45 protein-coding genes and 1 pseudogene (1 of these 46 running past the window's edge) are annotated in these 57671 nt (G+C 61.4%); all 46 read right to left on the bottom strand.

Annotation, left to right across the window (positions count from 1 at the left end):
• Positions 1–159: 159 nt before the first annotated feature.
• Positions 160–2247, bottom strand: a complete 2088-nt coding sequence (locus tag R2N16_RS22910; protein ID WP_316668918.1) for a hypothetical protein — start codon at positions 2245–2247, stop codon at positions 160–162.
• A gap of 54 nt (positions 2248–2301) precedes the next feature.
• Positions 2302–3465 (bottom strand): hypothetical protein, encoded by a 1164-nt coding sequence (locus tag R2N16_RS22915; protein WP_316668920.1) that lies wholly within the window; start codon positions 3463–3465, stop codon positions 2302–2304.
• 153 nt (positions 3466–3618) lie between these two features.
• Complete coding sequence (locus tag R2N16_RS22920) at positions 3619–3960, bottom strand: hypothetical protein (RefSeq protein WP_316668922.1); 342 nt, start codon at positions 3958–3960, stop codon at positions 3619–3621.
• Positions 3961–4145: 185 nt separating this feature from the next.
• Positions 4146–6689: a T6SS phospholipase effector Tle1-like catalytic domain-containing protein gene (locus R2N16_RS22925; RefSeq protein WP_316668924.1), complete on the bottom strand. Its 2544-nt coding sequence runs from the start codon at positions 6687–6689 to the stop codon at positions 4146–4148.
• A 48-nt stretch (positions 6690–6737) separates the two neighbouring features.
• Complete coding sequence (locus R2N16_RS22930) at positions 6738–7316, bottom strand: DUF3304 domain-containing protein (protein WP_316668926.1); 579 nt, start codon at positions 7314–7316, stop codon at positions 6738–6740.
• Positions 7317–7353: 37 nt separating this feature from the next.
• On the bottom strand, positions 7354–7941 hold the full coding sequence (locus tag R2N16_RS22935) for a DUF3304 domain-containing protein (RefSeq protein WP_316668928.1): 588 nt from the start codon (positions 7939–7941) through the stop codon (positions 7354–7356).
• Positions 7938–8846 (bottom strand): DUF4123 domain-containing protein, encoded by a 909-nt coding sequence (locus R2N16_RS22940; RefSeq protein WP_428984156.1) that lies wholly within the window; start codon positions 8844–8846, stop codon positions 7938–7940. Before R2N16_RS22940 ends, R2N16_RS22935 begins: the two co-directional genes overlap by 4 nt.
• Positions 8847–8867: 21 nt before the next feature.
• Entirely contained in the window at positions 8868–11741 is a 2874-nt protein-coding gene (locus R2N16_RS22945) for a type VI secretion system Vgr family protein (protein WP_316669010.1), read from the bottom strand.
• Positions 11742–11988: 247 nt separating this feature from the next.
• Complete coding sequence (locus tag R2N16_RS22950; protein ID WP_316668930.1) at positions 11989–12360, bottom strand: hypothetical protein; 372 nt, start codon at positions 12358–12360, stop codon at positions 11989–11991.
• 693 nt (positions 12361–13053) lie between these two features.
• Positions 13054–14352: pseudogene (locus R2N16_RS22955) on the bottom strand (IS5 family transposase).
• 152 nt (positions 14353–14504) lie between these two features.
• Positions 14505–15254 (bottom strand): Qat anti-phage system TatD family nuclease QatD, encoded by a 750-nt coding sequence (gene qatD, locus R2N16_RS22960; protein WP_316668932.1) that lies wholly within the window; start codon positions 15252–15254, stop codon positions 14505–14507.
• Between the two features lie 13 nt (positions 15255–15267).
• Positions 15268–16635, bottom strand: a complete 1368-nt coding sequence (gene qatC / locus R2N16_RS22965; RefSeq protein ID WP_316668934.1) for a Qat anti-phage system QueC-like protein QatC — start codon at positions 16633–16635, stop codon at positions 15268–15270.
• Positions 16632–17516, bottom strand: coding sequence for a Qat anti-phage system associated protein QatB (gene qatB, locus R2N16_RS22970; protein WP_316668936.1), 885 nt, complete (start codon positions 17514–17516; stop codon positions 16632–16634). Before qatB ends, qatC begins: the two co-directional genes overlap by 4 nt.
• Positions 17516–19450, bottom strand: coding sequence for a Qat anti-phage system ATPase QatA (qatA, locus tag R2N16_RS22975; RefSeq protein WP_316668938.1), 1935 nt, complete (start codon positions 19448–19450; stop codon positions 17516–17518). Before qatA ends, qatB begins: the two co-directional genes overlap by 1 nt.
• 617 nt (positions 19451–20067) lie before the next feature.
• Positions 20068–20439 (bottom strand): hypothetical protein, encoded by a 372-nt coding sequence (locus R2N16_RS22980; protein WP_316668940.1) that lies wholly within the window; start codon positions 20437–20439, stop codon positions 20068–20070.
• Between the two features lie 104 nt (positions 20440–20543).
• On the bottom strand, positions 20544–21374 hold the full coding sequence (locus R2N16_RS22985; RefSeq protein ID WP_316668942.1) for a peptidylprolyl isomerase: 831 nt from the start codon (positions 21372–21374) through the stop codon (positions 20544–20546).
• 63 nt (positions 21375–21437) lie between these two features.
• Positions 21438–22169 carry a hypothetical protein gene (locus R2N16_RS22990; protein ID WP_316668944.1) on the bottom strand — a complete coding sequence of 244 codons (732 nt, stop codon included), beginning with the start codon at positions 22167–22169 and terminating at the stop codon, positions 21438–21440.
• Positions 22170–22207: 38 nt separating this feature from the next.
• Positions 22208–23941 (bottom strand): ShlB/FhaC/HecB family hemolysin secretion/activation protein, encoded by a 1734-nt coding sequence (locus R2N16_RS22995; protein WP_316668946.1) that lies wholly within the window; start codon positions 23939–23941, stop codon positions 22208–22210.
• Between the two features lie 10 nt (positions 23942–23951).
• Positions 23952–26495 (bottom strand): two-partner secretion domain-containing protein, encoded by a 2544-nt coding sequence (locus R2N16_RS23000; protein WP_316668948.1) that lies wholly within the window; start codon positions 26493–26495, stop codon positions 23952–23954.
• Between the two features lie 67 nt (positions 26496–26562).
• Positions 26563–27000, bottom strand: coding sequence for a hypothetical protein (locus R2N16_RS23005; protein ID WP_316668950.1), 438 nt, complete (start codon positions 26998–27000; stop codon positions 26563–26565).
• Between the two features lie 272 nt (positions 27001–27272).
• Positions 27273–27752, bottom strand: coding sequence for a DUF2247 family protein (locus tag R2N16_RS23010; protein ID WP_316668952.1), 480 nt, complete (start codon positions 27750–27752; stop codon positions 27273–27275).
• Positions 27753–27843: 91 nt separating this feature from the next.
• A complete protein-coding gene (locus tag R2N16_RS23015; protein ID WP_316668954.1) occupies positions 27844–28053 on the bottom strand; it encodes a hypothetical protein in 210 nt (69 codons plus the stop codon).
• Positions 28054–28524: 471 nt separating this feature from the next.
• Positions 28525–28965, bottom strand: coding sequence for a contact-dependent growth inhibition system immunity protein (locus tag R2N16_RS23020; RefSeq protein WP_316668956.1), 441 nt, complete (start codon positions 28963–28965; stop codon positions 28525–28527).
• Positions 28966–28985: 20 nt separating this feature from the next.
• Positions 28986–29168, bottom strand: coding sequence for an endonuclease toxin domain-containing protein (locus R2N16_RS25630; RefSeq protein WP_487384029.1), 183 nt, complete (start codon positions 29166–29168; stop codon positions 28986–28988).
• Between the two features lie 750 nt (positions 29169–29918).
• Complete coding sequence (locus tag R2N16_RS23025) at positions 29919–30308, bottom strand: hypothetical protein (protein ID WP_316668958.1); 390 nt, start codon at positions 30306–30308, stop codon at positions 29919–29921.
• A 44-nt stretch (positions 30309–30352) separates the two neighbouring features.
• Entirely contained in the window at positions 30353–38869 is an 8517-nt protein-coding gene (locus R2N16_RS23030) for a two-partner secretion domain-containing protein (RefSeq protein ID WP_316668960.1), read from the bottom strand.
• Between the two features lie 190 nt (positions 38870–39059).
• Complete coding sequence (locus tag R2N16_RS23035) at positions 39060–40433, bottom strand: hypothetical protein (RefSeq protein WP_316668962.1); 1374 nt, start codon at positions 40431–40433, stop codon at positions 39060–39062.
• 19 nt (positions 40434–40452) lie between these two features.
• Positions 40453–41577 (bottom strand): ABC transporter substrate-binding protein, encoded by a 1125-nt coding sequence (locus R2N16_RS23040; protein WP_316668964.1) that lies wholly within the window; start codon positions 41575–41577, stop codon positions 40453–40455.
• A gap of 104 nt (positions 41578–41681) precedes the next feature.
• Complete coding sequence (locus R2N16_RS23045) at positions 41682–41954, bottom strand: hypothetical protein (protein WP_316668966.1); 273 nt, start codon at positions 41952–41954, stop codon at positions 41682–41684.
• A 54-nt stretch (positions 41955–42008) separates the two neighbouring features.
• Positions 42009–42347: a hypothetical protein gene (locus R2N16_RS23050; RefSeq protein ID WP_316668968.1), complete on the bottom strand. Its 339-nt coding sequence runs from the start codon at positions 42345–42347 to the stop codon at positions 42009–42011.
• Positions 42348–42376: 29 nt separating this feature from the next.
• On the bottom strand, positions 42377–42931 hold the full coding sequence (locus R2N16_RS23055; RefSeq protein ID WP_316668970.1) for a hypothetical protein: 555 nt from the start codon (positions 42929–42931) through the stop codon (positions 42377–42379).
• Positions 42932–42935: 4 nt separating this feature from the next.
• Positions 42936–43397, bottom strand: coding sequence for a hypothetical protein (locus R2N16_RS23060; protein WP_316668972.1), 462 nt, complete (start codon positions 43395–43397; stop codon positions 42936–42938).
• 4 nt (positions 43398–43401) lie between these two features.
• The gene (stbB, locus tag R2N16_RS23065; RefSeq protein WP_316668974.1) at positions 43402–44100 is read right to left on the bottom strand and encodes a StbB family protein; all 699 of its coding nucleotides are present in this window, start codon (positions 44098–44100) and stop codon (positions 43402–43404) included.
• A gap of 35 nt (positions 44101–44135) precedes the next feature.
• Positions 44136–45473, bottom strand: a complete 1338-nt coding sequence (locus R2N16_RS23070) for an LPD7 domain-containing protein (RefSeq protein ID WP_316668976.1) — start codon at positions 45471–45473, stop codon at positions 44136–44138.
• Positions 45474–45499: 26 nt separating this feature from the next.
• Positions 45500–47314, bottom strand: a complete 1815-nt coding sequence (locus tag R2N16_RS23075) for a type IV secretory system conjugative DNA transfer family protein (RefSeq protein ID WP_316668978.1) — start codon at positions 47312–47314, stop codon at positions 45500–45502.
• Positions 47311–47667 carry a hypothetical protein gene (locus tag R2N16_RS23080; protein ID WP_316668979.1) on the bottom strand — a complete coding sequence of 119 codons (357 nt, stop codon included), beginning with the start codon at positions 47665–47667 and terminating at the stop codon, positions 47311–47313. The genes R2N16_RS23075 and R2N16_RS23080 overlap by 4 nt, the downstream gene beginning before the upstream one ends.
• Entirely contained in the window at positions 47664–48710 is a 1047-nt protein-coding gene (gene virB11 / locus R2N16_RS23085; protein WP_316668981.1) for a P-type DNA transfer ATPase VirB11, read from the bottom strand. Before virB11 ends, R2N16_RS23080 begins: the two co-directional genes overlap by 4 nt.
• Positions 48707–49969 carry a TrbI/VirB10 family protein gene (locus R2N16_RS23090; protein WP_316668983.1) on the bottom strand — a complete coding sequence of 421 codons (1263 nt, stop codon included), beginning with the start codon at positions 49967–49969 and terminating at the stop codon, positions 48707–48709. Before R2N16_RS23090 ends, virB11 begins: the two co-directional genes overlap by 4 nt.
• Positions 49962–50669: a hypothetical protein gene (locus tag R2N16_RS23095; RefSeq protein ID WP_316668985.1), complete on the bottom strand. Its 708-nt coding sequence runs from the start codon at positions 50667–50669 to the stop codon at positions 49962–49964. The genes R2N16_RS23090 and R2N16_RS23095 overlap by 8 nt, the downstream gene beginning before the upstream one ends.
• Positions 50669–51469: a TrbG/VirB9 family P-type conjugative transfer protein gene (locus tag R2N16_RS23100; protein WP_316668987.1), complete on the bottom strand. Its 801-nt coding sequence runs from the start codon at positions 51467–51469 to the stop codon at positions 50669–50671. The genes R2N16_RS23095 and R2N16_RS23100 overlap by 1 nt, the downstream gene beginning before the upstream one ends.
• On the bottom strand, positions 51466–52245 hold the full coding sequence (locus R2N16_RS23105; RefSeq protein WP_316668989.1) for a VirB8 family type IV secretion system protein: 780 nt from the start codon (positions 52243–52245) through the stop codon (positions 51466–51468). Before R2N16_RS23105 ends, R2N16_RS23100 begins: the two co-directional genes overlap by 4 nt.
• A gap of 238 nt (positions 52246–52483) precedes the next feature.
• Positions 52484–53428, bottom strand: coding sequence for a TrbL/VirB6 family protein (locus R2N16_RS23110; RefSeq protein WP_316668991.1), 945 nt, complete (start codon positions 53426–53428; stop codon positions 52484–52486).
• A gap of 19 nt (positions 53429–53447) precedes the next feature.
• Entirely contained in the window at positions 53448–53912 is a 465-nt protein-coding gene (locus R2N16_RS23115) for a hypothetical protein (protein ID WP_316668992.1), read from the bottom strand.
• 121 nt (positions 53913–54033) lie between these two features.
• Positions 54034–54702, bottom strand: coding sequence for a P-type DNA transfer protein VirB5 (gene virB5, locus R2N16_RS23120; protein WP_316668993.1), 669 nt, complete (start codon positions 54700–54702; stop codon positions 54034–54036).
• A 93-nt stretch (positions 54703–54795) separates the two neighbouring features.
• Entirely contained in the window at positions 54796–57285 is a 2490-nt protein-coding gene (locus R2N16_RS23125; protein ID WP_316668994.1) for a VirB4 family type IV secretion/conjugal transfer ATPase, read from the bottom strand.
• A gap of 12 nt (positions 57286–57297) precedes the next feature.
• Positions 57298–57671 carry the 3' portion of a VirB3 family type IV secretion system protein gene (locus tag R2N16_RS23130; protein WP_316668995.1) on the bottom strand. Its footprint extends 1 nt past the window's final position, so only the last 374 of its 375 coding nucleotides appear in the window; the start codon is cut by the window's right edge — 2 of its three bases fall inside, at positions 57670–57671; its stop codon occupies positions 57298–57300.

Here is a 57671-nt window from a genome sequence, read left to right on the forward strand (position 1 = left end):
GTTCCACGTAATGACTAGGCTTACTGATAGTCACAAGACTACTCGCTATTTAAGAGAGTCCTCGTGTCCGGAGATTCAGGGGGCTGCTCCACGTGTCGCGCCCCTGAGCCAGAACTGGCAGGCGACATCGAGCGCTGACGTAGTGAGCGCCGGCGGCATTCATTGGTCCTCTTCCTCGGTCGCCAGCTCCTTCGCTGCGCTGGCCAACTGCTCCCTGCCATCCCAAATCGCATAGACCTGCCCGACTTTGCAATCACCACGCTCATAGGCAAAGAACGGAGTCTCGATCTCTCTCGGGGCGGCTCGCCAAGAAGGCTCCTTTGCCGATGACGGTTCGTGACGTTCATACGATCGATAAGGAACCGAATTGCGCGTAAAGCGCTTGTGAATGTCCTCTTCTACAGCATGCTGGTTCGACAGCAGGTGCATTCCGTTACTGTCGGGATAGGCCACGCACGCCAGGCCATTGGATCGCGCGATGTGGATTGCCGTATCGAAGAACGCATCGACAATGGAGCGGATCGCGTGCGTCGTCCCCATCTCCCCAATCGGATTTAGCGCGCGAATCACCAGGCTGGGTGTCGTCCGGTCGATGCTGGGTATCACTTCCACGTAGAGCAGCGCCATCCCCGCCAAACGCTTGGAGGCCGGGTCAACCACGAGTAGATGCAGCTGACGCGCTTCGCACCACATAGCGGTGTTCGCCCGCGTGCAGAGACTGGCGGCTTCCTTTGCGAAAAATGCGGAGGGGGACTTCGAGATGATCGCAGTCAGCTCGGTGAAGCGCAGATCGCTGCCTTCATCCTTGAACTTGGCGCGTTCCCGCTTTACCCAGCGTACATAGACGGTCGCTACGCGCTCTCTTGTATGCAGAATGGCGCGCTTGAGCCAAGCCGCCTCTGACTCGTACTCTTGCCGGACAACCCCAAGCCTGCCCGCAAGGAGCGCGCAATCGCTTTGGTCAAAGCGCCTGACAAACTGATCAACCCCCGCGACCACAGCGTCGGGGAGTTGGGTGTCCACGTACTTGAGCAACGCATCGAGACGATCGGCAGCCGAAACGCTGTCCGGGTCAATTTTCAGCAGCGCATCGAACTCCCGGCGGCCCCACTGGTCGGCCACCGAGTCGCCGCGGGCCACTGCCATCAGCACACCAAGGTGCATCGAGAGCGAAGCGGGATCAGCCGCGTCACCTCTGGCGAGACGCCGAGGTTTCAGGTTGAGGCAAGCATCCGACATCTTGCCAAAATTCGACGGACGGAAGCGCTCGGCGCACTCTGCCGCGCGCACAAGCGAGAGCAGGTATTCACGGTTGATTGGCGCACCTACCATGCGCCACTTCGCATGGCGCCAGGTCATTGGAATGGGGGTACGCACTGGCAGCACATGCGCATCGGCCTCCCGACCGACGACAGCATGCCAACGTGATTGCACCACATCCACCGTTGTGCGATACACCAGCGCTGCGGCATCGGCTTCCAATGCAGTGAGCGTAGAAGCCGATGGGCCGCCGCCGGCGAGCAGTTCGTTCATGATCGGGGTAAGTCGGTCAAGCGCCTCGTCCAGCGCCGCATCCGATGTCCATAGGGCTTGCAGCAGCGTGGGAAGAACAATGCCGCCCGTGCGGGCCAGCAGTTTCGGAAGCAACGGGACAAGCGCAGCCCGGTGTCGCAGGCTGGCGGCGTCCCGAGCAGCGTGATATGCCTGTCGTTCACCTTCTTCGCCTTGGTACGGGAAGCGGCCGACCTCCGCGTCAATGCGACGGGAAACAGCGTGGGCTATGCATGACTGATTGCCGCCGAGCTGGCTGAAACTTCGGCGCGCAAATGCGTCATCGACCAACGCCTCATCGACGGCATCATGGCAGCCCCAATATCGATACCCCTCAATGCCCATCGCATCGTGGTAATACCAGTAACGAAGCGCCTTGAGCGTTCGCATTCCTCGCTTTTCGACGAGGTAGCACAACAACGAAGGGCCCAGAGGCGCTAACTTCGACGCCTGATGCAGTGAATCGAGCCCAGACATCGGAATCGCGCTCACCAGGTACTGGTATGAAGCGATGTACCCGCCCGCTCGTGCCTGCTCCAGCCACTCGACGACCAGTTGAACCGGAACGCCGCGTGCGCGATCTCCCACCACCGTCAACCATGCATCGAGATCCGAAGCACTGGACTCCCGAAAGAACGGCTGGAACGCAAGTATTTCCTCGGGTGTCCGATAGCCGTGCCGCTCCAGCAACATCAAGTATTCGCGCAAATCACCGCGAACCGTGAGGTAGCTCTCGCATGCCGCAAGCTGCTACAGGTTCAGCGCATAAGGCGCGCCAGCCAGCAACTCCAACTCCGTGGTGGGGGCGGGCCGATTTTCAATTTTGCCGACCCCCAACAGCATCGTCTGGCAAGCAGCGATGGCTGAAGATCCTGCGCCCATGCCGATCAACCAGCGCGTCAATTCCCATGAAGGTTCAGTGCTAGCGTCAAGCGTTTCCTTGAAAAGCCCGCTGTCCGCGCAGACATCGACATGCGCGCATTCGAGCAGGTATTTCCACCGTTCTGCGGGGGCCGTCCACAGGCGGTTCTGCACCTGATCAAAGACGGCGGCGATGTTGCCGACACCGGCCGACTGCAGGAACTCCAGATTGGCGCGCAACCGCTCCGGATGGAGTGCCCACAAACGGTCGTAGAAAACCTCCGACATGCGAGCACGATCCACCCCGTGAGGGGCCAAAAGTCGGATCGAGGCGCGCAATGCACGCTCGCGCGTAGGATCAAGTTCGGTTGGCCTATAGCGGTCGCGCCCGAGAAAGGAAACCCAGGCGAAATCTTTCGGCTCACGGACCACACCCTCTTCCACGTAGATCATCAGCAACCGGGCTTCACCGCGCGAAATAGACGTTCGGCAAACGTCCGCGATTCGGGCAATCTCGTTCAATCCGATCCGCGCCATCGCCTGCAGTGCGACGACGTCCATAATCCAGATCCGCTTCAGATCCGTAACCTCGCGCGCACCTTTCAAATGGCGCAACGCGAAATCGACCGACTCGCAGTAGTGAGTCCCCGGTAGCGTCCATTCCAGGAACTTCTTATAGATGTACTCCCGCCCTTCTGGCGTGCGAACCGAACGCAGCAGCTTGCGTGCGCGTTCCAGGTTGAAGCGTTCAGGCAGGAAGAGTTGTCCAAGCTGCCTCAAGCGGCTATACGTGCCAGGCAGCAGGGGCACCGTGGCGGGAACTCCCAATGCGCGCCGAACGTGGGGCTCCAATGACGGCGAAGTCTCCAATGCGTCGGATAGGTGATACGCCACATATTCGCGATACTTTCGAATCCTGGCCTTCTGCAGGCTCAAAGGATGAACGCCGTTCTCGGCGCCATATTCCGTTGCCCTGTTGGGGGAAGGCGACGAGTCGCATTTCGACAGTATGAAGTTACGAAAGGCGACGTACGAAGTGGCGTTTTGGGTCACTGGTCATCCTTTTGTCATTTTGGCGCGAATCGCCGAATCCTTGTCGAGATATCGGGAAAAATTGGTGTCAGCTTCAGGTTCCTGGAGAAGCTAGACCTTTGCATGAACGCCGCCGGCTGGTCATCGCCGGCAACGCACATTGCTGTCCTACGGTCACAGTGCTCGCTTGCGCTGGCGCTTGGTGATTTCGTCAAATGCGGCAAGTTTGGCTTCGTCCGACGAACCGAACCCCGCCTGCCTCCAGCTGACGGTTTCGTCCCGCATTGGAGCAACGGTATAGGACCAAGACCGCCCAGTGAATTCAACGATGACACGATGTCCATCGGCGTACAGCGTGGAACGGCCATCGGCCGTGCGCTTCCAGGCCCGCACCAGCCAGCGCGTGCGCTTCATCGACCTGTCCTCTTCAAATGAGGCGGTCCGTTTCTTCTGCTCCGCGATCGGACTTTGCAACGTCGCCGCGCATCGCACGTCGACCCGGATAGCTTCCTTCACGTTCGGGTGCCCTAATAGATGATAGGCACCGTGTCGAACGGCATTGCAAGCTGCGCATAAGAACTGTTCGCCCTTGCGCCCTTCTACTGCGATACGCGTCCATCCGTGTGACGGAAGATCCGGCCTAACCCATCGCCCGTTCTTCCAAATCGCTGGAGGTCGCGTCTGTTCAGCGCTGTGAAGCTTCATGGTGCTCTACTTGCCCCGTAACCGCCGCCGGCGTCCAGATCTTCCATAAACGCCGTGACGGCGGCCATTTCCTCTTCCGTCGCCAGCATCCCTTGATACAGTCCACCCATCTCGTTCACCATGTCTGGCGGCGGCATCCCCGAACTGGCAATGTCATTCAACGTCTTTCCGAGTTCTTCCGAACGCGAACGCATCTGCTTGAACTGGGATTCCAACGCTTTCATCCGCCGCTTGAGGGCAGTCGCATCGAGACTGGCGAGCTCGGGGTAGGCCGTGCGGTAGTCCATATATTTGTCGCCATAGACGGTGCGCCAGCGCAGGAAGCCCCACATCTGCCAGAGTTCGCGGCCGCTGGTTTGCTGCGGCAATTGTTCGGTATAGGTCGGATCTTTGAGGGCCTCGTCCTCCGTTTGCCCTTTGGCCTCACGTTGCCTTTTCAGGCGATCGTGCAGCTCCAGCATCGAGCACTCTTCTTGTGTCAGTGGAGGCGGCGGCGGCACACCGACTTTGGCTGTTAGCGCATTGATCTTGACCGGCGGCGGATTCTTCAGCGCGGCATCTTTCGCGGCCACCTTGTCGAGCGCGTTCTGCTGCTTTCGATACCAGACGTCGTTGTCGTCACCCACCGGCTTGAACCAGGCCCGTGAGTCGTGCACATAGCGTGAGAAAAAATGATCGGCCGCTTGTGGAACGTCGTTGTTATCCCACGCACTCTGTACGGCGCTCCAGCTGTCGAACTTGTTGCCCAGCGCCTGCTTTGCGCGTAGGAAAAGCGTCGCACCTTGCACTGCGCCAACGGCGGGAATATAGGCGATTGGACCCCCTGGCGCCTCCGGCACGGCGTTCTGAAAGGCCGAGCGACCGCCCGTGCCGCCGACTCCAGCAACCAGGGCGCCCAAACTGGTTACGCCAGCCTCTACCGTCCATTTCCCGCCCTCCATGAGCCAGCCTATGTAGTGGCCCTTGGCCCAACTCGGCACCAGGTTCTGGTAGCTCGAATAGCGCTTGACCCACTTCAGTTCTTCGGCCAACTCGGCGTCGGAGGTAAGCAGGTCAGTCTGGTCGGTCTTGGCGGCATGTTGCACGCTCGGCATGCTGGCCACCTTGCCGAGCCAGCGGTGGCGCCAGCGCAGAAAATAGCCGTAGTAGTGATGAATCAGGTCCGGCGTGGATGCCGCAGTGGTCTCGGCAGTCGCTGCGCGATAGGCGTTGAACGCCTTGATCAAGTCCGGATCGACCTTGAACTGGTCCTGCAATTCTCGCGGCGCGGCGGTGGGTTTCATCAACGGTACGCCGGAGATGACCGCCTCCCGATACATGTGCGACAGCGAAACCTGTGACAGCTTGGCGCTATCGTCCGGCGTCCAGTCGATGCGACGGCCGCGACCCTGCTCACCCGGCTCATAGCCACCACCCAAGTCGGAATGCACACCCGGGTAGACGAACTCTTCCACGTTGCTGCCAAAGGCGCTGTCCAACGGAAACGAGCCGCGGACCTCGTGGCCTGACACCAGGTGCACACAGCGCTTGACCAGGTCTGGGCCCGGTATGCGCATCCACCGCTTTTGGCCCCAAGCCCCGTGCCCGGACACCATGGTCTCGATCATGCTTTGCGCCATGCCGGCTGACACCACCGTATCAAACAGCCCTAGGAAATCGATCTGCACAGGAATGCCGCACAGGCTGAGTTTCTCGCCGTTGGCATCGCACGCGTCACGCAGCCAGTTGCAAAACACGCGCGCCTGCGCTGAGCCACGCGAAAAACCGAATACGTGCAAGCGGATGCGCTTGATGATGGGCTTGCGCTCTTTGGGCAGGTTGCCCAAAGCCTTGGCCAGAGCCGCCTTGCGCTCGTTGAGCACGCGACGCCTGCCCTTGGTGTTGACCTCGCGCCAGTTGGTGCGAGCGACCGAAGTGAGCGAGGCAAATGAACCCACGCCGGCGCGCAGGTCGCGGTCGAACTCGCCCTTGGCGCGATACTTGCCGTTCAGCTCACGTTCGATGGTGGCACTGCTGCCGAGGTTCGGCATCTGAATCTCGGGCGCGTTGATGTCGGCACTCATCTGTTTGACCAATTCGCGGTCGGCACTCCGCTCGGTCAAATTCTGATTGTGATAGTGGTAATGCAGGTGGTTATGTAACTGCAGCAGAGCCCAGTTGATACGACACTCACCGCCCCAGCCAGCCGCTGCACCGGCGACGGCATGGATGCCGATACCCAGGTCACCGACCTCCCTGTAGAACGGTGTGCCGACGCCTGCCGCATAGCTGCGGAACCGATACTGCTTCAGTTCGGTCTGCTTGGGCTCAACGTCGAAGAGATCAAACAATCGCGCAACATTGCTGTGCGCCTGTCGTGAGCGATCGTTGTCCCTGTTGTTCCGAGTGCCATCAAAGAAGAATCCGAAGTGCAATTCCTCCTCGCAGGGAGGCGGGTCCTTCAGGTTGATGACCTGCGTAGATCGCTTGCGCGACATTTCTTGCTGCGACAGTTCAAAGGGCTTGTCTGGGCACAGCGGTGCAAAGCTAACAGTTGTCATCGGCAAATCAAGGATGAACGCGGCGACGGAAGATCTGCTGCACCAGGGCTATTGGGCCTCTGCGGCGCTTGCTGCAGATGCGCGGTGATCTGGGCTGTAGCACAGATCCCGGTCTTTGGGATCTCTGCGCTTCAGGCAGGCTTGCTTTGGATCCTCAAGGTGGTATGGGTCGTTCGCTGCTCCCGGACCATACCGTGTCAGGTACAACTTGACCTCGTGGTTCGGATAGAACGCCACATAAAAGAATGAAGCATCTTCTGGCGGGTATTTCTCGATGGGTACTTCCTTCGTGTAAAGCGCGTTCTTGTCTTTTTCGTACAACTCGTCGTCGCTCCACTGAATTTTCACCTTGAAATTCGGATCCCATTGTCGTGGTACGTCGATGCTTGTCCGACCAGTCCCCGCGTCGCCCGAATTGGCAACCATGACGCCGGCATATCGGCCATCAACGGACACATACCCAATCGGAATATCGGTGTAGTTCAAAATCAAAACGTAGCCACCAAGCGTGTCATCTTCATCAGCTGCCGCAGCCTTCGGCGCTTCCGCTTTGCTGCAAGCGGCAAGGCCTAGCAGCGCTCCAGCTAGGACCACTGCACACAGTCGCTTCATCGTTTTTGCATTCATGCTGATCCAATCTCGGTAACACTGTTCAGACTCCGGCTTATGTGCCTTGCGCTTTCTGCTTCTGTAATGCTCGGTATTCCTCACGATACTCTGGGGCGTAGCATGTCTCCCGCTCCTGCGGGGCTTTCCGCTTCAGGCACGCATCTTTAGGATCTTCAGGGCTGTTTTCATCGCCTTTGTATCCAGGCCCCCCCTTGGTCAGATAGAGCTTGACCTCGTGGTTCGGATAGAACGCCACATAGAAATATGCACTCCCTGCCGGCGGATACTTCTCAATGGGCACTTCCTTTGTGTAGAGCGCCGTCTTGTCTTTCTCATACAACTCGTCGTCGCTCCATTTGACCGTCACCTTGAAGTTCGGGTCCCAATGTTTGGGCACGGAAGCGCTGCCGATCCATTTGGTTCCGCCACCGTGCGGCACCATCCCGCCGGCCCATTCCCCATTGACGTAGACCGACCCGATCGGAATGTCGGTGTAGTTGAGTACGCCGATGGCACCCCCCAGCGTTTCATCTTCCTCCACTGCCGCAGCCTTCGGCGCTTCCGCTTTGCTGCAGGCGGCAAGGCCTAGCAGCGCTCCTGCTAGGACCACAGCACAGAGTCGCTTCATCGTCTCTGCATTCATGCCAGTCCAACCTCAGTAGCCGCTCCCTGAACCACCGACAGATAGTCGTGCAATGCCTCGGGGCGACGTTGCGGATTACCTAACAGTGCCAGAAGTTGCGGCTCATGCAAGCCATCACCGCCGGTAGCGAGCGCGTAGGCGGCGAGCTGGACGGTGTCCGGTGTCGATTCAAGCGAATACTTCTTGGCCAGCGCACAGGCATGTGTGACCAAACGATAGATTTCCGCCTTGCTTGTATCAGGCATGCTGCCTGGCGCCTCCCTGGCCATGAAATCCAGGATGGCGTCCGGCATGGCGGCATCGACCATCCGATCGATGTCACTGTGCGGGAGCACCAGCTGCGCACTCGGGTAGGTAGACGGTTCGTCCTGTGTCGCGGAGAGCCATAGGGTCTCCAGATCTCCGGCCCGATCGATATAGCACCAGTGCAATAGGGGCGCGGTCAGTTGCGACCATGCCGCTGGGCTCACCGCGCCTGGCAATGCCGGTAGAACCCGCGTATCCGCGAACCGCAGCAGGTAGCGCGAGCCATCCTCTTCCACCACTGGCTGCAGGCACGGCTGCCACAAACGCACCAGATGTTCGGCCGGTTGCCATGAAGCCACGAAGCTGAGCATGGGGCGACCCTGGCAGTGCCTGCCCACCGCTTCTATCAAGCCGCGCAGGTCATTGCTGGTCCGGCGATCGAGCGGCAGAAGATAGGGGGAGGCGGGAAGCAGTTCGTGCAGGGCGCTTGTCGATCCGTACAGCGGATAGATTGGCACTGGTGCGACGAAGGGCTTGCGCCCATAGTCAAAGACCCCATCGACCAGGGCAAACCAGTGAGCGGCCGGCGCGGCGTCGATGGTCTGCACCAGGCCATCGAGCCAAACATTGGGGTCACGGGAATCAACAGCAAAGTACATGGCGACCTAGGAGTGTTGGAGTCATACGCGGGCGACTGGAGAGCCAGACGCGGCGGCCTTGAGTAAGCATTCAAGACACACGCTTTGCGGAAATGTCGGCAGCGGATACGATTGGTTAACCGGCCCATCAAAGGTGCGCTGCGCAGCCTTGTAGGTAATGGGCCCTGAGCACTCGACCGTGATGTTGCCGCCCTCCAGCGTGATAGCCGCACCGGCCGCCGTCGCCAGGCGAATACGCTTGGCCGCCGCAAAATCCACGTTCATGTTGGCCGACACCAGTTTCAGGTCGTCCTTGGCCATGAGCTTGAGCGTGTCGTGCTGGGCCTGGACGTCGATGTTGTCCTCGCCGGCTGTCAGTTGCAGGCCGAGGTCGTTGTCCCCCGCCTTGGACAAGCCCGCCGCCACGCCGATCGCATGACCAGCGTGCACACGCGCCTGTTTGCCGACGGCGATGTTGGTGTCCTGGCCGCTGCCCAGGGCGATGCTCTCGCCGTTGGCCAGCTGCAGATCCTGACCGGCCACCATGACCAGACCGGCGCGGCCGTTCGCGTGCACCATCGCCTCGCCCTGGTGCGGCACTTTGCCCTGCGTGTTGGTGTTGCCGGCACCGGCATCCTGTTTCGCTGCATCGAGCGCCTTGCCATCCACCATGCCGGCGGCTGCCTTCTCCTGCTTGGCCAGCGGCGCATTGTCGTCTTTCGCTGCGGAGAGGGCTGCCGTCTGGTGCGTGACGGCCTCTTGCCCCAACGTTTCAGTGAGTGCCTTGGCTTGTTTGATCAGCGCAATGCCAGCGGCGTTGTCCCCCGTCGGCACGGCCTTGCCGCTGGCCGCATCACGGTACGTAGTCAGCACCAGACCGGCCTGGCCGCGCACGGCGCCGTGGCCATCAGTCCGCAGCTCGAAGCCTTGGCCGCGGAAGCTGCCGCGCCGGTTGTCCTGCTGGTGCACCAGGTGCCCCAGGTTGAGCTGCGTGTACTGCTGCGTGGTGGCGAGCTGCGTGCGCAGCTGGCCGTCGCTGTCGTCAAAGACGAGCTGGTTATAGCCACTGCCGCCATGTTCGGCACTCTTGAAGCCGGTGTGGGCAGCGGCATTTCGGTGGCCATCCGCCTCCGCCCCCATGCCGTGCCAGGCCGGGCTGTGGCCGCCTGCGAGGTTGCCTTGTGCGCTGCCGGCGCCGTCGCTACCTTGCTTGTACAGGGCTGTCGCATCGCCTGCGCCGGCGGCGCCCTGTCCACCTGGTGTGGGTGCAATGCCGGCTTCGCCCTGGCCGTTATACAGCGCGCCGATGACGACCGGCTGATCAATGTCGTCTTCCTGGAATTTGACCAGAACTTCCTGACCGATCCGCGGCAGCCACTGCCATCCCATGCCGGCGCCCGACTGGCGCTGTGCCACGCGGACCCAGCGGCTACTGCGATCGTCGGCCCGCTCGCCGAGCTGCCAGGGGAAGCGCACGCGGATCTCGCCTGCAGGCGTGGCATGGTGCTCGCCGTCGCCACCGGCCTGCGTTTGGCCGTCCGGGCCAACCACGATGGCGCTGTGCACGCCCTGCGCGGTGGGCTCCGCGTACAGCCGGCCCGTGTCGGGATGCGTGACCTCAGGACGCCAGGGGCGCCGGGCATCGCCCGCGCGAAACAGACTGGCATAGCCATGCGCACGTGCAGCCGTGAGTAGTTCACGTGTGGGCGTGTTGCGCTTGATAGGCTCATCGTCGGCCATAAAGCCAAACGCGCCCGGGCCGGTTTCGGGCGCTGTCGGAGGCGTGTCGAATGCCAGTGCGGCATCGAGCCCGCCCAGGCGTGCCCCAAGCGCCGCATGCGTATCGGCGGTCAGGTTGTTGATACCGCAGTGTTCCACCAAGTCAATCAGCAGCGGATAGCCGCCCTCCGCGTCTTGCGGGAGGTGCGGGCATCCTACAACCAGCAGCCGCGTGCCGCTGCGCAGCGTGCGGACCGTGCCGCGCCCGGAAACCAGCAGCGCACGCGCCTCCAGGCTTTCCATCACCTGCACAGCGATGCGCTGTGCATTGGCTGAGTCTGGTGCAAGCGACGGACTGACCGACAGGTAGGCATCAGGGCTGCCGGCACTCGTTGCCAACCGTGCCGGCGCATGGGCCCGCACACTGTGCTTGCCCTCCGGGTCCCACGCGGCCACAGCGACGCCGGCCGCCGTTGTGCGGTTGTGGCACATCAGCTGTTGGATGGCGTCGCGCTCTTCCAGGCTGTGTGCGCGGTGGAAGCGGATGCCGCCATCTGCGGCGGATTCCGCGTCTTCGGCCAGCCGAGCGCTGTCGGCAAAGATCAGCAGCGAGTGACCGTTGGGCGCCTGCTCGTCTTCGATGGTGGTAAAGCCAAGCCCGGCCTCGGCCAACAAGCGCGTAACAAAGTGGTAGTCCGTCTCACGGAACTGGGCGAGATGGCTGCGGGTGCCGAACTCGGCCATGCGCGCTTCGGCGCCGACAGCGAAGTGCCACGAGGCGTAGGGCTCATAGGGCGACAGCACCTGCCCGAAGATGTCAGTCAGCGGCCGGTTCTGGAACACCTGGCTATGGCGCTGCTGAGTCGTGAGCCAGAACCACGGCACGACAGTCAGGCGGTAGCGCGTGAGGCTGCCGTCGGCGCCCAGCTTCTCTGCCAGGCGGATCAGCCCCGTGCGTTTGGCCTGCGTTCCATCGGCCAGCGTCGTGACCAGCGTGACGCGCTGGCCCAACAATGACTTGAGTGCGATGCGCGCATTGGCGCTGACGGCCACCACGCGCCACTCAAACAGCTCGGACAGCGCCTCGCGACCGAGCCAGGCTTCGACCGCAAGGTCTGCAAGCGCCCCGTCCCCCTCCAGCGTGTATAGGCGGCGTGTGGGTGCGAAGAGGTTCTGAAGAAGGGTCGTGGCGTCCATCAAGGGCATGTAAGTTGTTTCTAGACGCCCGACGCACTACAACAAGGCGGGCACATTATTCTAAATGCGCGTCCGACCCAAAACAGTAAATAATATCCGTCATCAGGTTAAGGAAACGAAATGATTCGATTTTCCGAATACAGATATTCGCACATCTAAAATCAGTCAGCATTGGAGGAAGCCGACTGCCGAAGTTGGCCGACGGCCGGTGGTACGCAAGCTCGCAACTGAACGTCGCGCCGCTTGACTATGCGCCGTGCTTACGAACACGTTGCCGAATGGCTTCGTCCCGCGCAGTCGCCGCATCCTCCCGCATTTGCCGGCGGATGCTTTTCACCCGGGACAGCGCGGCCATGCTCAGGAGAATCAGGCACGCCAGAATCGCAAGCGGTGTAGGAAAGACCCCGCCCAGCTTTCCGTGCAGGTCCATGACCGATGGCCAAATCTCTGCGCCAGGCACGTTGCCGGCCAAGGGGGCAAACGTTCTATTCATGTGCAGAAAATCCTTGTCGCCGGCCGGCGCAGCCAACGCAGCCACCGCCAAGGTGACCGCAGCGTATAACAGCAGTGCAGCGAACAGGTACAGAAAAGCAATAGACTTGGTTCGACTTTGTAGCATGATTATTCTCAAAACTCGTCAGGCGTTCACAAAATAGATGAAGCTATTTCATCATACAGGTCTGTGGCAAGCAATCAGCATTATCAAGTCGGCGCGGTTTATTCCCTTCAGTACCTCTGCATTGAACGGGGACAGCGGTCTGAATTGTTACGATTCGCGACCTGGTTACCGGCGCAACCAACACGAGGGGCATGAAGTCGTTCTTGTATTCGAGTGGATGGGCGCCCCTCCACAGCGCGGAGGCAATTCGCTGCCGTATCCGCCTGGCGTTCTGTTCGACATGCATCCATGGCGCATGTTTGTGTCAGCACCCCTGCATGACCGCAAGGTTTTGAGGGTGTCGCATTTACGGTTCAAGTCCACCGAAGCACGCAATCGTTTCTTCGGCGGGAGTGATGGACGGCGATGGCCTCGGCGGGTCCGGATGTTTTCGGGCACGCGCAGGCGAAGGTTAGAGTTCCTGAAGGAGCTGCGCGCTGTCTACCGTTCCAACAACTGTTGGGTTTCCATCCACTGAATGACGTGCGCGAACTGGAGTAGGGGTGCGCCCGCAGCCATTGATGGCATGTGGCGCCCAGCACGATCCGCGATGGTCTCCGGTGTGCGCAACATCACCTCCCATTCTGTGAACGTACGAGCAGAGTTGACCCAGCTAGTCAGCCCTGAACAATTCGTCTTTTCCGCTGCTCGGCCTCATACCATCGCCATAGCGGAGCCGCAACGGCTCAACAGGACAACAAGAACAAGGGCGTAAAGAAGCCGCAGCTCCCTGAGGATCATTCGCAGGTTGTGGCCAGCGCCGCACAGCACTGCGTGCATCGCGTCACCCAACGCGCCCTTGAGCCAATTCCGGTCGAGCTTGCCGTCCGCCTTCATATGCCCGATGGCCGGCTCGATCGCACTGCGCCGCCGGATCATCGCGCGCAAGCGGCGCGTGATGCCGCGCCGCAGACCCGGGTGGTAGATCTTCACGCCCTCGACCTCCACGCCCCGATAGCCGCGATCAACCACGGCCATCAGTGGCCTCACGCCGCTCAGAATCTCCGCCTGCTCCAGCGCCTCGGCCAGCGTGTGTCCGTCGTACGGATTGCCCGGCATCGAGCGCGCTCCCAGCACCAACCCTTCCTTGTGCGTGGTTGTGATCGACACCTTCACACCGAACTCGTACGGCTTGCGTGCCGTGCCCTTGGCCAGGCACTCGACTTCCGGTGCATGCAGCGCGTAGAGCTTGTGTTTGTCCTTCGGCTTCTGCGACAGAATCCGCTTGGCTCAGCCAATCAAGTCTTCCAGCGCTGTGCTGCTTTGCGTCGCCACTGAACCGAGCTGTCGTTCGACGTCGCGCATCACGCGACCCACCCGGGAGCGCAAGGTGCGCAGCGCGCGCCTCATGCGCTTGTACTGTTTGGCGTGCGCGTAGCGACCGATCTGGCCGGCCAAGCGCGACGCCTCTCGGGTGTAGTTCTGCCGCCGCCTTCACCAGATGCTCACGACAACGCTCCAACAGTCGCGAATCGGTTGGATGCGCGATCGCCTTCTCCATCACCGTCGTGTCGACGATCACGCGCTTGATGCTGGAGGGCTTGATCACGCCTGCGCGCTTGGCTGCCTCGATCGTCTCTGCCAGCAGGTCTTCCACGCCGGCTTCTCCCAAGCGCTTACGCCAGTGCGTCAGGCTCGACGGGTCTATGGGCAGTTCGTTCTGCAGGTACGTCTCGCCCGTGAACACCTGCCAATACGGGTTCCCGACCCACTCCCAGACGACCTCCTCATCAGACAGGTCGAAGGCGTGCTGCAAATACAGCAAGCCGGCAATCGGGCGTGGTGAGGTGGCCGGGCGGCCACGCTGGACATGAAGCTCTCGCTCATCGCTGCGGTGAGCCGCTCCCAGTCGATCAAGTCGGCCAAGCGCACCAGCGGGTGCTTCAGGTTGATCTGCTCGCGCAGCGGATGCCGGAACAAATCTGCCTCGCTGACTGGTGCCTTCGGACCCATCCAAACCTCGTCGACATTTGCAGGATTGCCGCTTCAATATGCTTGATTCCTGCAATTGCGGCAACGTCCTTGGAGCCGCAAAGCCTTGTCCTGCAAGGACTGGGAGAATTGTTCAGGGCCGACCAGCTAGCGGTGCAAGTCAACAACCGCCGCTATCCGAGCAATGTTCGTAGGTTGTCACGAACGAGGTTGGCCACATCGCGTGCAGGTAGCCGCCGCAACCGCCCCAATTCCTCGACGACGCTTGCTACATCGCTCGGCTGTGAAGGTCTGTCGCCGGTGCGAGTGAAAGGCCCATCGGTTTCCGTCAGCATCCGATCCAGGGGAATCGCCTGCACCATCGGTGCGTGCCTGTCATTGCCCAGCATTCCCGCGTTGATTGAGAAGTAGCAGCCCAACTCCAACGCGCGCTCCGCCTCCCTCTTTGTTCCCGTGAACCAGTGGAGAACGATTTTTCCTCGATCGGGCGGTAGGTTCATTTCGACGAGATCGAGTACTGCCTTGGCCGATCTGATGCTGTGGACGGTAATGATCTTGTCGCCGGCCCGCGCACAACCCTCCAACACGTGCTGAAACACTCGCTTCTGTGCATCGAGCGACCTGAAGAACCTGGGGCCGGCGTCCAATCCCACTTCGCCAACATAGCGCGTCTCCGCAAGATGCCGATCCCACAGCTCGATCTCGCTTTCACGCTCCGCCACAAGTTGAGGGTGGAGCCCCAGCGCTGCTCGAACATGCTTGGTACGCTGCGCGAGTTCGTGATTACGGGGCCACGCGCGAGGTGTCGTCGTCACGGCCAATGTGAACACGCCAGACGCCTCCGCATCTTGGACTGCCGCTGCGTGGTCCGGGTAGAGATCAAGATGGCAGTGGAAGTCCACGAGGCCCGCAGTAGCGATCATGCTCGTACCCTCATCAACTTGGTCTCGCCTCAGCACCGTCGATGAGCCGTGCGACTTCGCCCAGGCCGCGCCGGTAGACGTCGGCAAGCTGGTCCAAGTGTGCGGTTTCATCCGCAAGCGAGCCGGGCTTGTGGATTAATAGGTTCGCGAGCTGGGGCCTGCCCTTCAGGCGCTCGATTGCGTACTGGAACGACCTCACCTGCACCCCTGTCGCCTGGCGGGTGTCCAACGGCTGCGCATGGAGATCTGGCACCGTGTACGTCGTCGGGTCGTTCCCAGTACCCCATGCTGCCGTCAACGCTGCGCGACGGATAAGACATGGCAGGCAATAACCACATTGCTCAATACCATGTCCTAGCCATCTGGCCTTGGCGGGGGAAGAACACGACAACGAATCCGCCACCAGCTTCTTCAAAAGGTCCGGGTTGCGACAGGCTTTGGCCATCTCGCCCTTCGTTTTGTCCCAGTAAGGGTTTCGGATCTCGCCGTCTATGCCGAGTGCGGCAAGCAGGTCGTTCCACCTCGCCATGTAATATGGATGCGTGGTGCGGGTGCTGTTTGCTCCCAACCGCAAAGGGTCCAAAGGCACATTCAGCGCGATGAGCCCATTTTCGGGGACACGCAGGACGAAACGTCGCCCCAGCCCGCTGCCCGCGAACACCCCCAGAGCGAAGAAAAGGAACGACCTTCCGCGTGTGCTGCTCTCACTGCGGACGCCTTCCACAAGGCCATCCATGAACGTCATGCCGACTCGCAAACGTTCGAAAGATGACTTGGCGTAGTACTCCTTCAAACCTACGAACAGCTTCCTTTGGGCATCGCTCGTTGCGCCTTCGCCGAAATGGCTGACCAGCAGAGGTGTGGCGCCGTCCTCCAGCAAATCGATCGCCCCGATCATGCTGTCCAGTCCACCTGAGAACAGGCTGATGGAATCAAAGGGCGAAGCAATCAGACTCGGAGGCGCCGGTTGGGTGATGTCCGCAAACCGCCCCGGACGTGCTCTAAACCCGATCATCCAGCGATCGCCCGTCAGGAAATCCAGAGATTTCTTGAGAGCCGGTGCTGCAGCAGCCCAGCGCGATGGATCGCTTACCGGCACAACGAGCCGTATTTCACGTGTCCACGAGTCTTGCGATTGCTCGGCGCGAGAGATGCGCGTGTCCGCCGCATGGACATGGGCGGCAAGGACCAGCAGGTCAATGCCAATCTCCGAGGGAAACACACCGACCTTCTCTAAGCTAGTCAGTGCATGGCCGATGCCATGATCCAGAGACTTCTCTCCGGCGACGAGTTGTAGGTAGGTCCTTTGCTCATCGGCGCCCGCCGTCACATCGACGCTGTCATCAGGACCGAAGCGGCCTGCCAAGAGTTGGCGCTTCATTGGTCGGCCTCCGCATCGCCCAGTGTTTTTAAGATTGCAAACGCAGACTCGTACAACGCATCGACGAACCCCTGAATCCGCTCGGGCGTGAGATTCGGAGTTTCCGCACGAGCCCGCGTCAACGCGTCGCTCACCCCGCCACGGATAAAGTCGCGCAACTGTTGTTCGACACGGTACGCAGCTTGTGTGTCCGCAGGCATGGTGACCGCCTTTGTTCCAATGTCGTTGCAGATGCGCGCTTCTATCGCGTGGGTAGCGTACAACTCAAAGACTGTCTGCATCTGGTCGGGCGTGAAGGTGGTCAGATCGGTAAGTCCTTCGCTTGCCAGTTCAACGATGGTTTCAATGTACGCCTCGCGGGCGATGCCTTCATCGACGGTGCCCGCGCCTGGGCAGACATAGTCGGCTAGGCCAACGAAGATTTCCGTGAGCGGTCGCCCGGCCAACGACTCCAGGTCCAGCGCACGTAGCGCCTCGCGCACACCTCTTGCTTGTGCATCGGCCAGAAAGCCAAGCAGCCGTGCACCCGCTCCGCGCGAGGCGCCCATACGTTGGGCAGCTTGGCGCGCCCCGCCAGCCGATGTTGAGACGTATCTTGAGACTGCCCGGCCCAGATTGGCGCGGTCGCTGCCGCCAGAACCGGCAAATCGCGTGAAACTATTGCGAGCACCGGAAAAACGCTGCGGGTCTGCAGTCTTGGGGATGGGTGGCCGGTCCGGGGGCGCCGGCGGCACATTGCCGTCCGCCGGCGGTTGGCCGTTCGGGCCGGCGCCATCGCCAGGCGGGGCTGCAGGTGCGCCCGCGCCATCGGCGTCACCCAACCATGAAGGAACAAGCGGTGTCCCTCCCCCAGGGCCGCCGTAAGCCGTCGAGGTTCCCATCAACGTCCTCCCTTCAAATCCTTGAGTGCCGCTTCGGCGCTGGCCTTGAGGCCGGGGTTATTGGTAACCTTGCTCCAGTCTCCCAGCAGCTGCGTTAGACGAGCAGCGTATTCGCTGTCCTTGATGACGCCTTGCCAGCCGCTGACAGCCCAAGGCCCACACTTGATATTTGGCAGTGCCTCTAGGAAATCCATCAGCCGGCTTTGGAGCCCCGGTTGCGCCTTCACCAGGACGGCGAGGCCATCGATACCTGCGGGCCGGGTATCAAAGACGCCCGTGCTCATAATTTTGCTGCGCACGGCCTCGAACACCTTCTCGGCTTCGGGCTGCACGAGCTGCTTTAACTCGGCTTCGTAGCCCTGGACGGTCATCTTGCCGCCGAATAGTTTCTCGACCACGCCAGCTAGGTGGCCGAGTACCGACACCGGACCGAAGTAGTCTTTTTTGTCCTTGGTGACGAACAAATAGGGGCGTAGATCGAGTCCTGACAGCTTTGGCGAAAGGTTCGCCCAGTCGCGCACCGTCTCCGACGATTTCCACTCGTTCAACACGGCGTTGTCGGAGGCGGGTACCGCTTCCGCGACCTTTTGCCCCTTCGACTCGCCATCCTTTCCGTCAACCGGCACCAGGCTCTTCTCCAGCGTTTCGAGGTCCTCACTCAGCCCTCGCGGATGGACCGCTGCGCCGAACGCGATCTGCTCGAACAACCTTGGGATGAATCGTTCTGCGAGCATCAACTTCGCGAGCACGGGTAGCTTGATGTCGTCGCCAAAACCGCGTGCTGTCGCAGTGCGCTCGCGCAACAACAGCGTATTGAGGAAGCGCTTGATTTGGCGCGGGTTGCCTTTTGCGCCGCTCGCGAGGATGGGTCCGATCTGATCGCTGAGTGCTAGCGCATTGTTTGCCTTCTCGGCCTGTTGGCCAAGCGCGGTCTTGACCGTCGCGGCATCCAGGCCGCCACTGGTCCACGGCCGTTTCAGCTTCTCTCGCGCTACAGCAATCAGCTTCCCATAGTTCTCTTCGCCCTCGCCGACTTCGGCGCCAGCGAGCAGCAACGTCACGTAGATCCGTGTCTCGGTTTCGCCCAGGGCCGGGATGCGGAACGGAACCTGTATAAGTTTTTCGAGGTAGTTGCGGGCATAGTCTCGCGGGCCGGTGCTGTCGGGGAGGTCTGGGAAGTGCTTGCGCACCGCGTATTCGATCATTGCCTCGTCGGCCGCGACGACGAAGGCCGTACGCGCGGTGAATACAAAAAGCCGGATTGCTTCAAGGGTTTCAATGGCGGTATCTGGCAAGCATCGATCGAGGTCATCGATCAGGACAACGAGTTGTTTGATGCCAGCGTCTTTCAGGAGCTCGTCGAATGCCTTGCGGAAGGCCTCCACTTCCTCCGGCACATTCTTGGACTCGCCCGGCTTCAGCAGGGCCTTCGCCTCATCGATGGCTGTGGAGAGGTTCTCTTTCGTGACGAGCTGGGCTGGGTCAGCCACTAGCGCTTCGAGGGAGCCGACGACTGCTCCGATTTGCTCGGGCGTCGGAATGCCGGCGAATGCGGTCAAGGCTAAGCCCCCGGCCCGTTTAGCGACCTTCAGCCAGTCGATGCGACTGAAGACATCCTTGACGGCCACTGCTGCCTTTTTTAGCGCCGGACGTTTTTCGATCAAGCCTGTGACTATGCCCTCGATCAAGGCGATTTTCGCGTCCTCGAAACCTTGAAAGCGCCATCCGTTGAACTTGAGGCACAGGACATCGTTCTGATCGGCAAAACCAGCGTCGATCATTTCGAGCACGCTGGACTTTCCGGCGCCCCAATCGCCATGCACGCCGATTGTCACCGGATGTTCGGGCTTCGCGCGAAGTAACCCGATGATCGTGGTGGCAATAGCCTCGTTGTTTAGCAGATCGACTTTGGTTTCGTTATCGGTCAGGATCATTGGTCTTTCTCCCCCATTTATTCGCCGACGCCAACTGAATTACTCCTCCGGAGGAGAAGTGTGGCCGTACCGGCCCACGCGGCGGCAAAGTTGGATGTCGTCCAGATTATTTTCGGTCATCCTCGTTAAGAACCGCACATGGGCGGCGGCCCAGCACTCGATCGATGGTGAATTTTCCGTTGATGCTGCCATCAATACGCAGCTAGCCACCCGCCTCGCCGGTGTGGCGCTGATGTGTTGGCCTACCTTGCCGCTCCCGATAAGCGCGCGACTTTGCCGAAGGTGGCCAACTTAGCGTCTGGCAAGCTGGCAAGCTGGTCTTCGACCAACTCGCCGGCTCGCCTTTGACCGTCTCAATGTTGTAACCCCACGAGCGGCCCGTGAAGTACACCAGGATGCGGAAATCGCCCGCATAGAGCGTCGATGCCCCATCAGCTCTGCGTCTCCAGGCGCGAGCCAACCAAAGCTCGCGCTTCGCAGCCCGATCAGGCGCCGGAGCCGCCACTTGCTTCGGCAGCTTCGCGACATGCGGTGCCGACCTGACCCAGCTGCCGCTGTGCCAAATCATGGGGGGCATAGCTTTCTCTCCCAAAGCGTTTTCCTCCGCGGCTAACGGGCTATCGCACCCTGCTGTGATGAAAGTACAGATAGCCGAGGCCGATCGGGGCGATGAAAATCGCCAGGCTCCAGCACAGCGCCATCGTGACCAACTTCCACCACAGGGCAATGAAGGCATTGACGAACAACACGTTCGAGCCCATCAAGAAGCCGATTACACCCTCGTAGACGAAGCGCGCGTAGGGGTAGAGAACGGTATTGAGGATCGCGATGAGCACGAGCGTGAAGGGGAACGCGTGCTGCCCCGACGATGGCTTCGCGTGCGACAACATCCAGAAGATGAAGACGGGAAAGATCAGGCCGAATACAAAATGCCGGAAGTAGTACGGGCGGGACAACCCGCCGAAGGTTTTACTCAAAACTTGTTGCACGCGCGCTCCTTGTGCGTGAAGGTTGTGCAGACCGTCAATGCCGGACGGCTGCCATTCGTGACCGGCTATCGGACCGGGTCACCGAGGATTGCATTTGATCTGCCTCACTGCACGACCTTGGCAGTCTTCAGCAAGTTTCCGACTACCTGCACCGTGGCGCGTTCGAGTTCCGCCGTCTCCAACGCCTGCTTTATGGCCGGCTTTACGGCGTCATACGCCGGCACTTGCGTCGGCCGCATCGCATCGAGCTTCACGATGTAGCGCTGGTTACCCACTTCGACTGGGGCAGCGCTGGTCGCGCCCAGTTGCAATGCGGAAATCTCGCGTGCAAGTGGCAGCGGCAAATTCTGCGTCTTGCCCTCTTCGGCCGGCACCTTGAAGCTCACCCAATCCATCTCGCCGCCACGCGCCTTGTTCGGCGCAGTGCTGTACTGCTGTGCCAGCTTGGCGAAATCGCCGCCCTGCTTCAGCAGCGTGATGACCAGCGCGGCGGTGACATCGTCGCCGACCTGGATCACACGTGGCTTGTATTCCTTGTCGCCCAGGCCTGAGACGATCGCGTCATAGCGGGCTTTGACCTGTGCATCCGTCACCGGGGCGGGCTTGATGTTGTCTTTCAGCCAAGCCTGCGTGATGGCCGCGTCATGCGCTTCCTGCACCGCCTGCTTCACTGCCGGCAGCTTTTCGTAGGTGGCGTTCTTGGCGGCCTGCTGGCGGAACAGTTCCCGCGCGATCAACTGCTGCTTGAGCGCTTGTACGAAGTTGGGATTTGCGGCCACGCCAGTCTGGGCAATCGCTCGGTCCAACTGGGCTTGCGTGATTTGTGCGCCGTTGACGACGGCCACAGCACCCGCCGGCAGCGTGTCAGCCCATGCGGATGAAATCGATGCTGCAGCCAGCGCAGTCATGGCGAAGTGGCGAATCGTTGTGTTCATGTCAGAAATCCTTGTCAATAAATTCAGTTCAAAGTCGGCGTCGACAATAGCGGCGCGTGCCATTTAGCCAAGTGGGAGAGCGTCGCTCGGTGCTACCTCACCAGGTCCACCACGGAACTCTGACGCACCCAGCAAGTTCTGATAGACCGCCGAAATAGTCCCCACGACCAAGAACGTTGAGATCACCGCGGTGGCCGCCTGTAACACCGATCCGATCGGTGTCTGAGGAACGCCAAGCATAGAAACCTGTCCCGTTGTCAGCATCAGCACGGACGCCACAATGATGGGTGCCGTGCCAGCGGTCATGACGACAAAGACCGACCAGACCTGTCCAGCCGTCGCATCCCACGAAAGGCGAAGAGCGGCACGTCCAGCATCCGTCGCCAAAGCGGGCAAAGCCAGAATGAGACGGTAGTACAGGTAATAGAGCCCAAACTGACCGACCGCACCGATCAAGCCCAACATCAATCGCAGCTTGGCGATCAACATGAACCCTGCGCCCAAGAACACCGCAAGAACACAGAAGGCGACAGTCTGAAGCGACCACGCATGGTTATTCGTCTCTCGACGCAGGAGGAGTCGATATCCGGCCACTTGCAGCGGCACCGTCACCAATGTCTGTGCCATCATGAGCAGCGTTATGAAGAACCAGGGTCGGAACTCCCCGTTGGTTCCCGCAACAGTCAACATCAGAAGACCAACGGTAGTGAGCACCGTAAGCAAGGGGTGACGCAATGGAATTTGAAAGGCTGAACGGTATGCAGCCTTGATCGTTGCGCCTTTGGAAATCTTCATGTTCATGATCCTGGGTGTCGGGTTGGCGTACCGGTTGCTCAATAAGTCCAGTTCAAGGTCGCCAACAAGACCGTCGGCTTGGCGCCAAGCTCGGCCGGCTGCACCAGCGCACGGCCAAGCAGCAACTCACTGGTCAACATGTTCTTGCCGTAAGCCGCCGATAGCCGCACCCCCACACCGGTACCGGCCAGGTACTGCCAGTGCTGCGTGGCCACCAACTGCGTCTGGCCGCCATCCAGAAAGACATACGGCTCGATCCGCACGCCCGCAATCGAAGGCGCATTCGCCCACACTGCTTCGTTGCGCAAGGTCAGTCCTCGGTCTCCGCTGATGAGGCCTTCGCGGAAGCCTCGAACTGAACTCATGCCGCCCGCAAAGATCTGTTCCGAACCGAACAGCGCCACATTCGACCACTGGGCAGACACCTGGCTGCGGTACGCCAACGCAGCCTTGCCAAGGCTCGGCAGGGGCAACTGCGTACTGGCGTTGCCATCAAGCTTCCAGAACTGGCTGTGCGCTTCGTCGCGTCTGATATCTGGGGCATCCTGGCTTGCGCTGAGCGTCCGCATGCCGCGCGTGACGCCCGCCTCCCAGGTGGCATAGCCGCCTTGGTTATTCACGGCGAACTTGCGCAGCCCGTTGATGGCGACCCGCAGCACCGTCAGAAACTGCGGATCCAGCAGCAGGTTGTTGACTTCGCGTTCCGTACGGCGGTGCGTGAGCGTCACGTCAAACGCTGTACGGCCCGCCTGGTCGCGCTCGATCACGCGGTTCCAACCAAAGGTGTGTGCAAAGGTGCGGCCGTAGACGAGCGCCGTGTCGCCGATAAGGTTGTTGTACTCCGAGAACGAGCCGGTATAGCTGAAGGTGTTGTAGCCGAACGGCACCGCCGCCGAGGCAATGGCGGCATTGGTGTCGGTCGTGCCGATGTAGGACAGCGAAAGCGCCTCCTGGAAGCCGAGCGCATTGTCCGCATCGATGCCGGCACGCAAACGCGTGGTGCCGGTGGCACGGCTGCCGTAGTTGTCCGTGCCCACGTTGAAACGGAAGCGGTCGCCTGGCTGGTTGGTCAGGGCAATGACCGAGCCGCCAGGGCTTTGGCCAGGGAGGATCTGTACTTCGGCCTGGTTGCGGCGCAAGCGGTTGATCTGGTCGACACCCTGCTCCAGATCAGTCAGCTTTAGCGTCTCACCCACGGTCGGCATCGACCAGACGGTACCGGCGTCGGTCAGCCAGCCGCCGTTCTGCGTACCGCCGGCGGCCGGCTGGTTCGGCACGGAGGTCCGCACCGTCTTCCCGTTGATCTGCAGGCTCTCTACCTTGCCCGGTACGACGGCGATGGTCAGAACGCCTTCCTTGAGGTTCTGCGGCGGCAAGTAGGCGCGCGTGGTGACAAAGCCGCGTTGCACGAACGCTTCGGTGAGCCTGCGCAGCAGCAGGTTGATGCGGTTGGTGCCCAGGTCGCGATCGACAAACGGCTGGGTGATGCCCGCCACCGTGGCGTCGTCAAGCACTGTATTGCCGCTCAACTGGACCCGGTGAATGGCAAAGGTGGTGCCGGGCTCAACCACCGATTCGACGCTCGCGGCGTCCGGCACAGCCTGCGGAAGCTGAATTTGCGGCGGAGGTTGGTTGGCCTCACGGCGGCGCTCGGCCTCCTGGCGTTCGCGCAAGGCACGCTGGGCCGGGTCTTCGAGCGGCGGGGTCTGGGCGTGGGTGGTCGTTGCAAGCAGCAGTACTGCCAGGGCCAGCGGCGTGAATTTCAGCAACATGCGCATCGCCTCACTGCCACAGCCACGAGGTCAAGCCCACGTGCGAATCGATGGCCACCGGCTGACGCGACCTGGCGCGCAGCGTCACGATGCCGTTGCTGGCCGTGACGGTCTGCCCGTCAAAGCTGCCACCTTCGATCTGGCCTTGGCCGTTGATCGTCAACGCCCCGCCGATGGCCAGCCAGTTGCCGCCCACATCAGCGGCGTACAGGCGCGCCCAGTTGTCGCCAAAGAACGCCTTGAAGCCGCGGTCACGGGCGAGTGCGGTGTAGCCTGTGATACCGACTGCGCGCACCTTGGGTGCCGTGACCGTCATGTCACCGACCGCAAGCACCTGGCCGCCGATGTTCTCGGCGAGCGTTCCGGCATGGATCGTCAGGTTGCCGCCAGCGGAGATCGCGCCGCCGGTGGTCGCAATGGTGCTCGATGCGCTGCTGCGGCAGAAGATCATGCAGCTGCGGCTGAAGTGGGCCGAGCCGCTGGCCAGCGCTTCGTTGTGGAAGACGTTCGCGGCCGTGATGCTGATGTCGCCGCTGCCGTTGGCCAGCATCTGCCCGCCAATGTTGCTGACGTTGCGTCCGGTGATCGTAGTACCGGTTTGCGAGACGAGGTACGGAACCTGCCCGACTGCCGGGACGCTGCCGTAGTCCACGTCAAAGCCCGTGCTGTGGTTGCGCAAGAAGAGCCAGCGGGTGCCGCTGCTGGTCCAGGTCGCCGGTTGTTCGCCGTTCGCGCCAATGGTCTTGTCGAGTAGATTCTGCACATCGCCCTGGGCAGCCAGAGTCAGCTTGGCGTTCGACAAAATGCGGCTCTGGTGGTTGACGATGTCGCCACCGGCGCGCAACACCACGTCGTCGTTCTTGCCGAAGAGAATGCCCTGCGTACTTGTCGACGCATCGTTGCGGATCGTGCCGCCGGCGAGCAGCGTGACGGCACCCTCGGAGGCTGCTGCACCGGTATTGCGCGTCTGACCCTGGATCAGGCCCGCCGTGTTGGTGAGATCGGTATCACTCTGGATCAGTACGCCGCCAGCCGTGGCCGCGACGGCGGCCGGCAACGCAGACGACGCGATGGCGACGCTGCTGCCGTGAATCGTGGCGTTGCCTGCGGCGATGACGCTGGAATCGGTCTGGCTGTAGCCGCCCGTTGCGTTCAGCGTAACGTCGCCTCCCGAGGACTGCGCAGTGCTGGCGTTGCCGTTTCCGGACGTCAGTGCGATTGAACCCGCCTGAACGGATGTGCCGCCCACGCCGTCGATCTTGCTGCCGGTGAGCTGCACTGCCCCGGGCGCGGTGATCGCTACCGTGCCCTGCTGCGAAGTCCACTGGCTCGTGCCGGACGCATCGGCACCCAGCGTCAGGGAATTGACCTGCGCGATCACGTTCTGCGTGGCGTTCAACTGGGTCGCCGTCATCGAGACGCCCGGACCTGCATCGAACAGGCCAACGCCGCCGGTTGCGCTTAGCGTGCTGTGGTCGATGGTGACGGGCTCGGTGTGGACTTGGCCCGTGCTGCCGATCACGATGCTACCGGTTTGGCCCGACGTGCCCGCCGACAGGGTGCTGCTGTCAAGGTGCACCTTATTGGAAGCGATCTGGAGGTTGCGCGCGGCAGTCAGTGCGCCATTGCCAGTCAAACCGGCTGAGCCGATCAGCACGTCGTTGGTGGCCTGCACCGTGCCGCTCGAAAGTTGCAGATCACCTGTGCCGCTGACCACGAAATCGCCGGCTGTGGCGAACGCGGCACCAGCGTGACGCACCCCAGCGCCTTGGTCGGTGGCGATCAGCTCGATGCGGCCGCCGGTCAGCGATCCGCCCGACGCAATATCGATGGCGTAACCCAGCGGTGTACCGCTGCCCGTGCTGCTGTAGCTGACCCAAGGGTCCAGGTTGTCGGTGGGCGAGACGCTGGTGTCGACTTCTGCCCGGCTATCGCCGGCGACGATACGGACCTTGCTGTTGGGGTTGGTGAAAATGTTCTGCACGGCACCGGCCACGCGCACCTGTTTCGCGATCAGTTCCAGGTTGAGCATCGCTCCAGCGAGACCGCCAGGGCCGATGTTGATCGCGCCCGAGCTGGTGTTGAGCACCACGTTGCGCTGCAGCTGGCCGGTGCCGTTGGTGAAGTCGTTGAAGGACACCTGGCCCGTCGTGAGCGCAACGTTGCCGGTGTTGGTGAACGAGCCGCCGTCTACCGTGATGCCGTTCGGGTTGGCGATGATCACGTTCGCGCGCGGGCCCAACACCGCGATGTTGCCCTGGATCAGCGATGGGTTGGTGCTCGTGACCTGATTGACGATGGTGCGAGCCGCGACCATGCTGTTGTTCAGGTCGGCGCCTGCCGTGCCCACGTTGAAAGACGTGTAGGTGTTGTGTGAGACACCACCAACACTGGGCGCGATGTTGACGGTCTGGCGGCCGTTGGCGCCGGTGCTTACCGTCGTGGCTGTGCCCCCATCGGTAACGATGCCGGCCGCCACGGCGACCGGTGGCATGTAAATGGCGTAAAGGCCAATTAGCGCGGCCAGCTTGGCCGGGCGGTGTGGTGACTGCACGGAAACTTCCCCCTCTACTGCGTATTGTTGTTGTGGCGGCGCCAAGGCGCTCACGCCGCGCGGCCTATCAGTGATGAATGTCCAGCCGCCGGAATCGGTACACGGCGAAGTACTTTGCGGTTCCAACAGGAATATGTAAAAGCCGCAAACTCATATGCACCTGCATCCCCCGCTCCAAAATCAGATTTCCTTGCGAGTCCAGATAGAGCGCCTCAATGGAATCGGAAGAGTTTGGGCCGAACTCAGAGCGAGCGCCTTCGGTTGCGCCACCCCAAACGATCTTTCCGTCAGCTCCCGTGCACACAAATCTTCCCTTGTCGTCAAAGGACGGAGAGAGCGATGCGGTTTTCCCATTGGGAAAAACAAAGGAGATCTGATACGTTCGGTCCGATTTTCTTTCGACAACCCCATATTGAGGCAATGCATTGAAACCATCCGGGCGGCGCGCCGCGATTGACAGGCTATCGAGTTGCTCTCTGTTTGCGAACGGGAATACGTGGTCCAATCGCCATGTCCGTTCGATCTGCAGTGCGCTGGGGTCGCCGTCGACGATTTCGCCTTTCCCTTCATATCGGCCTGAAAGGTCAACACACGCCTCGTCGACGTACTGACGTGGATCTAGATTGTCCCCACCTCCGCCGGGATAGTTTGGTGGGGCATGGAGGCAACCTGCACACGCAAACACCAGAAGCAATGAGGCGAATCGGGGCCTTATCATTACTTATCTCGCACTCCCTTAATAGCTCACTCATTCAACATCGATGAAACATTAAATATCTACAACAGATTATTTTCTTCTTTCCTCAACCATTCTCTATGCCGACTGAGAGTCTCAGCGAGATTACTTTCTGTGTAAAACTCCGTCGGAGTCAAATTATTCTCAACTCCTTGGGCGACATATGGTGAGTTGGTCGCCTCACCCCAGTCAGCCCAAAACTCGCCAAGTGAAATCAAGTCATAGACGGGATCTGACCCTAGCTGGCTCAACAACTCCTCAAGAGCGACCACCCGCCATTTTCGCTTGCCTCTTTCCACGTCTACGTCGCGCGCCTCACAGAGGCGCGACAAATTCTCCCGAGCTTGGTCCATCTGCTCATTGTTAAACAGCGACAGCTCGGAGACTTCGGCCAACATAGGGTCTGCCACGTCCATTTGAGACAACTCAGCATCTGCAACGCGTCTTACAAACTGCGCATCCAATGCTTCGCCGCCCGGGATCCCAGAGATGCCTGACAGGATGACTCCCCAGTCGACCATACCCCGCTCCTGCAACGACGAAAATAAGCGCCCAGTCATGATTTGAACAGTACATTCCACATGTTGGCTGGGTTATCGGAGCACACTTGCGTTAGCAAAAATTGAAGACAATATCTTTGATAACTTTCGGGTCAGCCTCAGTCACCACTCCGGAAAGATAGGGTGTCATCTCGGCCAAGATACCCTTCGCGGGTACCTCGTCTCGACCGACAAGAGCAAGTAGCTTGGCTTTTGTGTCGGCATCGGTGAAGTAGCTATTAATCAAGTGCTCGAGATGCACGCGCAGTTCGTCAACCGTCATTAAGCACGCACCAATTCAAGAGCCATTTCCAATTTTTCCCTTACCTGTCGTGAATGAGGTTTTCGTCGATACGTTGCGACGTCCAACTCATGAAGCGAAACAGGTTTCTCCTCACTTGGCTCTGGCCGCGGAACCTCGATTTCCGCTATTTCATTAGGTCCTACAAGAACCCAGTAAATATCTTCCGCCTGTTCCGGAACCCATTCCAAAATGAAGGCCCGTTCCAGATCCGGAAAGTACCCACGGAGCAGGAGTCCGAGGGCGCTCGGCTCGGTCTTGGAGCACAATTGTTCGGCAGTACGAAGAAGCTCACTTCGGACCAATTGCCTTTCCTGAGAATTTCTCGCAGTCATTTCAGGTTCCCGGGAAACGCCGTCACGAGATTACCGTACCTGTCTCCGCGGGATGCGGTTCGATAGACTCTAGGCGCATTTTCATTACCGATTCTTATGCAAGGCCGCGCCCAGTTTGCTAGCGCCCTTGATCGCAGGCGTCAAACGCCTGAATTAACGACTGCCCCAGATTGTTACTGTCAAATCTGGATTCAACGGCTTGTTCCGGGTGGGATTTCCCGCCGCGGTTCGCATAGTCAGACGACGGAATAAACTTGACAACGTCGCCAACTAACTCTATCCCGACGGATTTCGATCCTTTTGCAAGCGTTGTCCAGGTTTTGACCCCAGCGGCAGCGAGCATCGGCGCTTGAACCGCCTTCCACCCCGCTTGGCTAGGGTGAGAAATGCCCTCCAGCGAACCATTCAATGCATCGCGAAGCTTGATACCAAGCTCGTCGGCACTACCCTCCTCCACAACATGTACCGGCCCGGATGCAATCCATATGCCGGTTGTTGTCCTTGAGTAGCTCTGGACAAAATACTTCCCTTTTCTAAGAAGAGCATAAGCAGTCTTCATCTTTTTCCCGCCATCCTCATTCAAGGATGAATTATCACGTTCACCAGCGCGCCTTTCGACAATCCATATTGCACCGCCCAGTTTATAACTTGCTGTTGAGCGGCTGATCCAGCGTTCGGGATCACCAAATCAAGATTCCTACCGGTGATCTGCGATGCGTCGATCCGGACACCTGCCACCTGTTCCGTTGTATGCGGCAACACTATCGATGTACCCCGTTATGGTTCTACTCAACGTAGCAGCGCTTTGATACGAGTTTGCGTTAACACCCAGAGAGAAGCCCCTCGTCAAAATTACTTGGCAACTCGTACATAAGAGACTCGAACAGCGCCACAACAATCCTGTTGTGGTCGTAAAATAAAAACGCAGAGTCAGCACAGAAATACGTGCTTGTTCGAGATTCGGCAAATGGGAACGCAGAGCAAGCCTAACGCACTCCGGCCTAGCCTCCTTCTCTCTGGATTTTTCTTCGTCACTTCATTTCCGGAGGGAAACACCTCCCTCCACGATTAAATTATCTGTTAAGAACATGCGAATACCACTCATGCCCCACTAGGTCGCAAGGCTCCATGTAGCGCGAAAAGGTATGATGCTCTCGCGTGGCGACGGATGTGTCATTTGCTTTCTTTGGTTCACTCCACTCAGATTCACAGTCTTCGCAAATAACAAAGAGAGAACGACCGTCTTTCTCAGTGGCTACAAGAACTCTCCCCTGCCCACAGACGGGACACATTTCATTTACAACGGCATAGTGCACATAGCTCATAGTTAAGGTGCCTTTGGCAGCGGTAAGCCATTGCCCGGGAACGCAGTGATAAGTTGGTTCGGATTCGATACGCCTGCTAGAAAAAGCGTCCGCAATCTCATCACTGCGAACCCCTTCGGTTTGCAAACGCAAAACATAACGATCACCTTGACTACCATGAGTAACACGGGGGTTTCATCGTCGAATCTCAAACAACGATTACATCCCCATTGTCAAGGTATATCGAATAAGACTCAAACTCCGCCATATCATCTGCCTCAATTGAGATATACGCCCCCTCGCCAAAATTGATTCGAAGTGACGCAGCGCCCACTCGACATACACCAACAACGTCCTTCAATAAAAATCCGATCAAGGGGGCACAACTATCCGGGCTGGAGAGATCCCTGGTGCCACACGTCCCTTTTAGGGAATACGACAGCCCGGCCTCTACGCAGAACGCCACCTTGTAGGTGGAACCTGGAGTCGTCTGGGGACGTGTGAAATCAAGCTTCGTGACCGACGGTCCAAAACTAACCAGCTCCAGATAACACCCAGAAAGAAGCCCCTCGTCAAAATTACTTGGCAACTCGTACATAAGAGACTCCAACAGGGCCACAACAAACCTATCGTGGCCTCAAATTAACGACGCGGTGGTGGGACAGAATCCGGGGGCAAAGGTACATGAGTATCCCCTCGTCCTCTGCCGGGCTTGCCCGTCGACGGGTCCATAGGCTGCTTATTTCCATTCACCCAACGCCAATACCCATTTTCGTAACCCGGCATAGGAGATGTGCCCGGCGGCATTACTCTAATGTGCTCACCGTCCGCTGGCTCTGTGCCAGGAGGGTAATACACCTCGCCACCATTCCTGCCAGGTCTGCTCTCCCAATCTGGAGGAATTACCGGAGCCTGAGGCGGATTCGTAATCTGCTCCGTGTCTTTGGGTAGTTTAGGGGGGCCTTTGCTGCTACCACTGTTTGCCACATTGCCGTCTCCGGTCGAGGCATCTACCTCGCTGCCCGAGCTGAAGAGCGGTCGACCACTAGCAAGCCTGTCAAGGAGCGACCCGAACAGTCCGCCAGCCGCGCCACCGAGTGCAGCACCACCCGCAACTTCTAGCGGGGTCGCGATGATGTTCAATCCGCCAGTCGCGGCATCAACCACTACAGAGCCTGCTGCCGTGATAGCACCGCCAACCGCGGCACCGTGCGCGGCCAACTTCTTACCGCATCCGTTTGGATCTTCGCTGCCACACGTATTGTTCAGCACCTCGTTCTGGGCGGCGGTTGCCGCTGAAAGCGCATCGTGCCCCAACGCCGCAGCCACGCCTCCACCGGCGATCATCGACAACGCCGTGATGGTCGCCAATTGAGCGGCGGAAGGATTGCCCTGGCCATCGGTTACGGCAGTCGCGATTTGATTCGCCACAAGGGCGCTCGTTGCCCCGCCAATCGCCCCACCTGCACATTCATTTCCGGACAGACTTGCGGCGGCGCAGCCAAGCAACGCGTGAGCCGTCACGTTGGCGAGAATGCTTCCTGGTGTCGCGCCTGCTGCGCCGATGCCTGGCAGTTCTGCCCCAATCGCGTTCGCACCCAGCGCCGCTGCATCAGCCACCAGACCATTCGTAAACGCCCGCCCGAAGCTACCGCCATACGCGACAGTATTCACGCCTGCGCTGATAGCTGAACGCACCAGACTAGCTTCCGCGAATCGGCCCAGATTGGTCCCGGCCGTTGCCCAGTCTCCAACGCTAATGTTGCTGCCGATCGTCGAAACGCCTGCACCGCTCAGGTTCAGCGCAGACAGCGCACCGTCCGTGAGCCCTGCGGTCACGTCTGCAACCACGCCTGCAATAACGGCCTGCTTGAAATCGATCGTACCGGTGGTTAACACCTGGCTGGCCATGCTGGAAAGCATGCCGGACAGTAAAACCCCCATCACACCAACACCCGCGCCCGCCGTCACGATCGAAATCGCCACGGCAGCGACTGCTCCGACCCAGCTTGGGAATGGGCCCTGTTCCTTGATGAAATCCTGGTGGATGTTGTCCGTGACCGTCCCAGCCGTGTACTTCAAGCCGAGGTTGGACGACAACTGCGAAATCAGCGCATCAGTCGCGGCCTGATCCTTCGTGCCATCCGCATTGCGCACGATGAACGCATCGTTGATCGCATTGATGGCATTGGCCTGTACGTTCAGGTTCACCGCGCTCATGAACCCGCCCGGCTGCACCTGCGTGCCGGTCACCTGCAGCCAGCCGCCATCCACCTTGTAGGCCGACGTACCGATGTCCACCACATTCGGCGCGTTGTCGATCGTGCCGGCCTTGACGTTGAGCGTGTCACTTGCGGTGACTTGGCCGCTGTTGCGCAGCGTGCCATCGACGTTCAGGTTGACGTTCTGCCCCGCGATCACGCCCCCCGCCGGCTGGGTGATGGCATCTGCGTAGCCTGCCGGCAAGTAAAGCTGCGGCACCAGTGCGCTCACCATCGGGCAAGCGGTGCTGGCGATCGTGTTGCAACCTGGGTCCGGCACCTGCTGCGTGACGTACCACAACATCGGCTTATCCAACTCGGCGATCTGCTGTTGCGTCAGCGCCTGGCCGAGCTGGATGTTGTGCGCCTTTGCGTAGTCAGCGGCATCCTTGTACAGGATCAGCTTTTCCTGATCGGTGACAGAAAGCTGATTCTGGTTGTCGTACGTCAGGCCGCTGATGAAGCTGCTCTGGCCGGTTTGCTGCTGGGCGGCCTGCAACAGCTTCTGGTCTTCGGTGAACGGATCGAAGTAGAACGGTGTGCTGCCCGGCTGCAGATTGGCAGGCAACTGCGCCAAGAGGGAATTCGGCGTCACGCCCGCCAACACCGAGGTCGCCGGGTTCGGGTTCAGATAGGTGGCACCGTTGACGCTCGAAGTCGGCGCACTGGTCGTATTGCCGGCCGGCGGCGCGTTGAAGTGCCACGTCACCTGCGAGCTGCTCGGTGCCGCGGGTGTCGTTACGATGGCCGGCTGGAAACTCCAGACCGGCGCTTGCACGGGGGCCACATTCGCGTGCGGCGCACCACCGGACGCACTAGACGTGGTCGGAGCAGTGCCCCCGGATTGGGCAGGTGGGCCACTACCTGCGGTGCTTGCTGCCGGGAGCGCTCCGCGAGGCCCGGCTGGCGGCGCCAACGAGATGACTTGCTGCCCAGCTACCGTGGGCGGTGTCGGCTGATTCGGGCTCGTAATGCCATTGGTCAGCGCCGCGCTGGTCAGGTCCACCGTGCTGCCCAGCAGATTGCCAGTATTGAGGACCTGTCCACCAGAGGTCACCGACAGCGCATTGCCGGCTTGAATCCCGGAAGCCAAGTTGCCGAGCACAGCAACGCCACTGGTGTTGTGGCGGATATCCGAACTGAACAGCCCTGTCTCTTCGACCCACAACCCATGCCAGTTGGCGTTGAGCGCGATGCTGGTGTTGTCAATGCCACCGGCCATACTGACCGTGACATTGCGCCCCCCGGTAATCAGCGCCCCGTTGTTGGTCAGCGTAGTCCCCGACAGCTTGACGTCGCGTGCGGCCGAGATGACACCCGCCGGGCCCGCCTGGGTCATCTCATCCGATGCACACTGGCTTTCCTTGTAGGTACCCCCGGCGTTACAGCCGCCCGCGTAGCTCGGGTTCATGTTCCCGTAGCTCTTGTGCAGCGTCACGGGTGCCATGGTCGTGTTGACCACCGTCGGTGCAGTGATGGTGACGTCACCCGCCGTCGACTGGATCGCGCCCGACTGGTTCGTCAGCCCGTTGGTGGCCGTCAACGTTACATTGCCGACAGCGGCCAACGTGCCATTGTTGTTCTGGATATTCGCGGCGTTGACAGTCAGCGTGTCACCCGCCGCTACGGTGTTAGGGGCCTGCTGCCAGGCGAGGGTATCCACATGAGCACCACCTTCCTTACAGGTAGCTGCTCCCGGCAGGCAGCCCGGCGTGGTGGTGATCTGGCTGATATAGGCGCCTTGGTTGGTGAACGTGCCGGGCGTGGTGATCGTGACCTTGGCGGCGGCTGCAATATCCCCCGCGTTCACCAGATCACCGTTGCCGGTGAGCGAGAGATTGCCGCCACTGAGAATCTGGCCCGCCTTGCCGAGCGTCTGCGTCACCGAGGATTGGCTCGGCGCCGATGTCGTGTTGCCGGAGGCATCCTGGTTCAAGGTCACCTGAGACGCCGTCGGTGCCGGCGTGGTGCAGCTATCGCAGCTCGACGGATAACCCTGCGGCTGGCCGTACTGCAGTTGGCGCGGCTGGAACGGATCGACAACGCCATTGGAGCCGCTCTGCCCCATGCGCTGGAGCTGCGCGATGAACGCCGCGTACTCGGCCGCATTCACGACATCCGTCACGCTGCTGGTCAGCGTTGCAGAACGACTGTTGTCCAGCGTACCCACGTTGAGCGTGACATTGCCCGTCGCCTGAATCAAGCCGCCCTTGTTTGAAAGGCTGGCGGCGGTGATGTCCATCGCCTTGCCAGCGACGATCTGACCGGCGGTCCCGTCGGCTTGGCGGATGATGGTGCGGTCTACAGTCGGCAGCGCTACAGACTGCGTGCCCGATTGGGCTCCCGCCGGCAGCAGATGCCACATGTCGACATAGCCGAGCGAGGCGCCATTGTCGCCGCCACCCGAATAGACGCCGATGTAGCCCATGGCGAGCTGCACGGCCGTCCCGTCCGGGGTGCGCGCCAGATCGCCAATTGTCAGGTTCGTGGTCGGGCCGGGCGCATACGGGCTGGAGCATGTGTCGCAACTACCGGTGCTGACCCACGGCGCATAGCTGCCGATGATCGTCGAGTTCAGCAGCGCGTCATTCAGCACCTTGCTGAAACTGCTGCCGGCATCCACCGGACCACTACGATCGTTGATGACGTTCTGCGCGGCGATATGAATATTGCCGTTGGCGCCGATCGTGCTGGCGACGTTGTTCAGCGTGCCGCTCAGGTCAAACTTGAGGTCGCCATTCGCTTGGGTCTTGCCGCCACGATTGTCGTAGTTGGAACCGGTGACAGTGATATTGCCCAGCGCCTCAGTCGTTCCACTGTTTTGGATGTTGCCGGCGAGCCCCAGATTGCCATCGGCGTGAATCGTCCCGGAATTGGCGAGATTGCCGGCCGACAGCGACACATTGGCACCGCCCACGATCTGACCGCTATTGGCCAACGTGCCGGCAGTGGACAACGATAGGTCGCCCGCCTTCTGAATCGTGCCGCTATTGGTGATGCCCTGCGCGGCATTGATCGCCACGTTGGAACCCTGCACGTTCCACGTCTGCGTGTTATTGATCGACTGGACCGATACCGTCAGGAGGTTGTTGGCATTGAGCGTGCCGGTGGCCGCCGCCGATGGATCGAACGCCTGACTCGGCGTGTTGACCGTCAGGTTGTTGCCCGCCAGCACTTGGCCGCCAGCGTTGTTGAAGCTGCCAGCGCCTCCGTTGACCGTGAAGGTCATGTTCCCCGTGGTTGGGGATTGCCCGCTCAGGTCGCCCGCGAAGAACGTACCGCCCTGGTTACTCTTGAGCGTGTTGGTGGTGACGTTGAGTGTCTGCGCGCCAACCACGAGGCCATTCGCGTTATCGACGCTATTGGCCGCGATCAGGTTGACGGTCTGGCCGCCGACGGTTCCGCGGTTCACCACGTCTGTCGCGTTGACGGTCAATTGGTTCGCCGCAAGCGTGCCCGTGTTGTTGAGCGTACCGGCGGTGACGGTGGCTTGCTGGGTGGCAAGCGTCGACCCTTGGTTATTGACGGCCGCACCGCCCAGCGTCAGGTTGGCTGCATTGCTGCTACCGGTGAGCGTCAAGCTATTGGTGGCAACGGCATCCAGCGTGCCTTGCACGACGTTGGCCTGATTCGCTTGCGAGCCGACCGTGATATTGGCACCGCGCAGTGTCGCATTGCCGCCAACATAGTTCAGCTGGCCAGCGGAGAGGGTCTTCGTGGCACTGGCTTGCAGATCGGCACCCGTTTGGACCAGGCCGGTCAGGGTCGTGTTTTGGCCACTGCTGATGCTGGTCTTGCCCTGGCTCGCCAGGTTGCCCGAAACGGTGGTGCTGCCAGCCTGCGACGCAAGCGTCGCGTTCTTCCCGGCGTAGACAGCGCCACCGATGTTCAAGTCCTGGGCCGCGCCGACGTTCACGTTACCGTTGTAGGCGAGGACAGAACCGGTGCTGGTCAGTTGCCCGGTCTGCGCGTTCAGGCTGACATTTCCCCCGACGCTGGCAGCTGTGCCGTTGACGGTCAGGTTGCGTCCGGCCGTGGCCTGCAGGTCAATGCCGGCTGCCGCTCCGCCATCCAAGGTCGCATCACGCGTGGCGGAGATCGAGACGGTCCCCGGTGCGCTGACGGCGCCGCCCAGGTGCACGTCGCCCAAAGAGCCAGTGCCATTGGCGGTCAGCTTGACCTGATTGCCCTTGACTTGGCCACCGAGGTCAATGCTGCCTGCGGTGACGGTGGCCGTCTGGGCGGCGCTCAAGTTGCCCGTGCCCGTAGTCGTCTGGCTGGCAGAGAGTGACGCATTGCCACCAGCGGCGACGTCGCCCGCCAGCGTGATGGATTGGCCTGCCGTCACGCTGGTGTTGCCCGTGCTGGATACCGCGCCGCTCACTGCAACCACATTACCCGCCTGCAAGTTGGCATCGACGCCGCTGCCGACTTGACCACCCACCGTCAGGTTTTGTCCCGCACTGAGCGAGAGCGTGCCATTACTGCCGATCTGGCCCGACGTAGTCAGGTTGCTGCCCGCGTTGACGGTGGCGGTACCTGCTGCGCTGACAAGACCGCCCAGGTTCGTGTCGGTGCCCGAGGTGACGTTCAGGTTGCCGGGCGTCAGGACGGCACCGCTGGTGGTCACGGCGCCGGAGCGCCCTGTCAGGCTGACGTTGCCCGTGGTGCTGCCGACCGTGCCGCCAACGGTGAGATTGCGTTGCGTCGCGAGGTTCAGGTCGCTGTCAGAGACCGCGCTGCCGTTGATGGTGGTATCACGCGCGGCCGAGAGTGTAATCGTGCCCGGGGCGCTGACGTTGCCACCTAGCGTGATGTCACCGATGCCGTCATGACCCGCCGCCTGCATCGCGATCTGGCTCGCCTTGACGTCGCCGTTGACGCCGATACTGCCGCCCGCCTGAATGCCAATCGCTTGGCTCGCGGTGAGATTGCCGGCACCGCTGATGGTGTTGCCAGTGGTGACGTTCAGGTTACCGCCGGCCTGGGCGCCGCCGCCGAGCGTCGCGTTCTGCCCAGCGGTGAGCGCGATGTCCTTCGCCGCGTCCAGCGTACCGACCGTTGTGATGTTGCCGGCTGCAGCGTGGATGGTCGCGTTGCCATTCACGGCCGTGGTGCCACCGAGGCTCACGCCTTGACCGGCGCCGGCGTTCAGGTTGCCCTGGCTTGTGACCGAGCCTGTCGTGGACAGCGTGCCGTTGGCGGCCGCCAGTGTGAGGTCGCCAACGCTGCCAATGGCGCCAGCCACCGCCAGATTTCGACCTGCGTTGATCGTCGTGGCACTGCCACCGGTCAGTTGTCCCGCGACGCTCGCGTCGCGCGCCGCTGTCAGCGCAATGGCGCCCGGCGCGGAGACGGTACCGCCCAGCGTGACGTCGCCTGTGCCGTCCAGACCTTGGGCCGTGGTGGTGATGGCGGTGGCGTTGAGATTGCCGGTCAGACTGACGCTGTTGGCCGCCGTCGCGGCAAGTGCCTTTGTTGCCGAAAGATTGCCGGAACCTGTGAGATTGCCACCCGCGTTCAAGGTCAGATTGTTGCCGGCCTGCGTGGCACCGCCGACGTTGACATCGCCGCTTGCGGAAACGGATACGTCTTGCTGCGCCTTCGCCGTGCCCGTCGTGGAGACCGTGCCGGTCGAGACAATGCCGACGTTCTGCTGTCCGTAGACATTGCCTACCGTGACGTTGCCGTTTGCGTCGATATTGACGTTGGATGTGTTGGCGGCCAAATCGCCCACCGCCCGCACGCCCAACCCCTGCGCCGTGCTGATGAACTTGATCTGCCCCGCCGTCATGGCGCCGAACGCCGTGGCGTCGATGGCCAGGCCGTTCTGTGCGGTCGCACTGTTAGCGGCGTTGTTCTGCCCGGTGCTGCTGACCTGCCAATCGGAGCCGGCGCGGCCCGTGCCCGTGGCCACGGGCGTCACTTGCTGGTTACCGGCGATGAGGTTGATCTGGTTGCCGGCATAAAGCGGCGCGTTAACGCCGATCGTCTGGCCGATCAGGTTGATCGCACCGACCGTGCCCTCGATGCCCGAACCATTGGGACTACCCGCCGCAGGGTCGATCTGGATGCGACCGCTGTTGACCGTGTAGCCGATCGCCGTTGCCTGGTCGAAGCCGACCGGAGCACCACTGCCGTTCAGGAACTGCGGCGTGCCGGTGACAAGACTCACCGCGGGCGTGTTCGTAAAGCCCGCGCCCTGCAGATAGACGCCCGCCGGCGCTGCAAAAATGACGCTTGCCGGCGCGCCGAAGACCTCAACCGTGCCGTTGATACGGATCGGTGCCGTGCCCGTGACCTGCGTCAGGATGGTTGACGCTGGGCCGGAGGAAGCGAGATTCGGGTTGCCCGCGACATTGCCGCCCAGGAAGGTGCCCCCGCCGGTAAGGCTGTTGTTCATCACCAAACCGACGCCACTATCAACGGTCAGCGACTGCAGCAGGTTGTACGACAGGCCCGCCTGGTTCGGCGTCGTGATGTTGATGGTCGGGACGCCCGTCGTCGTCTGGGTAATAGTGGGCGTGAAGCGGATAGGGGCGGTGGGGTCAGTAATTGGCGCGGCTTCGGCCTGCTCAATGCCCCAACGAACGAGAATGCGGCCCGTGGTTTGCCACGATACGATCACGTTGCGTAGTGACTCGCTGGCATCGTTGCCATGCGTCGCAATGGTCGCCGCGCTCTGTTGGGCGGTCTGCCACGAGATTTGTACGGGCCCCAGCCAGCTGAGAACGGCAACAGCACCTGCAATGGTGCGGGCGAAAACTGAGCGCCTGGCTCGGTCAGTACGGCTGACAAGGGTGTCGTCACCGCCCGAAATGCCTTGTTCTTGTTGTTGTACAGCGGCACGCGGCTGCGCAAGCGCGGGCCGCGCGTTGGCCGATTCCGGCTCGCGCATTGCAGAACTCCCCAAACCTGTTGTTCAGCGGGGTCGCTGCATGGCCATCAACGGAAGATGTCAGGCGCCCCTTCTTGGACTTGGGGCGGGATGGTAGAGGAACACAATGTGGTGCGCATCCCCCGTCGGATGGGAACCGATCTGAAAGTTTCTTATGTCAGATTTTGGCCTTTCGCATCGTAGCGCCGCACTAGGCGCAGGCTGGCGAGGGCGGCATACCGGCCAATGCCATCAGACGCCCATAAACGCGTTTGCGCAACCGATCGTCACGTTCGGCTTGTTCGCTGTCATGACGTACCACGTGCTCGATGATGGCGCCACGCTGTTGCATGATGGCGTGCGTGGCGGTCTTCTGATCCAGGTATTCCTGCAGGTCGGCCCCCATGGTCTCGATCAAGAGACGTCCAGGCACAGGCCGTGCGCCCGCCCGCGCGGACACCTCCAGCTCGAAGTCCGCCCGGCAATGTGCGGTCGCGCCATCGGGCAAGGTGACCTCGCTATCGAACAACGGTTTTTTGAGCGTCACCGTGACGCCCTTTCTTTTGACCCACCCCATCACTTCCAGGAGCAATGCAAGGGTGTGCCGCTCATAGCTGCTGTCCAACGGCACCGGGCGGCCTTTATCAAAGGCATGCTGCGCAAAGGCTTCCCGCACCCGCGCCACGCCGTTGTCGTCCCGATCGATCACAGCCAGGACCCAATACGGGGGATTCGCAAAGTTTTGGTCGCGCCCGCCAATACGGATGGGGTTCGCCGGCGTCACCACCGCCGGCTTCAGGCTCGTGAATTTGGTCGCGTCGGTCGCCGTCACCTCGTCGGCCACAAACAGCAGATATCCCATGCGTTTCTTGCCGGTGGGCCATTGCAGTTTTTCGACTTCGGTCATGATCTGACTGGCCTTGACCCACGGCCGGGTGTCCATCAGATCCCACAGGTTCAGGGCGTCGGTCACTTCTTCCTCGATGGCGAAGCGTTCCAACCGGTCCCAGTGCCGCAGCGCGGAATTGCGAGCATCTAGATCGTCGGTCGTGATGGAGCTGAATCCCGCCTGCTCCAGCAACGTGTAGAGGATGCGTCCAAGCTTGGGCAAGCGCCGACCCTTGCCCGGCTTATTGCCTGCAGCCGCTCGGCTGCCGGGGCGCTTGCCGCCCGTTTGGTGCTCCTTGTCCAGGTAGTCGAGCGTGTCAAGGATGGGCCGCAACGGTCGGTGTTTGCCGCCCTCCTCCGTTTCGCCATCATCGTCGGAAGGATCGGTGCGAAAGGAGCGGAGCACACAGTGGTGCGCATCGCGCCCCGCGATGCGCACAAAGTGCCGAGGCCCATCTCCGCGAATGCGCGCTGTCATCCGTGGCCGCTGCTCGGTGGCTTCCCCGTCCCGACAGTCACACTCCAGCCAATAGCGAGGCTCTTTGCCGTTATGCATCTCGGCAAGGATGGCCTCAACCACCTGCGTATCCTGCCCCTCTGTCTTCATGCCGGCACCGCAGTAACGGCGTACCGACTCCGCCTCTGCCGTCGTGAGTTGGCGAAGAATGCTGGTGGTGCCATTCCGAATCAATCGCATCGATCCACATCCTCTCTTATTAGTTCAGCACGCGCCCTTCCCGGCCAATGATGCCGATATCAACGTACTGGGAGCCCTCAAACTGGGCGGGACCGTATTTCAGATCGAAGTCGCCCAGGTCAAACGGCCCGCGCGTCTGTAGCGCGGTGCGCACCGCCTCGCCCGTCACCGGACCAGAGATCTTGCGCAGCGCTTCCACGAAGAGCCTAGCCGACGCGTAGCCCTCCAGCGCAGTTGTCGATTTGGACAAATCGGGGCGGCCGGCCGCTGTCATGTCTGCAATGAAGGCCCGGGCGAGCTTCGTGTTGCGCTTGGTCAGAGCCGGCATGACCTCCGCAATGCAGACACCGCGCGCCAGGTCCACGCTCGACGCGCGCACCAGCTCGTCGGCCGAGGGCGTGGAATCGGTCGCCACCACCGCGTTACCGCCGCGCTCCCGATAGGCCCGCAGGAAGCCGCCGATGTTCACGCTGTCGGAAAACATCAGCACCGCGTCGATGTCGGCCTTCAGTACGGTTTCCGCGAGCTTGTTGAGTGTTACGGCGTCCATCATCTTGGTTTCCAGCGGAACCGTCAGCATCGGCTTGATCGCCAGCGTCTGCAAGGTGGCCATGCTTTTGTGCAGGCCGTCCTCGCCAAAGGCGTCCCCCTGATACAGCACGGCGATGCGTTTGCCACCAAGCGACACGCTCTGCCGGGCCATCCGATCTGCTTCAGCCTTCAGGCCTGCACGGATGTAGAACACCCAGCGGTTGTCTGGCATCTGCCGTACCTGGGTCGATGACACGATGGCACCGATAACCGGGGTCCGGCCCGCATCAAGGACTCCCCTCTTGATGAGCGTTGCCGTGCGGGACGAGCCGTAGTAGTTCAGCAAGGCAGCGGGGTGGTGCTGTTTCACCACATCCGCCGTGCGCTGTGCCGCGGTATCCAGGTTACTGGTGCCGTTGATCGTTACGACCTTGATGCTGTGGCCGTTGACGCCACCGGCTTCGTTGACTCTGCGCAGGTACAGCTCCGCCGCCTCCGCGGTGGCACGTGTCGACGGCTCCACCGACCCCTCCAGCGGCAGCACCTGTGCCACGGTCACGACATCGGCCGCTGCGTGACCGGCGAGGAATGCCGCAGCCAATGCCCCCAGCATGGTAATACGTTGGATCTTCATTATTGTTATTACCTAAAAAAGCCGGCTCGCGCCGGCAAAGTGGGACCGCATTTCGCCGTGTCTCCATCGGCGTCATGAGTTGGCTACCAGGACGAGACCGGCAGCTTCGCTTCGATGGCCTTGAGCGTGGCAAGCATTTCTTTCTGCGTTGCCAGAAGCTGGGCCAACAAACGTGTATTGGTGTCCAAAGCAGATCCATTGGATCTTTGCTCATCGACTTCGCCGCTTCGCAAGCGATTCGGTACGCCAATGATTGCCACGTCGGGCTCATCCCTATCGTTGTGGGCCGGCATCTGCGCGTGCGCAGCGCCAGCGATCACAACATAGGTCGTGGATATTGGGACAGTCTGGGTCAAGGGTTCAATCCTCCGAATGTTCAATTGGCAGCGGGTTTCCTCCACCTGCTGTCGTCAGGCTCCGCTGGCGGTCTCGTGCCGCCGCTTGAGCGCAATAACCAAAATTGCAACGAGGCACAGCACCGTCGCCATGACCACCCAGGCGCGCCAATCCACGATGGCATGCAGCGACGCACACACCATTTGGCTGGTTTCATCGGGATAGCGGGCAATGAGGGGAGCCAGGCTCATCAGGAACGCATAGGCCACCAGGACCAAACCGAACGCGGTTTGTTGGGTTTTCCATTCGCAGAACAGGTCTTCATCACTCAACGCCGGGCCAGTCTGCGCATTGCGGCGCACCGGCGTGTAGCATGGTTTCTCATATGTCTTCTCTTGCGGCTGAACTTCCATGACCTCCCCCCCTACACGTTGACTGCCGGCTACCAGTGCACGTGCTGGTACCAGACATTGTCCTGATACAGGTCGATGGCACGCGGGCTCTGGGCCTTCTGCCAGAGGACCTGGTCATACACGTTGACCGCCGTGCCATCGTCCTTGCCGCCGATCTGGTAGCGGCCGGCAAGCTTGCCGACGCAGGCGCGCTGGCCAGTCGTTGCGCCAAACTGCGGTGCGCCCGTCTGGCTGTATCCGAAGACACTGCTTGTCGAGGGCTGTCCCTGCACGATGTATTGATCCGGCTCGGCCGGCTGCAATGACGCGGGACATGGGTCGAACGGGTCATTGACCGGCACCGCACGGTTGCCTGTGGCTTCCGCTTCCTCACAACGCGGGAATGGACGGCCATGCGCCAGGTCGTTGTACAGACGGTTGATCGGGTCAACGCATTCAGCAACGCCCTTCGGGCCTCCGTTGGATGCAGGGTTGGCCAGGCATAGCAGAACCTTGCAGCCGTACTCACTCGCACTTGCGTGGCCCGACGCAACCAGCGTGGCCAACACGCCGATTCGGGCCAGGGATTGGATGGACAATTTCATGGGTTTAATGAGATAGAAGTCGTACAAAAATCCAGGTGGTCAACATGCTGGCCACGGCCGCACTGCACAGGCCGATCACGATGCGGTCGAAGTGCCGGCGGACGCCGCCTGAAACCGGTTCTGCTGCGGGTTTTGGTGTGGGCACGGCTACAACCTCACGCACCGCATCGAGCAATTGGGCCCGCGCCTGTTCCGAGGCCTTCACCGCCACGGCACCGACCAGCATCTCTCGTGTGGCGCTGGCGTCTTTGACGGCGGCAGCCATTTGGGCGATGCGTTCGGCCAGGACCGTGTCGGCGCGCGTGATCTGCTTCTCGAACTTGAGCGTCACGAGGTCGCCGGCACGCTCGATGGCGTCCCGGGCCTGCGGCACCACCTGGGCGAGTGCCGTGACTTCCTCGCGCAGCTTGTGCACGTCGCCCAATAGCTCTGCCAGAAGCGCCTCTTGTGCAGTGGTCTCGGCCATCGTGTCAGCGCATCAGCGCCGCGAAGACGCCATCGAGTTGCGCATTCACACCGACGGCCAGGCGGCGCATGCTGACCTTGCGCGCCAACTCCTTCTTTTGCTCAGGCACCTGCACTTCGCAGATCATGGCCTTGTAGTCAGTCGTGTCGGCCAGCAAGTCACCGATCGTGAGCGCGCTGTTGGCCAGCTTGCCGAACAGCTCGTTCTCGTAGATGGCAGCGTCTTCGCGCAGCACGAAGCCGCCGTGCGTGTCATGGAAAGCAAAGAGCGATGCGAACTTGGGCACGATCGCGTCTCGTGGATCGACCATGTTCAAGACAACACGGATACGATCGCGATCAATGCCGATCTCATCGGACAGCGCCTTGATCGTCGCCAACGTATCGCGCTCCTGTTTCGCATCCGGCACGGTTGGCACGACAAACAAGTCGAAGTCCTCGTGCGAACCGCTGTAGCTCTTCATGCGGCTGACCAGCTCTTCGACGTTCGATGCGCCGATATCGACCACCGCGTCATCCAGGAACATCAGCTTCTCCTGCAGTGCCCCGAATTCGTTGCCGCGCATGGTCGGCCCCTCGTTGTCGTCGGCATTGATCGACTCGACCGAAATCACCGCGGTATCACCCAAACGAGGTGCCAACAGATGCCGCGCCACAGTGCTCTTGCCAACGTTTCCTGAGAAATTGATCACTGCGATTTTCATAAAGGGGTTCTCCTTGGATTCAAAGGTGGCGCGCTTCAACGATCCATCTCGATGCCGGGCTCTGCCGCCGCCCGCTCGGGTGCCCTGGATGGCTGATGTGCGGGCTGCGCGTGCGTCCGCGACTTGGACTTCTCAACGTCTGGCCGCTGAGCTGAGCGGCGCTGGGCCATGGCCTTCTCGGAGACCTTGGGCGCCGGCAGATCGACCTTGCGATCCTTGTAGGCGGCGGCGCTGGCAATGACCTGATCGAATTCCCTGCGGCACTTGTCCTGTGTGGCGGCCGGCCAGTTCGCGATTTGGCGCTCAAGCACCATGCGGGCAGCGGCAATGCCAATGCTTTCCCTGTGCTTCGTGCTCGTGTTGTCGGCTGCCGCCGGCGCGACGGCTGGTGCCGGTTCGGGCGTTTTCTCAGTGCGCTCACCGGGCTTGCTGTCATCCGCATCCAGGCTGTTTTCCTTCTCGGCGCTGCGCTCGCCAGCACTGATGCGCATCTCCTGCCTGGCCGCTTCCAACATCGCGCGGTCCTGCGCCTTGGGGCGGAAGCCATTGGTCTTCACGCCTGCCAACTCCGCCGCGAGCCACCCCTGGCGCCGGAATTCCTCGCTGCCCCGCAGCGTCAACGTGCCCCAGTTCTTTGCCTTGGCCACCTCGACCATGTGCGCAATCACGCTGCGGTCATTGCTCTCGGTAGACAGCGATCGCCCCTTGTCTTCAAAGTGAACTTGCTCGGTCTTGCGATCGACGAACTTGCCCTCGTGCGCCACATAGAGCACCGCCACCTTCTGCGGGATCTCGTAGCCGGTCTTCTTAAAGATCGGCTTGGTTCCCGCCTTGCTCACCAACTCGCCGCCGGCGTCTTCCTTGTCCTTCTGCGCCGGCCCCGCCTGCTCTTTTCCTTTCGTGGCAGCTCGCGCCTGCTGGGCCACCTCGCGCAACATCGCTTCGGCACGGGCGCGGTCGGTCTTGCGCACGGCCTTGACTGCCGCAAGATCCAGGTCCGTCAGCTTCTCGGCGACCGGCTTCTCGGGTTCGTTGGCCGGCTTCTTGGCATCGGCCTCATTAGCGGCTTCTCCGACGGCCAACTTGTCGATCTTCTGGGCGACGGGCGTCGCCGGCGTTTCCTGCAGCTCACGGTGATTGCCGCGCTCGGCCGACTGGTAGCGCAGCTCCAGCGCCACGTCGGTCGCGGGATCGATGAAGTCCGGTAGCGGCGCATCGGTGCCCGAGTCGCGCCACACGTCGGCCGCGACGTACCAGTCACGCTCGGCAAGGTCGCGCAGGCCTTCCACGATGGGATCGAGCGCAGTACGCTGATTGCGCCAGTCCACGGCTGTTAATTGCGCGCGTAGCTCGTCCGCGCGCTCCTTGAGCACTTCCGGGCTGTCGAAATCAATCGTATTCATGCGGCTTTCGCTCCTACAGTGTTCAGGATCGCCATCGCCTCAGCGAAGTACGGCATCGCGCCGCACAGGGCTGCGGTGATCTCGTCCTGGTTGGTAAAGTCCGACGCGTCCAGGAAGAGCAGCTCGTCCGCCTGCACCAACCGGCTGTCGTCTGCGTGGTCTGCATCGAATTGGGGTACGTCTCCGAGCACGAGGGTCATGAGCTCATCGAACTCAGGCATCACCTGACGCATCGCCTGCAGGATCGCGTCCGCGTTGGCAATGTCGTCGGCCGCTAGCAGGGCCAGCTCGTCGGCCTCGACCGGCCGGCTGTCGTCCTGTGGTGTATCGAAGGCCGAGACCGGAGCATTCCAGTACGCCTGGAAGTCCACCTGGGGCAGATCGATACTGCCCTCGCCATTGGTCAGGAACGCCTCCTTCAGTTGCTGCTCGCTGGGCATCTCGTCTCCCAGGGCCGCAATCGACGGGCTGACCTCTTTCAAGCGGTCAATAAAGACCTTGTGCTTGTAGAAGAACGCCTTCTCGGCCTGGATCGGCTTGCAGTTCTCCAAGGTCACGATGAGCTTGTCCTGCCCCATCTCCTTGAGTTCCTGCGGCAGCATCAAGGCGCGCTTCTGGCCCGATTCGCTCTCGCCCGTGCTGTTTGAGCGCGCACCACGGTTGCGGCTCTTGGAGCGCGCGATGGCGGTGAAGGTCCCCAGCATCTCGGAGTATTCGTTGGCATCCTTCTGCTCGCGCGGCGGATACAGCAGGTGCATGCCGTGGTTGGTGATCAGCGTTCTGGCACCCTGCTCCCCATAGCACTCCGTAGCCTGCGCCACCGACTGGATAACGGTAGCAAGGCGCAGGTTGTAGCCGGCCATGTAGCCGTTGGCCTGGGCAATGATCTCGATCTTGCCGGGGGCCGTGGCCTCGTCATTGAGGAGCAGGCACTGGTATTTGAGTTCCGGGTTGTCGGCGGGCTGCTCGCGCAGGTTCACATTGACCAGCTGCGAATAGAACAGGTTGACCAGCAACTGCGCGGAGGCCTCGGCGAGCTTGCCCGGCGCGATCCCCACATAGATCGTCATGCGGCGCTTGCGCACATCGCCCAGGTCAAAGTCGGACTTGCTGGTCGCCGCTTCCACCACCGGATCGGTAAAGATCTGCAGTGGCGCGTTGAAGGTGGACAACACGTTACCCAGCGTCGTCTCCGGCTGGTTCAGGAAACGATTGAGCGCATCGACACAGCGCCAGGAGAGCGGCGGCAGATCGGTATCGGTGCGGGTTCTGGCTTCCAGAATGCCCTTGAGGTACTCCTTGGTCGACTTTCCCTTGCCTGAGCTCTGGCGCAGGATCTCGCCCAATGTCACGGGCATGCCCGGCGTCTCGCGCAGGTACAGCGTGAGCCCGAGAAACAGGCTGCGGGCGTTGTCGTTGAAGAAGCGCGCGCGCGGCTCGACCTTGGCCGGATACAGCGCGTCGCCGATCGACATAATGTCGCCAATTTGCAAGTGCTCTGGGCGCTGCCACACCGCATCGAAGATGTTCCAGCAGTGCGTGTGGCCGGTCTCGGAGAACGGCGCCCACAGGTAAACGTCATGACCATGACGCTGCCGGTACAGCGAGGTGTACTTGAAGTTCTCCAGCTTGACGTCCAGGTTCACCACCGAATCCGGATAGTTCAGCAGGTTCGGGACCACAAAGCCCACGCCCTTGCCGGACCGGGTGGATGCAGCCAACAGCACCCCTTGCTGACCGTGATAGATCAGGAATTCGTCCAGCTCGGGCAGGTAACCGACGATGACGCCGGGGTAGGCGGTCGTGCTCATCGGCGATGCCCCACCAGACCAGACTTGCGGATCTCGGCAAGCGTCGCAAAGCGCGCACTGCCATGCAGTTCCCGGTCTTTGCGCAAACGGGCCAATGCTACGGCGCCGAACACGAAAGGCACCGCCGTGATGGCGGCCGCCACCAGGCTGCAGACGCCCAAGGCCTGCTTGACCGGCTTCACGTCCGCATAGACCTGCCAGTAGCGGTACAGCGTGGTTACGCCTACCGCCGAATCCGGCAGCTTCTGCAGCTTGGCGAACAAGGTTGCGCCGGCAAGTTGGCCACCGACGGCAAAGCCCCCAATGAAGACGACACCGGCAGCAATCGCCACGGCGATCTGCGGCCCCTTCATGCCAGCCCCCGCTGCAGCTTCCACTTGCCCACCGGATCGAAGTAAAGCTGCGTCATGCGCTTGGTCTTCTTGTCCATGAAGGCGACCACATCGATCGTGCGTTTGACTTCAGCCAGCAGGTAATTCCAGTCCAGGGTCAGCCCGACCGGGCTTTGCTTGATGAGCGTGGCGATGCGCGCCAACGCAGAAATGCAGTCGTTGGCGTGCACGGTGGTCATGCCGCCCTCGTGGCCGGTATTGAGTAGTGTCAGGTAGTCCCAGGCCTCGTCCCCGCGCAGCTCGGATAGGTACACGCGGTCGAACTTCATGCGCAAGGTGGACTTGACCACTTCACGCGCCGGCAGCGCGTCGCTGAAGAACAGGTGGACACGATTCGGGTGGTACGGCAGCGACAACTCGTGTGTGTCTTCGATGGTGCCAATGCAGGTCTCGCGCGGAACCAGATCGGCCAAGGCCTTCGTGAGCGTGGTCTTGCCCGAGCCCGTGCCGCCTACCAGGACGATGTTCAGCCCGTGGTGTACGGCCAATTCAAAGAAGCGCCGGATGTCGCGCTGCTCCTTGGCGACCATCATGTCCAGCTCAAACGGTTCCAGTTCGACCCCGTCCGGCACGGTCTTGTAAGGTGAAACGTCCCGGTATCCCTCAAACACACCGAAGCCAATGAGGTCATCAAGCGTGAAACGATCGGCACTGGCAATGCGGACGGTGAGCGATACGGTGTTGGGCTCACACGCGGGCGGGATCACCACTTGGCCCCGCTCGCCATCTGGGAGCACCACCGACTTGATCGGGTCTTGCTCGGTCAACGGCCCCTTGCCCTTGTTGAAATTGACCAGCGTGTTGGCCAAGCGCCGCATCATGTCCAGCGAACACTCCGGTGCGACATAGCGTTGCCAGCGGTTTCGGCTCTCGGTCCAGATCTCGCCCGGTCGATTCACCTTGATTTCGGTGATGCCGGGAGTAGCCAGGAAGCGCGCAATGCCCAACTGTTTGAGCAGACTGCGCACCGTGGTGGACTTGTCGTGATCGAGTACGGCGCTCACTGCGCACCTCCCTGAGTCGAATGCAGGGCCGCCACCAGCTCGTACTGCTTGCTGAAGTCGATGTCGCGTGCGACAAAGATATTGATGAGTGCGCCCTGGTTGGCGTAGCCCGTGGGTGGGATGTTGATGGTGTTGCGCAGCGTCTCGGCCGCCAGGCTTTGTGTTGCCTGGGTGGTGTTGGACAAGTTCACCGTGGTTGAGCCACCGGAGCTGGTCGACTGGTTCGCCACGGCCTGTCCGAAGTCGCTCACCAGCGCCACCATGGCCGCCCCGCCAAAGCGCTGCCAGAAGTGGTTGTCGACGTAGGCCTCCATGCCGCTGGCGCCCAAGGCATCGGTGACCGGCGAATCGAGCGGCACAGTCACGGGACCATCGTCGATGCGGGTCATCAAGGCAAAGATGCGCGCCTGCCCTTGCAGGAGCGCGGACCGTTGTTCGCCCGTCACCTCAGCGCCCTTGCGCAACAGCACCGTGCTGCCGTCGGCGCTGTAGACGTCACGCACCAGCGAACAGGAGGTCATGCTCGGGTACGTCGTGACGGTCTTGGTGCCCATCACACACGGGATCAGGGTGCCGCGCTTGAGCAAGTAACGCAGGTCCGGAAGGAAACCGGCACGCACCACCCCAGCACGAGACGTCGCCGACGGCGCCAGCTGCTCATCGAGAGCGTTCTTGCTGCTGCCGCCCAGCGATGGCTGGGATTGGACCGCCAGGGCACCGCCCTCGCCCGCTGACGGCGATGCTTGGCCCTTGCGTTGGCTCAACACCGTCACATTGCCGGCCAGGCGGCGTTCTGCCGGGGTCTCGATGTGCTGCTGCGACCCATTGCCTGGAGCGCCGCTGGAGTATCCAGAAGTCCCAGACGCCGAACCGCCAGCACCCGTCGCGCCTGCGCCGTTCGCCGCCTGAGCACCGGCCGGTTTGGCCAGCCCACCCGGACCCGTCGCACCATCGGCCGCGCCCTTGGCCTGCGCTTCCTCGTCCTGAATTCGCTTCTTCTGCGCTTCCAGGTCGACGTTCTCCTGGCCGGCTCGGGCCGTCTCCTTCGGCTTGTTGCGCTCGGCCTGCTTCTCCGCGAGCTTCATGTCGGTCAGCCGCTTGACGAACAGCGCCGCGCCACCGATGGCCATTGCCAGCATGAGCACCACAACCACCAGGATGCCGAGCTTCTTGCTGTTGGTCTGCTTCTTGCCCCGACGCACCGAGGGAATGCCGCGCTCTTCGGGCGGCGCGGGATGGATTACGTTGGGCTCAGTCATGTGCGAATCCGAATGAAGAGGTAGACAGTCCGCTTTGCAGGGGCATCCGTTCCAGGCGGATTTCGCCCTCGGCCGGCGTGTTGAAGTGCTGGCGCAGCATCGTGGCGATGGCCGCACGGTAGTGGTTTCGGAAACCGAAGCGATAGCCCATGAGCGCCATGACGGGCAGTTGAACCAGCATGAACAGAGCACCGTATTGCACGAGCGTGCGCACCCAGCGCGTCACCGCCGCCGGATCGGCGTCGTGCAGATTCCGGATGACAGCGGTGTGCAGATCCGGCGCCAGCCAGGCCAGGGCGATCGCACTCCATACGATGCCAAGCCCCAGGCCGACCAGCAGCCGGCTGGCCGTGATCATCGTCACTCGCCCAAGGTTGAGGAGTTGGGCCATGGCATTGCCGCCGTCGTGCAAGGCCAGACATTGGATCGATGCATATTCGGCATCGCTGATGGTGCCGATCCGGACATCGTTGATCCAAACGCCCCAGCCGACGGGCGCATTCGCGCAAGCCCGCCGCGCGAGCCTGGCGTCCAGTGCGTTGAAGTAGAAGCTCACCATGCGCACCAGCCACAACAGCACCAGCACGCACACGGCAGTTCGAAGCGAGACGCCAAAGAGGTATCCGAAGCCCACTGATGCCACAGTTGCCGGCACGATGAGCACGGCCCAGCGCTTGAGTACGTTTCTCGTCCAGGTCATTAATGTTCCTTTGTGAGGCGCACCGTGCCGGGCACCGTCGTGCCGGCGGCGTTGTAGTGGCCCTCAGGGGAATAGCCGTCGTTGCGGATGCCCAGCACCGAGTTGCCCAGCCGCGCCAGGAATTCGCGTGCGATTTCGTGCACGACGATCGTGTCGGCTTCCATGTGGTAAGGCGGCAGCGCCTCGGACCCGTCTGCCCGCTTCACATAGATCCGTGGCAAATCGCGCGCGGTGGCGTACCGGAAATACGTGAAGGTGCCGTCATCCCAAGCCGCAGTTGGTGCAAGCTCGGTGTGGCCGCGCATTTGGTACGCCGAGTTGTGTGGCTTCGCGGTGCTCACGCCAACTTGCGTGATGGCCATCGCCTGCGCACGTTTCTTGGCATCCTCCGCAGACGTGCGGGCCCGCGTGTCCGGATAGTCGAACTTGAGTACCCACGTCGCCGGCACACCGCGTGTGGCCGTCACCAGGTCGAAGGTGTATGAACGTCGGTTGGTCACCACCATCAGGTTGGTGTCCGGGCGATGGGCTGCGCGCTTGAGCAAGATCCAGTTCTTGTTGGCCGAGACATTCCACGCCTTGCCATCACCCATGCCTGCGCCGTCGTCCTCGATGGTCTCTCCCGGTTCGAGCTGGAGCATGATGGCTTTACCTGGCGTGGTCGCCACCTCGTAGACCTCGTTGGGGTCATAGACCGCGCACTGGATGTGGCTCTCGAACCCGCATGCGCCCGGAATCACGCGCGCGGCTGCCGGCATCGCCGCCAACGCGAGGACAGCGGCAGGAATCCAATGTTTCATGGCTGGCCCCCTTGCGGCGTGCCCGTGTCCTCACCACTGCGCGACCAGTCGCGCGTCACGGTGTAGCTGGTGGCTTTCCAGCCGGTCGGGTTGATGTCCTGCAGTTCCTTCTTCTCGGGGATGTTGTCGTGTCGGTACGTGATGGTGGCCACCCAGTACGTGGTTTCCGGCTTGATCGCCGCGTTGAGCGGCACGTACTTGCGCGAGAACATGACCTGGGCGGTTGTTCCCACAAAGCTGATCGCACCCACCTTGGGGATCACACGCGCTTCGTTCTTGAGCATCTTGAGCGGCGAGTGGTCTCCACGAATGAAGTTGTCGTACAGCTCGCCCTCCTTCTCCGCGCTCATCGCCATCACGGCATCGTGCATGTCCTGGATCGTTTCCCAGTCGTAGCCTTCGCGCCGCTCGACGTACTTGCGCAAGTCCGCCCGGTCTTCCTTCTCGGTGAAGGTGACCTTGCCGTCGGCTGTGGTGGGCAATACGTCAACCTTGCCAGTTGCGTTGTCGACACGCAGTACCGGCGGTGGATTCGGCCGCTTGACCACCACCACCGCTGCCGCGCCGGCTACTGCAACGATCGCAATGGCACCCATCCACTTGACCGCAAGCAGCGCGACATCGGCCACCCGCTCGCGGGATTCCACACGCGACTTGGCCAGTTGCCGGGCCTGTTCCAGATACCACTTGCCAATCTCCAGGTCGTCGACCCGCGGCATCGCAATCGCCCCGGCCGAAGCACTGCCTTGGAGCTTGTTTTTGAGTTGCTTGAACATGTCCGTTTCCTACTTCGGCGGTGTTCGGTTAATCGGCTGCCATGCGCCGGATGGCTGGGGCGCATCGGGGGCGCTCGCGCAGGCGGCCAGAAGCGCCGCCAGCGAAATGGCGATGATTTTTCTCATGGAAGCGTCAGTCAAAGAGTTGGAGTGTGGGTCCTGCCCTTGCACACGGCCATGCCGAGCATGGCAATCAACAGGACCCGGAAGATCACGAGGAAGTCGTCCGTCCACATGCTCACGCTCCCGTTGCCGGCCGGGCACCCGACGTGCCTTCCATCGAGCCGCCGGCGCCGCCTTTGCCACCCGAGCCCTTCATGGCCTCGCGAATGGCTTTGACCGCCCGTGCTGCCTGGCCCATCTTGCCGACCATGCTGGAGATGCCGACACCACCGGCAAGCTGCGACGCAAGCCCCGGCAGATTGAGCGAGATCACAATGAAGGACACTCCCATCAGCGCGATCTTGATGAGCGAACCGAGCGTAGCTTGCGAGGGCGCAATCGATTGGGCGAACCGAAGCTCAATCAGGCCTGCAGCCGACATCAGAGCAACGAGGAATACGTAGCTCAGGCACTGCCCGATCCAGGCTTCGCAGAAGCGTCGCGTGGCAGGAAACAATGCTGCCGAGATGAACATGGGTCCGAGCGCCAGCAGCAGACCCAGCGCGAAGCGCGCGAGAATAATGTAGGCCGCTGCAATGCCCATGAACGGCGCCCCGAAGAACAGCATGACGATGATGTACGCAATCGCGTTGATCGTCTCTTCTATGCCGTCCGCTGCCTTGAAGATCTGCCACATCGCCTGTGCATACGACGACGCCACGGTGTCCAGCGCTGAACCTGTCGATGTGTTCGTGCTCAACGCCCTTGTAATGTCGTCGCCCAGTCCGTTGAAGAACGGCACGACGTACTGGCTGTAATAGCCAATGTTCATTCCCAACGTGAGCACCACCGCCCAGCCCGCCATGCGCTGGATGAAATCCGGCACCGGCTCGTGGCTGTGGCCACGCCAGTACGACACCATCACCAGCATCACGTAGATGGCGAACCCGGTTGTCATCAGGGGCGTAATCAGCGTGATGATGTTGGCCGAGCCGGAGTTGATGACACTCAACAGACTGTTGTCGAAGTCATTGAACATGTCGGTGAAGACCGTTATCTGCAGGTTTCCACTGTCTGCCATGGGTCTCTCCTGTTGGGTCTCACATCCGCTGCAGATCGGTCGGCCCGACAAGCGTCATGGCGAAGTACCCGGACTTCGTCACAAACGGCTTCTCCTTGCCGCCGTCTGACCATCCGGCCGGCACGTGAATAAAAACCAACGCCTTTGTCTGCAGGCCGCTGACCTCCACATCCACCGGGTGGTGAATGAGCCGTTCGAGGTCCGCACGGGTAACGGGGCGCACTGGCTCCAAGGGCCGGGCGCTGTCGATGAGCATCGACGTTCTGGGCCGATGCCACTCGCCGTGGCTGTACTCGAACAACTGGTATTCCGAGCCCTCCTTGGTGACTTTGAGCAGCGGGATGACGCGGTCACTCTTCTTGGACAGGTAGCCATAGACTCCGACCAGCGCATCGGGGCTGGGCGGGTTGGCTGGGCGGGGCGATCGGTCGCACCCTGCGAGGACGCAGAGGCTCGCCAACAACAGGAGTACGAGGCGCCTCATTGCGTCTCTCCAAGAAACCGGCGTTTAAACTCGCTCTCGTGCTTCCCCTCGCCGTTCCCCGCCCGGCTGCACCCGGTCAACGCTGTACACACCACCAGCAACACCACCACCGCACGCTTCATCATTGGTCGGTCCTCAGGAAGTTGTTCTTGAACTCACGGTGGCGCTGTTCTTGCGCCAGGCGCAGTTCTGTTTCCTGCAGACGAGACATCAGGTTCAGGCGCGTCTGCTCGTTCTGCACCATGGTGTATTCAGCGGCCCAGCGGTTCTGCAGGTCGGCCTTGGCGGCCGGGTCTTGCGTCAGGTTGGATTGCTGCATCAGTGCCTGGATGTTGTTCAGGCGTCCCAGCGTCGCGTTGTAGGCCTGCATGGCCATCGCCTTGTTCGCGGCGATCACGTCGTAGTAGCGCTGCTGCCCCGGTGTCGCCGCACCGGTCATCCCTTCCGCCTTTGCAATCTGCAGTGCTGCACTGGAGATGCCTTGCAGGCTGCCGCCGCGAACCTGGTCATAGATGGATTGCCATTGATCTGGCAGGTAGCTGCGCAGCGCCGGGTCGTTCAGCATCGTCCCGTAGCCACGATTGCCCGTCACGGCGTCGTACTGGCTTTTCAACTGGTCGATCTGCGCCTTGAGGTTCTGCACCATCAGCATCGCCTGACCCAGGTTCGACACATCGAGCACAGGGATGCCCGTTGCACTGGCGTTGGACAAGTACATGGCACTGGCCAGTGCGACTAATGCATGTCTAATTACTGGTCTGAGTGGCAACTTGCGTTGCTGCTTTCCCATACTGCGTTCTCCGGTTTGTATTGCGGGCGATATGCCCTCCCCCCGGAAGCCGCTTGCTCTTGTTGGCTGTGCGCGCAGACAGCGCGCGCGTGCTCAGGCAAGCTGGCGATGCATGGATTCGTTTGCGCTCGGTCGCGATGCCCGGCGCGCTTGCATGGCGGTGGCCAGCTTCGGCCCCCAGATCGACGCGTCATTGCCGCACTCGGCCATCAGCTTCTTGCGGGTGTTGGCCTCAAACACCCGGTCCTGCAGGATCGGCAGCCACACGTCGGGGTCATCGCCCACTTCCGCAATCACCTCATCGAGCAGCTTGTTGTTCTCCTTGTTGCCCGAGAGCACCACCATCTCGTCCTGGAACCCGTACAGATCCAGCGTCGCAAAGGCTGACTGGTTGCTCTGCTTGATGAGGCACGTGCGCGAGTTCTTGGAGAGTCGCTTGAACTCCGCGAACTCCTTGGGCGTCATGTTGGTGCGCTGATAGCTGCTGTATTCCGCTTCCGGGTCGGGCAAGAAGATCTTGGTGGCTGTCTGGCTGCGAATCTGCGGCCAGATCTCGCTCGCCATCCCCTGCTCCGGCTGCTGCGACACCAGCACCAGGAATTCACCCTCTTTGCGGCCCGCGCTGAGTACCTTGGCCATCTCTTCGCGCGTGCGCTTGAACTTGATCGGCGCCCAGTACTCCTCGATGATCGACATCATCAGACCGCCGTCCAGTTGCATCAGGGCCTTGAGGTGGAACAGGTACGCAAACAGGGGCTCCGACGGTGCGTAGTCGTCGACCAGGAATTCCGTCACGTCGAAGCACACGTGGCGTTGATCAGTGACATCGACCAGCGATCTGGGCGGGTTGTCGAACATCCAGGCCAGCGGCCCGTCTTCGGCATGGCACCACTGACCCAGGCGCACATACAGGCTGTCACCACCCAGGTTCGGGATGGATTCGAGCAGGCGGCTGAAGGTGCGCTGAGACAGTTCCTCCAAGGCCATCACGGTGTCGACAGCGCCCTTGATCTGCGTCTTCTCTTCGGCAGTGAGCTTGCCATCGGCGTCACGGCCGCAGATGTTGACCAGGTCGTACAGGAACTGGCGGTTGTATTGCGTGTCGGGCAGCTCGAACGGCGCCAGGCCGGTTGCCACACCGCGCTGCAGAGAGATGTAGGTACCGCGCAGCATCTTGAAGAAGATCTTCATGCCGCCACCGTAGTCCAGGCCGAACAGCATCGGATCAAAGCGCATGAAAAACGAGGCAATGGCGAGCTGTAAGGCTGTCTTGCCGGCACCGGTGGCGCCGTGGATGACGGTGTGGCCGGCGATCTTCTCGCCGACGTTGATTTCGTCCTCGCGCGTGGCGTGGTAGTTGAAGCTGTAGAGCTTCTTCGAGACCGTCTGCAGCGGCATCACGGCCGTGCCGTCCCCAATCGGGTTACCCTTGGATTTGCCGGCCGAATAGTCATGCAGTGAGAAGGTCGACCCCAGGTTGCGCGAACTCTTGAGCATCGGGCGCGGCAGGATCTTGGCGCCGGGCACTTGACTAAAGTAGGTGTACGGCGCGGAGGCAGTCGCCCGCACCCAACCGACACCACACTCGCCCTTGGAGCGCACCTTCACCAGCTCACCGCGGTCGATCGCTTCCTTGGCGGTGTCACCGTAGACCACCAGGGCGCCGTGGTACTGGCCGAAGGCCAGTTCCCCGGCGCGAACCAGACCTTGCGCGTGTTGAAGCTCGGCAATCTGGTGGTGGGCCTTGTCGCCTACCGACTCCAGCTTGTTGATCTGGCTGTCGATGGCCTTCTCGGCGGCAGCGGCGGTCAGGCACCCGAAGGACTGCGTGATGGTGAACTCGGCGTCCAGCGTCAGCAGCGGGTTCAGCTGACCCCAACCGCTCTTGGGGAAGTCCTTCAGGTCATAGCAGGTCGCATACTTCTCTGCCGCGTCCGTTCGGATGACGAGCAGGTCATAGCCAAAGTGCAGCCAGGAATCCGGGATGTCCTCGTAACCCGGCGCCGCGGTGACGGGCACGGCCAGGTCTGTACCATTGACCAGTTCGCCAACGAAGCGATACGGCTCGGAGAACGGGAGGCCATTGCGCTGATACGTCTCCAAATACTCGGGGTCGTAGTCGCGCAGCGACTTGACGGCTTCGTCGCCCAGTTGCTCGATAGCCTTGAGGCCATCATCGAAGTCGTCATACTTGAGCAGCAGCGATAGGTAGAACGAATTCTCGAAGTAGTTGCCGTTGTGGAAGCGCTGCAGGTACTTGCCCGTGAAGTCCTGCAGGAAGCGGGTCTGAAACTCATATTGCTGCTTGAACGTGACTTTGCGGCGCTTGAACGTCGCCCACATGGAGAGGCGGTTGCCGTAGTCGCGGCCGATGCCCGCGTAGAACGCGCTCAGGTTGTCGAACAGGCTTGTCAGCAGCGCGTCGCTGGCCGACTCGAACGGAATGCCGGTCAGGCGCATGGCCAGCATCATCCGGCCGTCTTCGTAGTGGGTGACGCGCGGAGCCATGGGCATCTCGATGCGCGGCAGCCACGCCTCGATCGGCGGCACCTTGCCAAAGTCACTGGTCAATCGTGCTTGCATGGTGAAGTCCTCTTATTGGGCGCGCTCAGCGGGCGACTTGCGGAACGGCCGGCGATAGACACTGAGGTGTTGGCCGTAGCGGATCGGGGCCAGGGTCAAGGTGCGGCCGAACATGCGCCAGGAGCGGCGGCGCAAGACACACAGCACTTCCAGCCACAGGATGCGTAGTGCCTGGTCGTCGGTCTCGCACGTCTTGCGCAGGAACAGCAGGATCGGGACCGCCAGGCCGCCAAAGAGCAGCCCGCCCGGGCCCATGAAGGCACCGGCGAGCAATGCCAGGAAGACAAACGTTCCGGCCACGATCAGCAATGGGATCAATGGGACGCCCCAATACATCGCGACGCGCCCGAGGCCCGCATAGGCCGAGTACTTCGGCTTCTCCGTCA

The organism is Ralstonia psammae, from assembly GCF_958405935.1.
Lineage (GTDB): Bacteria > Pseudomonadota > Gammaproteobacteria > Burkholderiales > Burkholderiaceae > Ralstonia > Ralstonia psammae.

What these genes read in the sequence shown, in the direction of transcription:
- R2N16_RS23030 (WP_316668960.1), bottom strand. Translation starts at nt 38,869, where the DNA reads ATGCGCGAGCCGGAATCGGCCAACGCGCGGCCCGCGCTTGCGCAGCCG.
- R2N16_RS23105 (WP_316668989.1), bottom strand. Translation starts at nt 52,245, where the DNA reads ATGTTCAAGCAACTCAAAAACAAGCTCCAAGGCAGTGCTTCGGCCGGG.
- R2N16_RS23110 (WP_316668991.1), bottom strand. Translation starts at nt 53,428, where the DNA reads ATGGCAGACAGTGGAAACCTGCAGATAACGGTCTTCACCGACATGTTC.
- qatD (WP_316668932.1), bottom strand. Translation starts at nt 15,254, where the DNA reads ATGATCGCTACTGCGGGCCTCGTGGACTTCCACTGCCATCTTGATCTC.
- R2N16_RS23050 (WP_316668968.1), bottom strand. Translation starts at nt 42,347, where the DNA reads ATGGAAGTTCAGCCGCAAGAGAAGACATATGAGAAACCATGCTACACG.
- R2N16_RS22985 (WP_316668942.1), bottom strand. Translation starts at nt 21,374, where the DNA reads ATGAACACAACGATTCGCCACTTCGCCATGACTGCGCTGGCTGCAGCA.
- R2N16_RS23035 (WP_316668962.1), bottom strand. Translation starts at nt 40,433, where the DNA reads ATGCGATTGATTCGGAATGGCACCACCAGCATTCTTCGCCAACTCACG.
- R2N16_RS23125 (WP_316668994.1), bottom strand. Translation starts at nt 57,285, where the DNA reads ATGCAAGCACGATTGACCAGTGACTTTGGCAAGGTGCCGCCGATCGAG.
- stbB (WP_316668974.1), bottom strand. Translation starts at nt 44,100, where the DNA reads ATGAAAATCGCAGTGATCAATTTCTCAGGAAACGTTGGCAAGAGCACT.
- R2N16_RS23055 (WP_316668970.1), bottom strand. Translation starts at nt 42,931, where the DNA reads ATGAAATTGTCCATCCAATCCCTGGCCCGAATCGGCGTGTTGGCCACG.
- R2N16_RS23025 (WP_316668958.1), bottom strand. Translation starts at nt 30,308, where the DNA reads ATGTACGAGTTGCCAAGTAATTTTGACGAGGGGCTTCTTTCTGGGTGT.
- virB5 (WP_316668993.1), bottom strand. Translation starts at nt 54,702, where the DNA reads ATGGGAAAGCAGCAACGCAAGTTGCCACTCAGACCAGTAATTAGACAT.
- R2N16_RS23115 (WP_316668992.1), bottom strand. Translation starts at nt 53,912, where the DNA reads ATGAGGCGCCTCGTACTCCTGTTGTTGGCGAGCCTCTGCGTCCTCGCA.
- R2N16_RS23100 (WP_316668987.1), bottom strand. Translation starts at nt 51,469, where the DNA reads ATGAAACATTGGATTCCTGCCGCTGTCCTCGCGTTGGCGGCGATGCCG.
- qatB (WP_316668936.1), bottom strand. Translation starts at nt 17,516, where the DNA reads ATGGGAACCTCGACGGCTTACGGCGGCCCTGGGGGAGGGACACCGCTT.
- R2N16_RS23040 (WP_316668964.1), bottom strand. Translation starts at nt 41,577, where the DNA reads ATGCTGGGGGCATTGGCTGCGGCATTCCTCGCCGGTCACGCAGCGGCC.
- qatA (WP_316668938.1), bottom strand. Translation starts at nt 19,450, where the DNA reads ATGATCCTGACCGATAACGAAACCAAAGTCGATCTGCTAAACAACGAG.
- R2N16_RS23015 (WP_316668954.1), bottom strand. Translation starts at nt 28,053, where the DNA reads ATGACGGTTGACGAACTGCGCGTGCATCTCGAGCACTTGATTAATAGC.
- R2N16_RS22940 (WP_428984156.1), bottom strand. Translation starts at nt 8,846, where the DNA reads ATGTACTTTGCTGTTGATTCCCGTGACCCCAATGTTTGGCTCGATGGC.
- R2N16_RS23090 (WP_316668983.1), bottom strand. Translation starts at nt 49,969, where the DNA reads ATGACTGAGCCCAACGTAATCCATCCCGCGCCGCCCGAAGAGCGCGGC.
- qatC (WP_316668934.1), bottom strand. Translation starts at nt 16,635, where the DNA reads ATGAAGCGCCAACTCTTGGCAGGCCGCTTCGGTCCTGATGACAGCGTC.
- R2N16_RS23080 (WP_316668979.1), bottom strand. Translation starts at nt 47,667, where the DNA reads ATGAAGGGGCCGCAGATCGCCGTGGCGATTGCTGCCGGTGTCGTCTTC.
- R2N16_RS23020 (WP_316668956.1), bottom strand. Translation starts at nt 28,965, where the DNA reads ATGAAGACTGCTTATGCTCTTCTTAGAAAAGGGAAGTATTTTGTCCAG.
- R2N16_RS22930 (WP_316668926.1), bottom strand. Translation starts at nt 7,316, where the DNA reads ATGAATGCAAAAACGATGAAGCGACTGTGTGCAGTGGTCCTAGCTGGA.
- R2N16_RS22950 (WP_316668930.1), bottom strand. Translation starts at nt 12,360, where the DNA reads ATGCTACAAAGTCGAACCAAGTCTATTGCTTTTCTGTACCTGTTCGCT.
- R2N16_RS22995 (WP_316668946.1), bottom strand. Translation starts at nt 23,941, where the DNA reads ATGTTGCTGAAATTCACGCCGCTGGCCCTGGCAGTACTGCTGCTTGCA.
- R2N16_RS22945 (WP_316669010.1), bottom strand. Translation starts at nt 11,741, where the DNA reads ATGGACGCCACGACCCTTCTTCAGAACCTCTTCGCACCCACACGCCGC.
- R2N16_RS23075 (WP_316668978.1), bottom strand. Translation starts at nt 47,314, where the DNA reads ATGAGCACGACCGCCTACCCCGGCGTCATCGTCGGTTACCTGCCCGAG.
- R2N16_RS22935 (WP_316668928.1), bottom strand. Translation starts at nt 7,941, where the DNA reads ATGAATGCAGAGACGATGAAGCGACTCTGTGCTGTGGTCCTAGCAGGA.
- R2N16_RS22925 (WP_316668924.1), bottom strand. Translation starts at nt 6,689, where the DNA reads ATGACAACTGTTAGCTTTGCACCGCTGTGCCCAGACAAGCCCTTTGAA.
- R2N16_RS23095 (WP_316668985.1), bottom strand. Translation starts at nt 50,669, where the DNA reads ATGACCTGGACGAGAAACGTACTCAAGCGCTGGGCCGTGCTCATCGTG.
- R2N16_RS22990 (WP_316668944.1), bottom strand. Translation starts at nt 22,169, where the DNA reads ATGAAGATTTCCAAAGGCGCAACGATCAAGGCTGCATACCGTTCAGCC.
- R2N16_RS23010 (WP_316668952.1), bottom strand. Translation starts at nt 27,752, where the DNA reads ATGGTCGACTGGGGAGTCATCCTGTCAGGCATCTCTGGGATCCCGGGC.
- R2N16_RS23060 (WP_316668972.1), bottom strand. Translation starts at nt 43,397, where the DNA reads ATGGCCGAGACCACTGCACAAGAGGCGCTTCTGGCAGAGCTATTGGGC.